The organism is Sphaerimonospora mesophila, from assembly GCF_001417795.1.
Taxonomy (GTDB): Bacteria; Actinomycetota; Actinomycetes; order Streptosporangiales; family Streptosporangiaceae; genus Sphaerimonospora; species Sphaerimonospora mesophila.
The window spans coordinates 115,344-170,433 of sequence record NZ_BCBX01000030.1 but is presented as its reverse complement, the minus strand read 5'-3'; the positions used below and the strand labels follow the sequence as shown (position 1 = coordinate 170,433).

The following is a 55,090-nucleotide window of genomic DNA, read 5'->3' as shown; positions in this document are numbered from 1 at the left end:
CCATGTCCACTCCAACGGCGAGACGTACCGCATGGTGCTGCGTCAGGTCGGCTGGCACGGCCAGTCCGGCGCGTTCTACGCACTCGGCGAGTCCCCGCACCTGTACGAGACCGGGTCCTACCAGGCGTTGTGGATCATTGCTCACGCAGACCAGCTCGACGAGGAAGGGAACCCCACCTGATGACCGCACAGCATCTCGCTGTCATCCGTGCCGCGTTGGAGTCCCTTCCCGCGCAGTGCCGGTACCACGGCGAGAACACCGACCCGCCGGATGGCCTGTTCCGGCGTGAGGCGTGCTGCGATACCGGCATCCCCGCGCAACGCCGCAAGGCCGCCGAGCAGGCGCTGCACCAGCTCTCTACGGAAGCCCGGGCCGGCTGATGCTCACCGTGTACGTGTCGATCGGCAACAGCGACGACAAGCTCGCCCAGCGCGAGTGGGCCGCGTTCGTCAACGAGATCGACACGACGGTCAGGACGCACGCGGCCGAGATGTACGGGCACTGGTTCTCGGCGCCGGCCGTGCCGTGGCAGAACTGCTGCTGGTGCATTGGCATCCACCAGCACGAGGTGGACAGTCTCCGCGCCGCCCTGACGGAGATCCGGACGGCATACCGGCAAGACAGCGTCGCATGGGCACCCGTGTCCGAGACCGACTTCATCTGATAGGAGGCGGCGATGCCGTATACCAGGCACGGCCACCCGTACGGGGTGATCGATACCAGCCAGCCGAAGCCGACCGCTGTCGCCCGGTGCGGCGGCCTCGGCCTGTGCAAGGTCTGCCGCGAGGAAGCCGGAGGGGACGCCGGGATGGAAGCCGTCGAGCAGCCGTCCCCGGCCGGGCAGGCGGTCAACGTCGGCACCCTCCCGATCTACCTTCGGATCGGCAACACCGAGGAGGCTGAGGTCGCCACCGTCGACGTTCCGATCACTCTCACCGGCAAGCCAGACGCTGGCCATGCCCTCGGGGTCAGCGCCGACTTCGACCAGGCCGAGTTCTGGAGCCGTGTGGCGGGAGCGCTGCGAGGCGTCGCTGACGAGCTGGAGCGGACCGGCGCCCGCACCTGACCATGCGGTCCGGGTTCTGCCGCAAGCAGGACCCGGACCGATAGCATTAGCATGAACTTTTAGGTAGCCGCTGGTATGTGGGCCGGGCTCTCACCCCGCAAGAGGGAGAGACCCGTGGACGCATTCGAGCTCCCCGAGGACATCACCAGCCTGCCCGACGACGAACTCGCCGCGCTGCTTGACGGCGCGGTCCAGGCTTTCGACGCCCGCTCCAACTCCTCCACCGTCACCCCCGACGATCTGGAGCAGCTCCGCACGCTCGCCACGGCGGTGAACGACATCCGCGCCGAGCAGCAGGCCCGCAGGGAAGCCGCCGAGCAGGCCGCCGCCGAGATCGACGCCCTCGCCGCCCAGGTCCGCGGCACCACCCCCGACGACGACGATGAGGCCGAGGACGGCGAGGGGGAGGGCGAGGTGGAAGCCGCCGCCACCCCCGACCCGGAGCCGGAGCCCCGCGAGGTCGCTGCCACCGCCGTCATCGCCCCGCGCCGGCCGGTGCTGGACCTGTCCGGGGTCCGCCGCAGGCAGCCGCGTGTGCTGCCGCCGGACCCGAACCCGCGCCCGGAGATCACCGCCAGCGTGGACGTCCCCGGCTACCAGCCGGGCCAGGCGCTGGACATGGACGGCGTCACCGAGGGCATCATCCGCCGCGCCAACGCCCTCAAAACGGCGGGCGGGGGCGTCGGTCTGACCGCGTCGTACCGGCTGCCGTTCGACAAATCCCTCATCATCAACGACTCCTCCAGTGGTACGGAGGGCACGCGGGCGGTCATCCTCGCCGCCGACCAGTCCCGCCTGTCTGGCGGGGACATCGTCGCGTCCGGCGGCTGGTGCGCGCCGTCGGAGACGGTGTACGACCTGGCGCAGGTCGCCTGCCCGGAGATGCTGTGGGACGCGCCGGAGATCCAGCTCGCCCGGGGCGGGCTGCGCTACTTCCCGATCCCGTCGCTGGATGTCGCCAGCATGACGTTCGTCCACACCGAGGCGGACGACATTGCGGGCACAGAGAAGCCCTGCTTCAAGATCCCCTGCCCGGAGCCCGTCGAAGTCCGATGTGACGCCGTCGGTGTCTGTCTCGAATCGGGCATTCTGACGCAGCGGCACTTCCCTGAGCTGGTCGCCTGGTACCAGAAGGCCGTCATGGTCGCCCACGAGCTGCGGATCCGGCAGCACCTGTTCGAGCAGGCCGTCGCGCAGGCAACCCCGGTCGCGCTCCCGGAGACCTTCGGCGCCCTCAGCGCGATCTACGCGGCTATCGCGCTGCAGGCCGCGGACATGGTGGAGCGGCACTCCCTGTGTGACAGCATCAACATCGAGGTTGTCCTGCCCTGGTGGTCCCGCTCACTGATGCTGGCGGACCTGGCCCGGCAGAACGGCCGCTCCCTGTCCGAGGTCCGCGTGCAGGACCTCGTCAACCTGTTCGCGACCCTGGGTGTCGGTATCCAGTGGGCCCGCGGTCTGGGTCCGGCAGTCCCGGACGAGATCGGCGGTCCTACTCCGGCGACGGTATGGCCGGCTGAGATCCAGATGCTGATGTACGTGGCGGGGTCGCTGCAGATCGGCCGTGGCGGTGAGATCAGCCTCGGCGTGATCCACTCGCAGGAGAAGTTCAAGACGAACGACTACACCGCAATCTTTAGCGAAGAGTGCGTCGCCTTGATCAACAGGGGGCCGGACCTGCGCCTCATCACCCTCCCCATCTGCCCGTCCGGTGCCACCGGCGCGCAGACCGAACTCACCTGCCCCATCCCCTGATCTCCCCGCACAGGGTCCCGCCCGAATCTGCCGGACGGGGCCCCATGCCTATGAGAGGAGGTGAAGGGCAGATGCCGAATGCTCTACGGCACGTCACGCCACGTCCGGCGATGCACCACATCCCGGATCGCCTGCGGCTTGACCCCGAACATGTGCGCCAACTCGGCGACGTTGCTGTCGAACTGGTGCGTGCCGAGCATGCACGTGTCCCGGATGAACCGGACCGCGCCCTTGTTGAGACGCGACCGGCCGTTGCCTTCCCCGCGAGCTCCCCGGCCCTTCGCGTCCCGGTCATGGCTGTTGGCGGCCGGGGTGCCTTCCCACAGGTGGGACGGCTCGACACACGGCGGGTAATCGCACGTATGGCAGGCATGCGTGGCACGCTTCAGCGGCCTGCCCAGCTTGAGGCTGAGCACCAGTCGCGTGACCCTCACGCCGCTCTTGCCTTCGACGCTGGTCACCGGATACCCGCACGGATCCTGGGGGAAAATGCCCGTGCTGTCCCGGCATCCCGTCGCAGGGTCTGGGGTGATGCCCATGACGATCGCCATGATGTCGTCAACGCTGCGGTTGTACCGGTAGCGACGATCATTCGGGTCGCCGCCGTTACGCCACCACCAGCCGTAGCAGTCTCGGCACCAGCCGAGCACCTCGGCATCTTCCTCGCACCAGGAGACCTTGCACTGCTTCCCCTTGTTCTGCTGGTGGAACGGCCGCTCGGCGGGGTCGTTTCCGCGCTGGATGCGCTGGTAGCAGCGGTCACAGACCTTGATCTCACCGCCCTTCGAGGGGCGATCACAGCCTGGGGTGATGCACTGTGGGTTGCTGGCGTTGTTCCTGCGAGCCCACTGGTAGCAGTAGTTGATGTGCTTGCCGCCCTTGAGCCGGTTGTCCGGCGTAGGGGGATCGCCGCACACATCGCAGACTGCATCCGCGTCGGGGACGTCCAGCTCAAGGTGCCGGATATTGATGCAGCCGTCGTCGCCGCGCCCGCACGTGAACCGCAGGTGCTTGTCTCCGGGGTCGCTGCCGTTGGCTTCCCACCAGACGGCGCGAGCCGCCCCCATGGGCTTACCCCGGTACATCAGGCTCGGCCTGCTGCGCTCGCACGGGGCGAGGATGCACTCGTCGGTGTCTCCCTTGGCGGCCTGCTGGACCAAGGCGAGGAGTTCGCCCTTCTCCCGGCGTCCGCTGGTGTCGGTGGGGTCGCCATGCTTATTCCACCGCTGCAGGTGCTTGTTGCACCAGTCGCGGCCTTTGATCGGCTCGGGGCAGCGTTCCCCGCTCAGGAGGGGCATAGCGCAGCGATTGGGGTCGGCGGCGATCCATTCCGGGTTCCGGTACTGCCGGAAACAGTTTGCGTGAGCTTTCCGCGTCTTAGCGGAGATGACGACGCCGCAGTCACCACAGTTCACTGCGGGCTTGCCGTTCACGGCAGGGCTGTCCGCTGTGGTGTTTCCAGGCAGCGTAAGCTCGCTCATGGCCGGACTCCTTCCACACAAGGGTTCGGTCAGGGTCGGCGGCGGTCGCAACGCCGTCGGCCCCCTCATTCTGTTGAACGCTCCTCTATTCATAGAGGTTTCGACCGACAGATTGCGGGGGGGTAACGATGCCCCCTGCTGGAATGCGCCGCCGCGTCGAGGCCATTGCGGGGACGCCGCTGCCAGACGGCATTCTCGGCGGCTGTACCAGGGTCATCGACGTGGACGACCCACACGAGCTGCTCGGCGTCGAGTGGCTCGGTCTCGGGTGCTGCCCCGTCCGTGACACTGACTGGTGCCCTCCAGACGGTGGCCCGGTCCCCGCGAAAGAGTTCTGCCGGCCCGAGGTCGAATCGGCCGGGCCGGTCACGCTGTACGCGGGGGTGGAGTGCTCAACGTTCGGCCTGGGCTACGAGGAAGCGATCGAGCACGTCCGGGCGATGATGCTGCTCGGGGAACAGCACGCGTTGGAGGAGTGGTTCTGGACGAACGTCCTCGCTCCTGATGCGGTTGATCTGACCCCGGCTGGTGGGCCGGTCAACATCGCCCAAGGGGTGGCCGCGTTGGAGGGCTGCCTAGCCGAGTCCTATGGCGGTACTGGCGTGCTGCACGTTCCGGCCGGGGCGGCGGCATTGCTGGGTTGCTGCAACCTCGCCCACCGGGAAGGGGAGAGGCTGCGGACGCTCACCGGGCATTGCGTCGTCGTCGGCGCCGGGTATTCGGCGGCGAACACTGGCCCCGATGGGACTCCGGCGGAGCCGGGTACGGCGTGGCTGTACATCTCTGGTCCGGTGGAGGTTCGGCGGGGGCCGCTGGACATCATCCCGAACAGCAGCGGCGCATCTCTTGATCTTCGGTTTAACGACAGGCGCGTCTTAGCTGAGAGGACTTATGTTCCGGCGACGACGTGCGTTGTGTGCGCGGTGAAGGTGACGACCTGCCCATGAGCATGATTCGTGTTCAGCCTGCCCGGCATCTGCGGCGGGAGTTCGCCCGGTGGGCCGTGGCTCAGACCCCCAAGCTGCGGACTGTGTCTGAGACCGAGTTTGGCGTCCCGGCCGCCTTGTTCACGGCCATCCCCGAGGCATTGCTCACGGAAGCCCTAGTGGATGGCCGTCCGTACGTGGTGCCTGGTCCTGCTGCCGTGCCTTGGGAGGGGGACAGCCGGGGCCAGGCACCACCACCAACCGACGGGGAGGCCGAGCCCGGGCGGGATGTCGAGCCCGTGATCGAGCACGTGATCGAGCCCGTGCCTGCGGGCGAGGCTGGGCTGCATCCCGAGCCTGCGGTGACACCAGAACCCACCGAGGACACCGCGGCGGCCGAGCAGACCACCGAGCGGTATCCCTGCGGGATCTGCGAACGCACCTACGCAACCGAAGGACGCGCGTCCGCGCACCGCCGCCAGGCACACACCGACACTGAGGGGTGACCAGTGGCCGTAGAGCCGATTCCTTGCTCGCCTGGCGGGGGCGGTGAGCCGGTTGAGGTCACGACCTGCTGCGCCCCGTCGATCGCCTCGACCGCGCTGTGCCGGGCGGACGGTACCACGATCCTCGCTGTCGTCCGCTCCGGCTGCGTCGAATGCGGTCAGGAGGCCGAGGATCCCGCTGTTGTCGGCTGGCTCGACACCGCTGGCGTGTTCACCCCGGGTGTGCTCCCCGCCGATGCCGGGCCATGCGAGACGGGCTGCGTCGACACGATCTGTGTGCAGCGGTGCGATGACACCGACGGCGACGGCGCCGCTGACGCCACCTACAGCGAGCTGTGGTGCGTGCACGCGGATGGCACGGCTGAGCTGGTCCTGACCTACCAGTCGGACCCCTCAACGCCGTATGCGCCTGTGTCGCCAGTGGAGTGCACGTACGGCTGCCCGGAGTCGGAGACGCTGCAGCTGTGTGACGACTCGGGGCCGTTCCTCCGCCGGTACACGTTCCTGGCGGGCACGGCCAGCTATGAGGACGTCGCGCTGGACGGGCAGGCCCCGCACCTGGTCACCGGCACCGTGCGGGTGTGCGCGACCTCGACCGAGTGTGAAGAGCCGACAACCCCCACCGCGACCGTGGGCCTGTGCTTGGCGGACGGCACGCCGATCGCGGTGGTGGTCACCCGCGACTGCGACGGGACCGTCAGACAGGACGGCTGGCTCAACCTCACCACCGGCGCCTACAGCGCGGGGGATCCGCCGGCCGGGACGATGGCGTGCGGCAACCCGCGCAACATCACTACCGCCGGCGTCTTCTGCGACGTCGCCCCCGTCACCGGCGACGTGCTGGGCCTGGTGCTGGTCGAGTACACCTACGGCCCGGACGGCGACGTCGCGTCCGTGCGGCTGGTCGACGCGACCAGCGGCGCCACCTACGTCCCGCAGGGCGAGGTGACCACCTGCCCCGCCGGGGTGGAGCAGCCCGAGCGTGACCTGCTGCAGATGTGCGACACCGCCGGCGACGGCGGCGTGACGGTGTTCGTGCGGGACTACGCCCGCGACGAGAACGGGCAGATCACCGGGCACTCCGACTACCTGCTGGACGGCACCCCCTACACCCCCACCGGCGAGGTTGGCCTGTGCCAGCCCGACGCCGAACCCTGCCGCGACACCACCACCGTCCTGCTGTGCGACACCGCCGAGCAGGAAGCCCTGACGGTGTTCGACCCGATCAACCGGCCCGGCGACGACGGCTGGGAGATCGTGGCCTTCACCGGCCAGCCGGGCTTCGGCCCCGAGCAGCCGCTGCCGTACCCGGCCGTGCACCCGCCCGGGAACCCCGCCTACATGGGCGCCCGCTCCGACATGTCGGCCGGGCCCAACGTCGGGCCCTGGGCCGGGTATGAGAGCGCCCCGCTGCGGTGGGTGATGCGCAAGACCTTCCTCGCGCCGCAGGACGGGGTCGCGACGGTCTCCTCGGTCGGGTTCCGCGGCGACGGCGGCGCCCGGGTGCGAGTGAACAACACCGACGCAGGCATGTACGGGCAGTGGAACCAGCCCGCCACCTCGGGAACGGCGCAGATCCCCGTCACCGCCGGCCCCAACACCATCGAGATCGAAGTCCGCGACATTGGCGGCGCGAACTGGATCACCGGCCGTCTCGACATCGCCATGGTCCAGACGCGCCAGTTCATGCGCACCGTCACCGTCGACTGCGAGAGCGGCGAGGTGGTCGCCACCACGGACACGACCCTCGACGGTGAGCCGTACACCCCCACCGGCGAGGTCGGCCTGTGCGAGCCGGTCGCCGAATGCTGCCCCGCGCCGCCTCCGGAAACCCGCCTCGACGTCGAGACCGTGCTGCTGTGCATCCAGGACGCCGGCGGCGGGATCACCGGGCAGGTGCTCGCAGAGCGCGTCTACGACGACCAGACCGGCGAGCTGACCGTCCAGCGCCTGATCGACCTGTCCACGGGCGAGGAGGCCGACCTCCCCGACGGCGGCGAGCTGGTCGCCTGCCGGTCCGAGACCGGCGGCGCCGATGTGGAGACGTGGCCGCTGTGCGTCATCAACACCGACGGCAGCGTGTTGCAGCACATCCGCGCCGAGCAGGTCTACGACGGCGACGGCAACCCGGCCGGGCCGCCGCGGCTGGTCGACGCCGTCACCGGCGGGCCAGTCGCGGTCCCGGGCGGCGCGACCATTGGCGTGTGCCCCGAGCCGTGCCGTGACACCTCGACGCTGCTGGTGTGCGACCTGCCGGGCGACGGTGGGCCTGCCCCCACGGTCACCGACAATGATCCGGCCGGCGTCTTCCCGGGCACCGGGCAGGAACCCGTCGCCGGCGGCGCCGCCGCCCTGTGGTCGGGCGGCAGTCTGATCATCCCGCCCGACGACGCCCCACCCGGCGACGGCACCTCCCAGCTCGTGCGCACCTTCGCCGCGAGCGTGCAGGCCGACCGGCCCGCATGCGACGCCGGGACCGCCACCGTCACCGCCAGCATCCGCGTCGAGCGGACCGGTCCTGACGACGGCTGCCAGGGCACGGGCAGCTTCCGCATGCTCGTGGGCGGGACACAGATCGCCGCCGCCGGTGTCACGCCGAGCAGCATCCCTGTCGGCACCGTCCAGACCCTCACGGTCACCGGGCAGGTGCCCGCCGCCGACCTCGCCGCCGGGACCGTCCGCCTGTTCGGCCTGATGGAGACCTACCAGCTCGCGCTGGCCGCCTGCCCCGGCAGCGGCCCCGGCGGCGCCCGCGTCGGCGGCTGGGTGCTCGACGAGGCCACCGTCACCGTCGCCTACGACCAGGACGGCTGCGCCCAGCAGGTCCTGGCCACCGTGGTCACCGACTGCCAGAGCGGCGAGGTCACCTCTGTCACCTACACCACCTCGGACGGGCAGCCGTACAACCCCGTGGGACAGATCGGCGCCTGCACCACCGCAGGCGGCCAGTGCTGCCCGGCAGAGCCGTGCCGTAACTCCACCACGGTCCTGCTGTGCGACATCCCCACCGACGGCGCTGCTGGCGAGCCCACTGTCACCGACCTGCCCGCCCCGCCCGGCGGCATGTTCCCGCCGATCGGCGGCACCGGCACCTACCGCGCACTTGCGGGCGGCGGCGCCGCCCTGTGGTCCGGCGGGAGCCTGGCCTTCCCGGCCGAGCCCGGCACGGGGAACATTGAGCAGACCTACCGCACGGTCGAGGCGAGCGTGCAGGCCGATCGGCCTGCCTGCGACGACGGCACCGCCACCGTCACCGTGTCGGTGCATGTCACCCAGCTCGGGCCGGACGCCGGAGTCGGGTACTCCGGCGCGCTCAGGCTGTTCGACGCCGGCCGCCAGATGCTGGGCAACCGCAGCGTGCCGACTGATGTGCCTGCGGGCTGGGACGGCGTCCTGACGGTGACAGCGAGCGTCCCCGCCGTCCAGCTCGCAGCCGGGCAGATCGGCGTGCACCTCGATCTGGAGACCGGCCACGGCGTCACACGCAAGTCCTGGACCGCCGACGCCTTTAACATCAGCTACGCCTACGACGTCGCCGGGTGCGCCACCCAGATTCTGCGCACGCTCACCGTCGACTGCGCCACCGGCGAGGTCGTCCAGGTCAGCGACACCACCCTGGACGGCGCCCCGTACGAGGTGACCGGGCAGGTCGGCCAGTGCCAGGCTGCGGGAGGCGGGGAGTGCTGCCCGCCCCCGCCGCCGGAACATCGCGTGGACGTCGAGCCGGACGTCCTGTGCATCCAGGACGCCGACGGCGAAATCCTCGGCCAGGTGCTGGTGGAGCGCGTCTACGACGACCAGACGGGCGACCGGGTGGTGCAGCGGCTGACCGACCCGACGACCGGGGACGAGGTGGAGCTCCCGGCCGGCGCGGAACTGGTCCTCTGCCAGGAGCTCGCGTGCCCGGTCGCGTTCTCCACGGAGTGCGTGGGCATCGTGGAGCGCTCCGAGGCGAGCTACGACAACACCTCGTTGATTGGCGGCGTGCCGGGCCAGTGCGGCGGTATCCAGGGCCCGGGCGGGCAGTTCCCGTGCCAGCCGACCACGGGCGGACTCACCATCACGAGTTGGATCGTGAACGGGGAGGAGGTCATTGGGGACGGCGGGCGGTCGTTCGCCGGCGGCCCCTGCGGCGAGGGCACCCCGGGCAATCTCGGGATGCACCACAACTGGGCGCTCGCGCTCACCAACCTCGACCCGTCCGGGGCGACCTGGTCCGCGCAGAATCAGCCGGGCTGCGCGTGGTTCGTCGGCTCGACCGGCGGCACACAGACCGTCTACGGGCCGATGGTGGTGGAGGACGTCGACGGCCGGGAGTGGACGCTCACCCCCGCGCAGTCCTGCCAGGAGACGCAGGTCACGAAGGTCTACAGCCAGGGGTGCGACGGCACGGTAAGCGTGTCGTGGCTGGACGCGGACGGCGTGGCCACGGACGCCCCGGAGGGCCAGCAGGTGCCGTGCGGCACCGGTTGCAGCGCGGGCGGCGGCCGGGGCCTCGACGTCGAGCCCGTCGTCCTGTGCGACACCCCCGAGGACGGGCCGAGCGTCCCGTTCCTGCGGCACTTCTCCTACGGCAGCGCCGGACAGGTCGCAGGGGTCATCGACACTGCGTTGGACGGTGCCACGCCCTACGTGCCGACCGGGACCGTCGGCCGGTGCCAGCCGGACCCAGCCGAGGGCCGGGACGTCGAGCTGGTCTCCATGTGCGTGGTCGACAACACCACGGGCAGCGTCCTCGCGCGCATCCTCGCCGAGGTCACCTACGACACCGCCACCGGGGAGCGGCTGTCCGTCGACTACGTGGACCCGCTCACGTGGGGGCCCGTACCGGTCCCGGGCGGGGCGAGCATCACCACGTGCCCGGACCCGGAGCCCGGTCCGGACGTGGAGCTCCTGGCGCTCTGCGACGTCACGGAGGACGGCACCACGCCGTTCCTGCGGCACCTGCGGTACAACACGGCCGGGGAGGTCATCGCCTCGGCCGACACCGCTCTGGACGGCACCACCCCCTACACCGTCACCGGAGAGCCCGGCCAATGCGCCACCGCGGAGGGTGAGGCTCCCGAGTGCACGGCGCAGCACGTCATCGAGGCGTGCCGCTGCGACGACACAGATGGCGACGGGATCGGCGATGTCGACTACGTCGAACTAATCGCCGTGGATTCCTGCTCTGGTGAGCTGGCCAGTCTGGGCACCTACCTGCCGGACCTGACTGGCCCGTACGAGCCCGTCGCGCCTGTGGAGTGCCCGGTCGGGGGCGCACCCTCAGCGCGCGGGGTGCAGGCCCACCGGGTGGAACTCGCCCCCGGGCAGACGTGGGACCTGTCGGCCCATGTCCTTGTGCAGTCGGTCACCGTCACTGCGCACGGCGGTACCGCCCTGATAACCACCGCGGATGGCACATCAACGCTGTACGCGGGGGAGTCGGTGACGTGGTCCGTCGTCCGGGACGAGGATGCGGCCCTCACCGGGACTTTCATGACCGAGGCGGGTCCGGGCACCGTCACCGTCGCCTACACCCGCATCACGGCCAGCTAGGAGGATCGATGTCAACGCACGGAGCCATCGGGGCCGGCGCCCACCTGGTCCAGGAGAAGCTCTGCGACCAGACCGTGGACGCCAGCGGTGAGGTCGTCTCGTCGGTGTCGTTTCTGCGCCGCTACCTGGTCGACCGGGACGGGCAGCAGACCACCACGGCGGTGGACTACCAGCTCGACGGCCGCACCCCTTACACCCCGGTAGGGACGATCATCGCGGACTGCTCCACCTCGGCGCCTTCCCCGGCGCCTGACCCGTGCGCGGGTGTGCCCGCCGGGGCGCTGGAACCGGAGTGGACGCCGGTGTATGACCCGCCAGCCTCGGAAACCACAGTGCGCCGGACCACACCGCTTACTGTCACGTTCGGCCAGCCGGTGTCGCCGGTCGACACGCTCGTCGCGGTGGGCGGCCAGCCGGCGTCGCTGTCGCACGTGGCGGGGGCCACCTACCGGGTGGTGGTGGCGGAGCCGCTGTCGCCGTGCGAGACGGTGACGGCGACGGTGTGGCCCGTCGCGGTGAACGGCTGCGCGGACCCTGCGGGGTCGTACACGTCCGACCCGTACACCACCCGGGCGGAGGCCGCGCCTGCGTACGCGTGGGGGTATGGGGCGTGGGGGCGGGTCGGTGACGGGGCGTCCACCAACCGGCTCACGCCCGTGCCGCAGGCGACCGGAGACACCCAGCTGGTGACGATCGGGGGTGGTGCGGAGGCGCTGAGCCTGGCGATCGACACCGAAGGCCGGGTGTGGGCGTGGGGGTACAACGGGTCCGGCGGGTTCGGCGACGGCACGACCAACTGGTCCAGCACCCCGGTTCCGTCGACGATGCCGCCGGGGGTGACCGCCATCGCGGTGGACGCGATGCAGTACACCGGGGCTTTCTTGGGCAGCGATGGCCAGGTGTATACGACGGGCGAGGGCGGGCTGGGGCAGCTCGGCACCGGCGGCACCTCGGACCGGACGACGTGGGCGGCGGTGACGCTGCCAGCGTCGGTGACACAGATCGCGTGCGGCCTCGACCACATGATCGTCCTGACGGAGGATGGCGAGGTGTGGGGCTGGGGCTATGACGGATACGGGCAGGCGTCCGGCACCACGACCAGCAGCAACAAACTGACCCCCGTTCAGACGCCGTTCCCAGCCGGGACGGTGATCACGTCCATCGCAGCCGGGCGATACCACAACGTGGCGGTTGATGACGGCGGCCAGGTGTGGACGTGGGGCATCGACAACTGGCAGCAGTTGGGCGACTGCAACCCGGACACCGCGACGCAGCAGGTCCCGTCGCAGATCCCGATGCCGCCAGGTGTGACAGCGGCGACCGCGCTGGCCGGGTTCCCTTCCGGCGGGTTCGTGACCCCATCCGGCGACATGTGGGTGTGGGGCAGCGACGTTTTCGGCAACACCGGCCAGGGCACCTCCGGCGGCACGACCCCGTGCGCGGTGCAGGTGCCGCTGCCGGGGCCGGTGGCCGATGCGGACATCGGCTACGACTCGATGATCGCGATGCTGGAAGACGGGCGTATCTACACCTGGGGGTACGGCGGGTCAGGGCAGATGGGCAACGGCGGCGCCGCGGCCACCAACCCGACGCCGGTGCAGGTGACGGCGCTTCCGGCGGGCCCCCCGACCGGCGTGTCCATGTGCGACTACACCTGCTACGTCACCTACGAGCCTGACCCCTGCTGACCGGCATGGGCTCCTCTTCCACCCCTTGCGGGGTCCAGATTCCTCCCGGCTCTGAAGGGTCGGGCTTCCTCCGGAGGTTTCGGTGAGTGGTTGTTGCGGGCAGGGCCCGGTCATCGTCACCGGCGCGAACGCGACGCCGAGGCTGGACGTGGAGGCGATCGTCCTGTGCGACGTCCTGCCCGACGGTAGTACGGCGGCGACGGTACTAGTGGAGCCGGTTTACGACGCCAGTACCGGGCAGCGGGTCGGCACACGGGTGGTGGACCCGGCGACCGGGGCCGATTATGTGCCGCAGGGCACGCTCGGCCCGTGCGCGTCGGGCGGCGGCGGTACCGTGTCGGATTGCGAGCAGCCGACCGAGCCGGTGGCCACGCTGGGTCTTTGTTTGCCGGATGGGACGCCGATAGCGGTCACCGTGGTGCGGGACTGCGCTGGGGTGGTGGCGCAGACCGGGTGGATCAACCTCACGACGGGAGCGTTCTCAGCTGGTGCCCCACCGACCGGTGTGATCGCCTGCGGCGACTCCCGTTCGATCCAGGTGTCCGGGACGTTTTGTGACCTGAATGCGGCGACAGGCGAGGTCCTCGGCCTCGTGCTGATCGAATACTCCTACGCCGCGGACGGCACCATCAGCAGCGTGCGCCTGGTCGACGCGGTCACCGGGGACACCTACACCCCGACCGGGTTCATCACGATGTGCCCGACCGGGGTGGAGCAGCCCGAACAAGACCTGACCCCCCTGTGCGACACCGCCGGCGATGGCACGATCACACCGTTCGTCAGGGACTACCGGCGCGACCTGAACGGCCAGATCATCGGCTATTCGGACTACGCCATCGACGGCACGCCCTACACCTCGACTGGCACCGTCGGCGTCTGTGGAGACTGCACCCCGCCGGCGCCCAGCCCGCTGAACACCGGGGTACGTCGCGTGACCGGCACGTCCGCCCAGGACCTGGTAGCGGCGTTCCCCGGCCTGCAGAGCGTCACCCTGACCGTCCTGTCCGGCAGCGTCCTGGTGACCATGACAGATGGCGCGGCCGTGCCGGTCCCGTCGGGGACGTCGCTTACATGGTCGATCGTCGGGGACGACGACGGCACCCTGGCGGGCGCTTCCTTCCAGGGGGCGGACGCCGCGTCTGAGTACCTCCTGGTCTGGACCTACCGGCCCTAGCGCCGAACACGGTTACGGCACCAACATCCGATACCGGCGGATCGCGTAGGACCGCCGATCGCCCCGAAAACACTGGCAGCGAAGATCCCTGAGGAGGAGCATTGTCCGGCACCAACGGCAGCATCTCTGGCACTGCGGCACCTGACGTCGAGTTCACGATCCTCTGTGACGTGGCTGCTGACGGCACTGTGACACCGTTCTTGCGGCGCTACCAGTCCGACAGCGCGGGCACGGTCACCCCGGCGGACTACGAGGTGGACGGCGTCACCGAGTACACGGCGACCGGCACCGTGGGCGTGTGCGCCGAGCAGACCAACCCGGACCCGGAGATCGCATCCACGGCGCAGCGGCAGACCGGCGCTGGCACGGTGACGATCCCGTCCGGGGCCCGGTCGGTGACGTTCATGGTGTTCGCCGGGGCGCCCACCGTGAGCATCGGCGGCGGCCCAGCAGTCGTGCTCCCCGCAGGGGCGACGGCGACCTGGAGCGTGGACAAGGGCGGCCAGGCCGGCGAATCCCTCCAGGACGAGTTCGTGTTCACCGGTGCGGCCGGGGCCGACTTCATGATTCTGTCCACGCGCGAGGTCTAACCGGTGCCCACCGGAGGCGAGTACACCCGGCCCGCCCCCCGAGCGGAGCGGGCCCGCGGCGTCACTAATGGCTCAGGGGACGTGACGTTCAACTGGCCCGCAGGGGCGTTCACTGGGCCGCCGGTCGTCACGTTGGCGGTCGAGGCCGGGGCCGGATTCCGCTCCGCACGGATCGCGGCGAACACCGCCAACTCGACGACGATCAACGTGCAGCAATCAGCCTCTGTAACGGTGCTTGGGCTGGGTGTCCTCGCTGTCGGAACCGCGGCCTCGGGGGTGACGGTGCACTGCATCGCAGTGGAGCCGTAAGTCTTCTCCGAGGTGTGCCCTCGGAGAGTGGTCCACTAGGGAAGGGAGGACAAGATGATCAACGTGCTGAATGACGTGCTGAACAACATCCTGATCTTCGTGAACATCCTCTAACCAGGGTGGTCCTCCCCGGTTCTCGCCGGGGAGGACATCGCTTGCCACGCCGCCGCTAGCGGCAGCTGCAACGAGGACGGCGATCCGGACGAGATCCGCAGCGGTGACATCACACTCGCCGAACCTGCCAGCGGCGATGGCACAGTGATACTGACTTGACATCCTCCCCCGCCTGAAGGCGGGGGATTCCAACCCGTCGCTCTACACAGAGAGGAGGACGGGCTGAGGTTCGCGGTGCATCGGCCCGGCAACCCGAAGCCCTTCCCGCGCAGCCACCGCATGCCCTGCGGCGGTATCCCTGATGTTCCTGGCCGCGTTCACATCAGCGTTGGCGGCGTATCCGCAGGACCGGCACCGGTAACGTGCTTGGCTCTCGCGCGCTTCCCGGTCCACGATCCCGCACGCCGAGCAACGCTGGCTCGTGTACGCGGGATTGACCTTCACGACCCTTCCCGGAGCCTTGTGCTCCAGGCGGGTTACGAGCTGTCCCCACCCGGCGGCGAGGATGCTCCGGTTGAGCCCAGACTTCTGCCGGACGTTACGGCCCGGCGCGTCGAGGGTGCCTTTCGCCGAGCGGATCATGTTGGAGATCTTCAGGTCCTCGACGACGATCATGTCGAACCGGCGCGCGAGGTCGGTGGAGGTCTTCTCCACCCAGTCCTTGCGCCGATCGCTCTCACGGGCCCTCAGCCGGGCGATGGCCAGCTTGACCCGCGCCCGCCGGTTAGATCCTCGCTTAGCTCGGGCGAGTTTCCGCTGCAACCGGCGCAGCCGTGCTTTCTCCGTCTCGCGCAGGCCTGGCGCGGTCAGCAGTTCCCCGGTGGACAGCGCCACCGACACGGCGACACCCCGGTCCACCCCGACTATCTCGCCCGTGCCCGGCGCGGGGATCGGGTGTGGCGCGACGGCGAACGCCACGTGCCAACGGCCCGCACGGTCCCGGGTGATCCGGTACGACTTCGCTTCCGGTGGAAGCGGGCGTGACAGGCGGAACCGCACCCATCCCGCTTTGGGCACCCAGACCTCGCCGACCTTCCGGGATACCTTGCGTACGCGGTAATCCTTGCCGACGACACGGAATCCCTCATGCCGTCCCGCCTTGCGCCAGGTCGGCCGCCTGTGCGTCCCGGCGAAGTAGTTCGCCATCGCCTGGGCGAAGTCCCTGAGCGCCTGCTGCTGGATGTTCACCGACCCGGCGCGCAGCCAGTCGAACACGGCGCGGGCCTCGGTGAGCTGGCGGCACTGCTCGGCGAACCCTGGCGCGGACCTGCGGCCCGGACGCCAAAACGACTGCTGTTCGACAGCGAGGTTCCACACGTACCGGGCGTGCGCGCAGTGCAGAAGCATCTGCTGCTCCTGCTGCGGCGTGGGGTACATCCGAAACCTCGACATGGGACCATCTTAGCATCACAATGATCCCATGAAGCATGTGAACCTGAGACTGCCCGACGATCTGCACGAGCGCGCCAAGGCCGCTGCCGCCGCCGACGACCGCTCCCTGAACTCCTGGTTGATCGCCGTAGTGCGGCGTGCCGTCGAAGAGGCTGAACGCCGTTCCGCCCAAGAGGCGTAACGGCTTTCCTTGCCCTGCTCCGCAGGGGTCGCATTCACCCCCGGCCTGAAGGCCGGGGCACCCTGCGAAAGACCCTGGTGGACAGAGGAATGAGGCCGTTTGTGCTCTCGGCACGCTGCCCTGCGTGGCGGTAATCTTGATTTAGCCGCTGGTACGAGGGCCGGGCGCTCTTCTCCGTCGAGGAGTGTCCGACTTGACTTGTTGGCAGTCGGTGCGTGGCCGCGTGATGCGGGTCACCAAGCTGGACGAGTGCGGCACCCCGGTCGAGGGTCCGTGCTCTCAGGTCGTCTCCAAGGGCTTCGTCTCCGTCGCCTACTCCGCCGAAATTTCAGAAGGCGACGAGGTGGAGGTGAAAAATGCAGCCGGTGAACTGTGCATATCGGACAAAGCGTGCGACGAGTTGAAGTGGATCAACCTCACGATCACGTTCTGTGGGGTCGACCCTGACCTGTTCACGCTAATGACGGGCTACCAGACGGTCCTCGACTACGCGGGCAACCCCGTCGGTAACCGAATCGGGCAGAAAATCCTCTGCGATGGCGGGGTGGCCTTGGAGGTGTGGTCGGACATCCCGTCGCAGCGCTGCGCGGAGACCGGCAACCGCCTGTACGGCTACTTCCTCGCTCCCTGGGTGAAGTCGGCGATCCTCAACTCGTTCGCGATCGAGAACGACGGTGCGACGTTCGAGATCACTGCCCGGACGGAGAAGGGCGGCAACTGGCAGAACGGGCCGTATGCGGTGGATCCCACCGACAACGCGACCCCGCCGACCGCTGGCCCGCTGCTGACCCCCATCGGTCCGGAAGACCACCTCGACATCCACGCGACCAGCGTGGCGCCGCCCGAGCCGGAGTGCGGCTGCCAGGAACTCGTCCTCGACCCCTCCTAAGGGGCGAGTGGTGGACTGGGTGATCCCCGTACGAGTCGGAGAGCCAGCCGAGGAACTGCGGTACGCGCTACGCAGCATCGCCGCGCATGTGCCGCATGGCCGGGTCTGGCTCGTCGGCTACCGCCCGTCCTGGGTCCGGGGGGTGAGGCATGTGCCGACCAGGCAGCTCGGATCGAAATATCGGAACACCACGCTCGCCGTGCGGGTGGCGTGCGAGCACCTGGAGATCAGCGACCCGTTCATCCTCGCCAACGACGACATGTTCGTGCTCCGCCCGATCTCGGAGGTGCCCGTGCTGCACCGTGGCCCCGTCCGCGACGTCGAGGCGTACTACGAGGCCCGCAGCTCCGGGGCGTACCTGCGGGGCATGCGCGAAACCCGGGCGCTGCTCGCCGAGCTCGGCCGCCCGGATCCGCTGTCGTATGAGCTGCACGTCCCCCTCCCGGTGTCGAAGGCGGGCATGCTCCGAGCGCTCGACCTGGGCCGGCGGCTGGACGTCCTACACAAACGATCGATGTACGGGAACCTCAGTCGGATCGGTGGCGAGCAGACCGCCGACGTCAAACTCATCGACCCCCGCGCGGCGGTGCCGGAGGAGTGGACGTTCCTGTCGACGCTGCCCACCGCGTGGCGAGGCGAGGCCGGGCGGCATGTACGAGCGCGGTTCCCCCGCCCTTGCCGCTATGAGGGGGCGCGATGAGCACCGGGGATCACACGCCGTGCTGGCCAGAGCCGGACGTCACCTGCTGCGAGGCCTGGGATGGGGCGGCACCGGAGCTGAGGGAGCGGGTGGGCAAGGTCGCCGCCCAGATCTTGCATCGCCTATCGGGGGCCCGCTACGGCCTGTGCGAGGTGACCGTTCGCCCGTGCGGCAAGTCCTGCGGCGGCGCCGACACGCCTTCGTACGGTCCACCATTCGTGCCGATGATCAATAGTGCGGGGGCGTGGATCAACTGCTGGTCCGGCGACTGCGACTGCGAAGACACCTGCTCCTGCTGCAAGGTCTGCTCCGTCGTGCTGGACGGGCCGGTCCAGGACATCGTCCGCGTGCTCGTGGACGGAGTCGAGATCCCGGCCGAGGTGTACCGGGTCGATAACCATCGCGAGTTGGTACGGACGGACGGGGTGTGCTGGCCGCGCTGCCCCGACCTCCACGCACCCTGCGACGTGGAAGGCGCGGGCGGGTTCTGCGTGACCTACCTACATGGGCTGCCTCTCGATGACGCCGCCATGTGGGCGTACGGCATCTACGCCTGTGAGCTGATCAAAGCATGCACCGGGGCGTCCGGATGTCGGCTGCCCAAGCGGGTCCAGTCGGTGACGCGTGAGGGCGTCACGATGACGTTCCTCGACCCCTTCGACTTCCTCGACCATGGCAGGACCGGAATCCCCGAAGTGGACATTTGGCTGAGTGCGACCAACCCTGCGGGCTTGCGGCGGAAATCCCGCGTGTTCAGCCCCGACTACACCCCGCCGAGGCGGACCACGTGGCCGTGACCCTCGACACCGCTGTGCTGCCCCTCGCCGAGGAACTCCTGGGCTGCTTCTGCCCCCTGCTCGCCGAAACGGTCGGCGGGATGCCGGAGTGCGGCTGCTGCCTGTCTCTCGGCCCGGCCGTCGCCGACGTGGAGCATGCGTGGGTGCGGGTGGTCCGCATCTACCCGTCCGGGGGGCGGTTCCCCGCGCAGGCGTTCGACGTGGAGTCCTGCCCGGCGAACGAATGGGGCGTCGAGTTGGAGCTCGGCGTGTTCCGGTGTGTCGCGACGATCGACGACGACGGCCGACCACCGTCGTGTGACCAGGTGCGGCGTGACGTTGAGGTGCAGCTCGATGACGCCGCCGCGATGCGCCAAGCCGTGAACTGCTGCTTCGCTGATGACGACCGGTTGATGGTCGTCGGTCCGTGGGAGCCGATCCCCCCGCAGGGTGGCATGGCCGGCGGGCGGATAACCGTGACCGTGCTCATCGGCGACTGCTGCCCGGGTTGACAGGAGAGGGGGCTGCGGTGGCGAGGGTCCGGGTCACGATCAACCAGGCCGAGTACCGGCGGTTGACACAGGCGCGGAGCGGGCCCGTCGTACGGCACGCCGATCGGATCTCCCGCCGCACCGTGAACCAAGCCAAACGCAACGCGCGGGTTGACGAGGGCCAGGGCAGGGCGAGCATCCACCACACCATCGACATCCACGCGACACGGGTCATCAGCAGGATCGGCTCCCCGCTGACCTACATGTACTGGCAGCACGAAGGCACCGGCATGTTCGGCCCGAAGCGGCGGCGGATCACGCCAGTGCGGGCGAAATTCTTGAGGTTCGAGGTCAAAAGCGGGAAGGCCGCGAAGGGCAGCAGGCCGGTCGTGTTCGCCAAGTCCGTGGCGGGCGTCAAGGGCGACAAGTGGCTCGTGCGCGCCTTCAAGGCGGTTTCGCCGTACCCTGTGCGCGAACGCTAGCTGATCAGGACAATGAGGGGGCGTGGGCGTGGCCGAGAACGCGGTAGCGACCAAAGACGAGGACGCGATCGAGGGTGTGGTAGTCGCACCCGAGTTGGTGTTCACCACACCGAAGCGGGACGAGAAGGTCGAGGACGTCGCCGCGCGGACGATCCCGTTCGATCTAGACGGGGAGATCTACCACGTTGTCCGCCCGCACAAGCTCGAGGAAACGATGGCGGCGCTGGCGGAGGCTGAGGCACGGCGGGCGACCATCGCCGACCGCCTGTATGCCGGGTCGGCGTTCCTACGGAAGGTCCTGACCCCGTCCTCGGCGTCCAGGTTGCAGGCACGCCTGGACGACGACACCGACCCGTTCCGGCTGGAAGACCTGTACGACATCCTCGGCCGGATCGTCGACGTCCTCGCCAAGGACAACCAGGAGACGCGTCCGGCGAGGGCGCGGGCTCGGGCCCGCCGGTAGGTGGAGGCGTGGCGGGCGGCCCTGGGAGGACCGCCCAAGTCGTTTGAACTCGACAACGAGGTGTACGAGCTGACCGGCCCGTGGTCGTGCCTGCTGGAGCATCTGCCCACCGCCGGGTGGCACACGGGCGTGCTGTACGCGCTGCTCGACGTCGAGGACGCTGACGCTCTGGACGACCGTCTGGAGGACGATGAGGACCCGCTGATGCTGTGGGATGTGCAGCGGGTCGCCGAGCGTGTGGTCGAGCAGGCGACCGGCCGCCGATGGTGGGTCGCGCAGCGCCTGTATGGCACCCTCGCCGTTGAGTGGGCTGACCTTGACGGCCTGCTCGCGCTGCGGGGTGTGGACTTGCAGGGGCTGCTGGACCGGCCGGCGAAGGTCTGCAACGTGGTGCACGCGTGGCTCACGGCCGGGGCGGACGAGCAGGGCCGGGAGCGGTTCGACGCACAGCTCGAAACCCCGCCACCGGGGGTGGATCTGGATGTGTCGCCGTTGTGGACCCCGGAGGAGGAAGGCGACGCGTTCATGGCCGCCCTGTCCACGTCGGGCGGCAGGATCGGCGGCTCCCGCGTGGGTTCGGCGTAGCCTTAGAGCAGTCGCTGAGCTGAGGGCCGGACGTCCCTTCCCGAGGGGGCCGGGTGGCCGGGGAGCTCGCCAAGGCGTACGTCGCGCTCGAGGTTGATTTCGACAACCTCGACGAGGACATTAAGCGTGGCCTTGAGAAGCGGGTCCGCGCCGCTGCGAAGAAAGCTCAAGCCGAACTCGACCGCACCGAGCTAGCTGCCGCTGCTCTCGGTGACACCATCGACAAGGAGGTAGGCGGCAGCGCGGAGAAGGCTGCTGTTTCGATCCGTAAGGCAGCTAAGGCGGCGTCTTCGGATCTTGCCAAGGGGGCAGCGAAGGCCGGTACCAACCTTGATCGCGCCGCGAAGGCTGCGGAGAAAGCCGCCAAAGCGTCAACGGATCTTGCGAAGGGTGCTGAGAAGGCCAAGGAAAGCCTTGGTGGTGCTGCGGAGGCTGCGGAGAAGGCACGTAAGGGCACGAAGGCGGCGGCCGACGCGGTCCGGGACATTCCCATGCTCGATGGGCAGGGGATGCTGTTCGACATCGACGACGGCAAGATCGTCCGACTACGGCATCAGGTCGAGGCAGTTCAGGAGGCGCTTTTCGATCTCGACACAGTGGAGATCGACAAGGTCACACGCTCCGTCGACAACGTCACACACTCCTCTGATCGGGCTGCTACCTCGCTACGGTCCCGTCTGCTCGCCGCAGTGGTCGGTGTGCGGAACGCGTTCGAGGGCCTCGGCCGACGCGGCGGCAGCGGCGTCCTCGAGGACCTCGGGCGCGGCGTTGAGGACCTGGGTAGGCGCACCGACCGCGCTGGATTGAGCCTGGATAGCTTCAGCGGCCGACTGGCGGTGCTGGTGTCGGCTATCGCGGCTGCGGCGACGCTGGCCCCTGTGGTGGCTGCAGGCGGCCTCGGGCTCGCCGCGGGGGTCGGCCTGGCTATTCCCACCCTGGTACGGGTCATAAAGAGCCAGGAGGAGATGGCTGACCTGTGGGACGCGCTGTCGCGTGAGGAGCGGATCGCGTCGGTCGCCACCAGGCAGTTGGTGGATGATTTCAAGGATCTTTCTGCCGAGCTGGCCCCCGACAGCTTGCGGGCCTACAACGGGGTGTTGTCGGAGACCGCCCGCATGCTGCCCCGGCTGGAGCCGCTGGCCAAGGCGGCGTTCCAAGGACTGTCCAACTCTTTGATTGATCTTGGGCGGGGGTGGGACTCCCCTCGGGCGACGCAGTTCTTCCGGGACATGGAGCAGCAGGCCGCTCCCGCGCTGGAAGCCGTCACCGGGCTGCTCATGGACACCGGCGCAGCCGTCGCCTCGTTGATCACTGCGCTGGGTCCGCTGGTCCCGGTCGGCATGGGTGCCGTGACCATGCTGCTGCAGCTGATCACCGCCGTGGATGATCTCGCGCCTGGGCTGACACAGGCCGCGGTGCTGGCGCTGGCACTGCGTGCCCCGGTGGGTGCGATCGGCGGCATGCTCGGTCGGAGCGTGAAGGGTGTCAAGGAGTTCAACGCCGCCACGCGGGGCGCGGGTCTGGGGACCAAGCTGTTGAACGCGGCCACACGCGCGGGGCCCAACATTTACCTCGCCGCCGGTGCCGCGCTCGCCGTCTTCGCCTTGCATGTCGCGCAGACGGAAACCGCAGCCGAACGTGCCGCCGCAGCGATCAACGCGAACGCAAGGGCCGTCGGTAACAATTTGGAGGGCTACCGGCGAGCCAATGCCCTCTTGCGGGGGCAGTACGCGCCATCCGTGACTGCGGTCAACAACGCTCTTGGCCAGCTGAACCAGTCGGTGAACGCGAACAACGTCGCCATGCTGCAGGCCGCGCAGGCGAACCAGAACCTCGACTCCACCTACCGCGCCGCCGGGCAGAAAATCGAGGAAAACGACCGAAAGTTCCGCAACGTCACCGAAGCCGCGAAACTTCTGGCGCGGGAGTACGGCATCACCCAGAAGGCGGCGATCCAACTTGCGAACGCCGCCGGGGTTGACCTGTCGCGCGGCGTGGTCGAGTCGGGAAGCCTGATCGCCTCCGCAGCCGACAAGATCGGCCAATACCGCGACGCCGCCAACGTCGCCAAGTCCTCGACGGAGGTCCTCGACGAGCTGTTCGAGACGATGGGCAACACCGCGCTCGGCGCCGCCGACCGGGTCGATGCCCTCAACGGGGCCTTGAACCGCCTCGCCAACCCTGCCGTCCAGTTCGCTGACGCTGGTGTCCGGATGCGGAAAGCGGAGACGGACCTGGAGAAGGCCCTACGGAAAACCAACCTGACAGCCGACCAGCGGCAGGAGAAAGCCACCGAATACGCACGGTCACTCCTGACGTACACCGAGGCGGAGTTCGCCGCCACAGAGTCGACCCGCCGCAGCGAGAAGGCATACAAGGACAACCGGGTCGAGCTGGAAAAAGCCCTCCGCAAAACTCGGGAGGGGCCTGAGCTTCTCGCGGCCCTTGAAGAGACGTTCGGGCGGCTGGGGGTCAAGGCCGAGGAGGCTGCCGGGGGTGTACGCGGCGCGAAAGATGCCGTCGAGAAGCTGGCCGGGTTGGACGTGGCTGGAGGTCTGGCCGAGGCGGGCGCGCAGGCCGGTTTGCTCGGCGCGAGCGCGGGAGGCGCAGCGGGGAACGTCGGCACTCTGGCGATCGAGGCGGATAAGGCCGGCAAGAAAGGCAAGAATGCGGCTCTGGGCCTGTCGGAGGCCGCCGCGCAGGCTGGCAACCTCGCGGGGTCGGCGAGTACGGCAGCAGGCCCCGTGGGCGGCCTGGCGACCCAGACCGACCGTGCCGGGCGCAACGGCCTGACCGCCGCCGGAGGTTTGTCTGCTGCCGCGCAGCAGGCGGCAGGACTGACCGGGAAAGCGGGCGAAGCCGCGACACGGGCGGCGCTCCTCGCGGCGGAGAGCAGCCGCATCGGAAGGGGCGGGTTGTCTGCTGCCGCTGGGATGTCCGAGGCCGCCGCGCAGGCTGGCCATCTGTCCGGGACAGCGAGCACCGCGGCGGCCAATGTCGGGTCGCTCGCGCAGACCGCCCAGGGGGCTGGCGGGAAAGCCGCCACGGCTGCGGGGAAGGTCCGCTCACTCGGCGCACAGATCAACAACCTGCCCAAATCGAAGAGCATCGACATCACGGCGAACACCGCCCCCGCCCGGGGCGCGCTCGCCAGCTTCCTCGCGCTTATCGGGCAGCAGCGTCCATCCATCCCGGTAGCGATCCGCGCACCCGGCACCGCCGGTGCCACGGGCGGGCTGCTGTCGAGCGGGGTGATCCGCCGCGCTGGCGGCGGTCCTGTACGGCAGCCGCGTGGCGGTGGGGTGCTGCGAGGGCCGGGCACCGGAACGTCGGACAGCATCTTGGCGTTGATCGACAAGGGCCGGCGTGGGCTGGCGTGGCTGTCCAACTTCGAGTTCATCGTGAATGCGAAGAGCACCCGCAAGTATCTGCCGTTGCTGCAGGCCATCAACGCCGACAGGTTCGCGTCGGGCGGGCAGGTCAGGGGTCGTGTCCCTGGGTACGCCACGGGCGGAAAGATCAGTGGGAAGGTCACCCGCGCGCCGATGGTCGACATCGGCGCACTGCTCGGCGCGGACATTCGCCGAGGGCTGCGCGGTTCGGCGAAGGCGATCGCCGCTGAGGTGGAGCGGATCCGCAAGTCGCTGGAGAAGAAACTGCTCGCGATCGGGGAGTCAGTCGGGCGCGACTTCGTCAAGACGATCTCCACGGGTAGCGCGTCGCAGATCAACACCGCGTTCCGGTCCCTTGAGAAGCGGATCACGGCGGCGTTCCGGGGGATCCGCACCACCGTGGATGACCGGCTTGTCGCCCGCCTCGACAAGCAGAACAAGAAGCTGTCGGACCTGGCTAAACGGCGTGACAAGCTCAGAGCGCAGATCGAGGAGGCGACCCAGCTCGCCGCCGACGTCACCAGCCGAGCTAGGGACTTCGCCAACCTGGCCCGTTTCGACGATGCGCAGCAGGCCAGCGCCCGCACGATCGCCGACACCCTCCGCCAGCGTCTCAGGGCCATCCAGGATTTCCAGCGGAACATCGAAACCCTCGCCCGGAAAGGCTTGGACAAGGGCGCCCTCCGCCAGATCGTGGAGGCCGGGGTAGACGAGGGCGGCAGCCTGGCGCGGATGCTGGCAACCGCCTCGCAGGGTGAGCTGAACCAGATCAGTTCGCTGCAGCGGCAGATCGACAAGGCCACCAAGAGCCTCGGTACGCAGAGCGCGGATCTGCTGTTCGATGCGGGCCGCGCCGCAGGTAAGGGCTTCCTGGCCGGGCTGAAGGCCGAGGAAAAAGAGATCATCAAACTGATGACGGAGATCGCGAAGTCGGTCTCTCAGACCGTCAAGAAAACCCTGAAAATCAAGTCGCCGTCGCGGGTTCTCGAACGGGACGGCATGAACACGATGGCGGGTTACATCCTCGGCATCCGCAAGCTGGCCGCTCGGGCGCGATCAGCCGTTGCCACTGCTGTGCAGCCCGCACTGGCGACAGCGGCGCGCATGACCCCGCCCAGAGCCGCCACAGCAGGGGCGCCCGCGTACGCCCGTCCGACGGGGCCGCGTGAGGTCCACCACCACAACAACCAGTTCACGATCAACCAGGCGTACGACCCGCGCACTGTGGCCCACCAGATCGAGACGCGGCTACTGGCCGCCGTGCGCTAGGAGGGGGGAGAGGTGGCTGATCGGTCCTGGTTGTGTGTGGGGGGCGTGGAGGTGTCCAACGCCTGCCGGACGATCACCTACGCGCGGGCGGGACTACGACCGCACACCACGCAGGTGGGGGACTGCTGCTGTGGTGACCTCGCCGGAATGCTCGGCGATGAGCCGTACACGCTGCCGGGGCCGGATGAAGCGCCGTGGGTAGATCCTGCAGAGCCCGACAGCGTGGATTTCGCCGGGCTGCTGATCACGGACATCGACGGGTTGGACTCGGCCCCCGTCGAACGGGCGGTGACCCCGCGGACCGGCGATGGGGTGGTGATCGGCCGTCGCCGGTACGGGCCTCGGACGATCGTCGTCACCGGCGCTCTGCTCGGGCGGACCTCGTGCAGCGTGGACTATGGCCTGCGCTGGCTGTCATCGGTGTTGCAAGGGTCGCTCGGTTGCGGCTCCGGTTCGTGCGGCGGGGACGACTTGCAGTACATGACCTGCTGCCCAACCACCACCGGCAGCACCGAGTGCTGCCCCGGCCCGTGCACGGCGCAGACATGCGCCCAGGGCGTGTTCCGCACCCTCAAGGACGTCTCCCTGATCGAGGCCCCGACCATCATCGGCCGGTTCGGCGGCGGCTGCGGATGCTGCCCCGCCACCGGCCTGCAGATCCAGTTCACCCTCCTCGCGGGCAGGCCGCACGCGCTCAGGGCTCCGGTCACGATCGCTGAAGCGGTCACCTGGCCACCCCCGAGCGGCGGCGACGACTGCGTCGAATGGGTGACGGACCCGGGGTGCATGGACGAGTACGGCGAATGCGCTGCTCAGGCACCGCAGCCCTGCCCGCTGGACCCCAACTGCCCGCCCCCCGTGGTGCCGGACCTGCCGCTGCCGAGGAATGACTGCCAGTGCGAGCCGTGGGAACGCCGCGAAGTCTGTGTCACGGTGTCGCCGGCAACGGCGCCGATCTGGGCGGACATGGTGCCTGTACTGGAGCTGTATGCGGGGAGCGGGGTGCTGCGGAGCGTGAGGGCGCGGTTCTACCCGAACCCTGGGAATGTTCCTGCGTCGGAGTTGGATCCCTGTTCGTGGTGCTCGGAGATCAACATCTCCTATCTGCCGGAGTACGCGCACCTGGTGCTCGACGGGACCCGCCGCACCGCCTACGTGCAATGCCCCGGCCGGGCTGAGACACCAGCGGCGGGGATCGTCTCCGGGCCGGACGGCAGGCCGTTCTCCTGGCCAGTGCTGGAATGCGGCATCCCCTACACGGTGTGTGTGTCCGCCGACTCCGACCTGATCGCTGAGGACGCGTCGGTGACGCTCCGCACGGTCGTACGCGAAACCTGATGAGAGGAGACGAGCGTGGGACCGCTCGGGTGCGCCGACGAATACGTGGTCGAGATCCGCGACCGGGAAGGCCGGGCGGCCTACGGCACCGTCGAACCCTCGACCGGGCAGTGGGGCAGGCTGCTCGACGACACCTCGGAGGCGCAGATCACAGTGCCGTACAGCGGCCCGGACTGCTGCGAGCTCCTCGGCAACACCCGGTCGTGGTGCAACAACATCAACATCTTCCGGGACGGGAACCTGGTGTGGGACGGCCCGATCGTCCGGATGGAGTACACCGACGACGCCACCACCATCAACGCCCGCGACGTCTCCCAGTGGCTCTACCGCAGACGGATCGCGAGCCTGCTGGACTTCACCGGCTCTGCTGAGGCCGACCTCGCCCACATCGCCGAGGCCCTCGTCCGGCACGGCTACTCCCGGGACGACCCAGGCGTCCTCGAGCACCTGCTGGTCACCCCCACAGGCATCGTGGGCGCACGCCAGTACGCCGCCGACTCCGGCTACGTCCTCGACGCGCTGCGCGAGCTCGCCCGCACTGGCGTCGACTGGACCGCTCTCGGCCGGCGGATCCTCATCACGGGGGAGACGCCACTCGCCCGGCTTTCGACGCTGACCGATGAGGATTTCGCCGGGCCGATCACCGTGATTGAGGATGGCCTCGCCGCTGTGACCGATGCGGTGGTGCTTGGGAAGGGCGTGCGCGGCCAAGCAGGCGGGACCGGCCCGTGCGGACTGCTCGAGGTCCTGGTGACGGAGGAGGAGATCCTCGACGAACGGTCCGCCCAGGCCGAGGCGGAGGCGATCGTCGCCGCCGGGAGCCCGTCGCCGTTATATGTGGAGGTGCCCGACGGGACGCAGCTCTCCCCAGAAGCCCCGGTCGGGATCAACGACCTTGTCCCCGGTGTGGTCGTCCCGGTCGCGAGTGAGCGGACCTGCCGCACCGTCGCGACCGACCTCAGGTTGCTGCGGGTGAACGTGACGTTCGACGAGAACGGGGAGCGGGTCGGCGTCACCCTGGCACCAGTCGGGATCGACACCGCCTACATCTAGGGGAGGGGACACGGTGGCGAGGAGACCACGCCGGGCACGCACGCCAGAGGAACTGCTGCGGGACCTGGACGACCGGATCCGCGTGCTGGAGCACCGCACGTCGGTGGTGGTCGGCGTGCCACCGAACGCCTACCTGCTGGCAGTCGACCAGGACGGGCAGCTCGTCGCAACGAACACCACCACCGGCCGGGCCGCGGTAGTCGCCAGCCCTTAGCGCGGCCAAGCCGTACGCTTGACCTTGACGCCGCAGTGCTGTGGGCCGGGCGACCCCTTGGGATCCGCTGGGAGGCCCGGCCATGGAGCACGGCGAGTCACAGCGGCATGTCGCCATACCGGTCGATGATTTCCCACGCCCAGGAGAGCATGTCGGTCACGCGCTGACCGGCGGGCTGGGCTCGGGTCCAGAGTTCGAGGTTCTCGATGCGGTTGTCATCTCTGATCCCGTTCTTGTGGTGTACCGACTCGCCCGGCAACAGGCGACGACCAATGTGCTCCTCCATGACGTGGACGTGCTCGCGCAGCCATCCTTTTTCGGTCTTGATCTCGATGTAGCCGTAGCGCATTTTCCGCCGGTGCCCGATCGGAGCCGTAGGGACAGATTTGGCGGGGCACTTCGGGCAGTTCCTGGACCGATAGTCGATCAGCGTGTCACATCGAGAGCATTTGCGGTCGGCCAGCTTCTTGCGTCGCCGGTAACTGCACTGGCTGCAGCGAGTCGAGTTGTTACGCGTCTTGAATTGCTTATCGCAATCGACGCAGTTGCGCAGCTTGGTCGTTCCAAGCGCGTAGCAACCGGCGCAGACCGGCCTGCCTATCTTGTGGATAACTTCGCTGGTGCCGCATTTCCAGCACTTGCGTTCTCGCTTCTTGGCTGCCTTCGACTTGGTTGGAAGGACGCGACACTCCTCGTGAATGGCGGCGAGAGGACGGTCGGGGTTGAAGGGGATTTCCTTATCGCATCGGGGGCAGATGCGAGGCGGCCGTTTGGCGCGCCGGATGTCCCTGTAGCGCGTTCGCGAAGCCTGTTTCGATGCCTCCTTGCAAGCACTGCATCGCGGGGTTCCGGTCCGGTTCAGGGCTATGCCGCCGCAGGCGCAGAGACGTGGGGGACGAGAGTCGATCTCCTCTTGAGTAAGTCTCCGAGTCATTTAACAATTATACAAGGACAGGAGGTTTAATTTGCGTTGCGGATGCAGTGGATCATGCGCTTGTTCGTTAGCGCCTGGCCCTGGCGTGACTATTAGTGGGAACGGCTCCGCGTCCAATCCGTACGTCATCAGCGCGAGCGCCGCCAGCGATTGCGAGATCATCCAAGACTGCGTCGGTGCCGCTGTCGGGCCGGGTCTGGAGTACGACGACGCTGCGAACCAGTTCCGGGTGAAGATCTCGACGGCGGCTGGGAACGCTGCGGCGATCGGGGTGGACGGTGGGATCTACGCCGCTGGCGGTGGCGGTTCGGGTGGGTTGACGTTCGTCTCCACCCAGGACACGCCGTGTATCGACCTGTCCGGGCAGGGCACCACTGGAGCCCCTCTGTCGGCGGCGCCGATCATCGACCCCAACCCAGGCCAGCTCCTCGCGTGCACTGCGACTGGGCTCCGGGCGGCGCTCACCGTCGGCGCGTGCGGCCTGACCGGCACGGGAGCGGCGGCCTCACCGCTGGCGGCCAAGGTCACGCCGTGGCCGTACTCGTGCCCGGTCGACGCGAACGCGGGCCGTGTTTTTTGCGACTCGACTGGCACTCTCCGGTCCGAGCCGAGGGGTCGAGCGACGTATGTGCAGGACTCGGTCAACCAGTCCTACCCCGCCACCGCCGTACCTACCGGGAGCGACAACGTCGTCACCACACGCCATCTTTCGATCACCAACCCCGACCCGTGCAGGGAGGCGTTCGTCGTCTGCGAAGTCGAAGTCGATGTAGCTTTCGACCTGCCCGCGAGCTCGGGGGCGGAGTACGGCATCAGCACCGACAGCATGGTGTACACCGCCAACCGAGGCAGCAGCGCGGCGACGAATGTCCACTGCCAGACGACGAAGGTCTACAACCGGGTGATCGCCCCGGGAGCCACGCTGAACGAGCCGCTCGACGTGACAATGGGCCGCGGCTCCGGCGGGGCCACCTACAGCAGGATCCAGTCGTTCATGCGCGCATTCGTGTTCGTCCTCTAAGGAGCCCTGTGGACAAGATCCTCTACTACCAGTACGAAGACGGGTCGGTCTCCAAGCGGGAGATCCCCCCACCTCCCGGCGCGGTGGAAATCACTCGCGAGGCCTACGAGAGCGTCCTGAACAGCATCGAAGCGAAGACTGCGGCGCATCGACAGCAGCTCCTCGACGCCGAGCGGGAGCGGTTCACCACGTCGGTGGCGCAGTTGATGCGGCTTGGCATGGATGAGGCGACCGCCCGGCAGATCCTCGGCGTCCCCAACGATGTCGAGCTGCCTGGCCTGGCCGACCTGCTCAACGCTCTCGCGGGTGGAGGGGAGTAGCCGTGGCCAGGGTCTGCGTCTGTGACGACCGCCTCACCGTCACCCCGTCCGGTGAGCTATGCGTAATCCCGGGGAGTCTCGGCCTGCGCCAGGTGCTCATCTACTCCACGCCGGGTGTCCACCAATTCCGGAAAGCCGACTACCCGTGGCTGGCTCGTGTTTACGTGAAGGTGCAGGGCGCGGGCGGAGGCAGCGGCGGCGCGAACGCCGCCGCCGGCGAACTCATCGCCCGGCCAGGCGGCGCTGGCGGAGGCTACTCGGAGGCGCTCATCGAGGTGGCCTCCCTCGGCGCGACAGAGAGCGTCGTGGTCGGCGCGGGCGGCGCGGCTGGTGGTGGGAACAACCCCGGCGGCAACGGCGGCACCTCATCGTTCGGCGGATTCGCGGTCGCATTCGGCGGTGACGGCGGGACTGCCAACATGACCACAGGCACCGCCTTCTCCACCTCGACGGGCATTCCCGGACCTTTGGTCGGCACCGGCAATGGCAACTCCGGAGGTGGCGGCGCGGGCGGGGGCGCGATCCGTCTGTCCGCCACCCAAGGCATGTCCGGCGTCGGAGGCGAAAGCCGCCTCGGGCATGGCGGTTTCCAACGCGGTGGCGAAGGCCCGGGAAGTGCGCCGCGTGGCCGGGGCGGAGGCGCTGGCGGGGCGCTCAGCACGGGTACCTCGGTTCCCGGCGCCGAGGGCGGCCATGGACTCGTAATCGTGGAACTCCACGGCTGATCGCCTGCCAGGTGGTCGGGTCGTAGACTCGCCTTAGCTGCTGGCGTTGCGGGCCGGGCGCTACTCCGACACATCGGAGGAAGCCTTGGCTCAGTGTTGCGGGGCCCGCCGCTGCACCTGCACCGTCACCGCTGGTCCTGGAGTCACCGTCACCGGTGACGGCGGCACCACCAGCCCGTACGTGATCAGCGCCGACGGCGGCGGCACAGTGTCCTGCGATGACGTGCGGCCTTGCCTGTCCGCTGGCGACGGCATCGACTACGACCCCGGAACGGGGGAGATTACCGCCCGGCCCTCCACGGACGCCGGGAACGCGCTGGAGATCGGGACGGACGGCGGGCTCATGGTCCCGCCGAGTTCGGCCGTGCCGACCGCGCTGGGTGTGGCAGACACCCCCACGGTGGATCTGACATTGGCAGGCACGGGCACCCCTGCAGACCCTTACAGCCTGTCGGCTGACGTGCAGCTTGACCCGGCCCCGCCCGGCGGCGGAGCCAACCTCATCCACGAGGGACCGGACGGGCTGTACGTCGAATGTGGTGACGTGCGCGGGTGCCTGTCGGCCGGTGACGGCGTCGACTACGACCCTGCTACCGGTGGGATCGCCGCCCGGCCGTCCACGGATGCGGGAAACACGCTCAGGTTTGGCACTGATGGGGGTCTGCTCGTCACCCCTGGGGCGGTGTCCTGCGACGACGTCCGCCCCTGCCTCAGCGCTGGGGATGGCCTCACTTACAACCCGGGAACAGGGGAGTTCACCGCCCGGCCCTCCACCGACGCAGGAAACACGCTCGCCATCGGCTCCGATGGGGGCCTGATGGTCCCGCCGGGTGTCGGCGACCCGACCGCGCTGCAGGTGGCAGACTCCCCGACGCTGGACCTGATGCTGACCGGCGACGGGTCTACGGCCACCCCGTACCAGGTGACCGGGGCGGTACGGATGGACGCCGCCCCGCCGGGCGGTGGCAGCAACCTCCTACAGGAGGGGCCCGACGGGCTGTATGTCGAGTGCGCGGATGTTCGCGGCTGCCTGACCGCAGGAGACGGCGCCGCCTACACCCCCGCGAGCGGGGAGATCGCAGCACGACTCTCGGCCGATGCCGGCAACCAGGCAGCGTTCGGCGCTGACGGCGGCCTGTACGTCCCGCCAGCGCCCCCGCCGAGCGTCGGCTGCGGCCTGGACGGCGACGGCACCCCCTCCACGCCGCTGATCGTCGCCACCTCTGGCGTATGGCCGCTCGCCGACCGGATCGGCCAGCCGTTCGCCTGCGACGACACCAACACCACGTCCGAGATCTACTGCGCAGCCGACGGCACCCTGCACTCCCGGCCCGAGGCAACAACCATCATCGGCACCTTCGAGCGTTTTCGGCATGTGCCGACGCCTGGTGGTCCGCCTCTGGACATGACATCCGGGCAGGTGTACACCTTCACGCAGGGCGTGTCCTACGCGAACCCGTCACAGTGCCGCCGCCTGCACACGATGGGGGTCGCGTCGGCGACGGTGACGTTGACTGTCGGGGCGGGTGCGCACTGGCGGGTGTACATGTCGCCGGTCTGCTCGGTCGATGCGGCACCACTCGGCCTGGTGGTCTTCGAGGACGTGTGGAACGGCCCGGGTTCCAAGCCGTGGGTCTACACGGCCAGCGGTGTGGATCACGAGTTCAACATGCCGCCCGGGACCAGCCGCATCTATCAGTTCCGGATGGATATCGAGTGCGTCGCCGGGCCGGTGAGTTTCACCAGCATCAACGGTGACGTCCGCTACCACGGCACCACGATCTGACCGTGTCGGCTTCATCTGAGACCGAGTTGGCCGCGCAGGTGGCAGTTGTTTCGGCGCAGCAGCAGGCCGACCACGACCGGATTACCGATCACGAGGCTCGGTTGCGGCTTGTGGAGTCCGCCGTGGTAGCCCTGTCCTCGTTACCCAAGCTCGTCGAAGACCTCGAGGGGCGGCAGCGGGGTGATGAACGGTACCGGTACGCGCTTCCGTTGACCGCGCTGACCGCGCTCGGATCCGTCGTAGCGACGATCATCACGCTCATCGTCAAGTAGAGGAGGGCTGCCGTGGTTGATCTTGTGACACGCGCACAGTGGGGTGCCCGACGGCCGAAGGGCGGGTACTCGCCGCTGCGGTCCACCCGAGGGGTGAAGGTCCACTACACGGGCGGCCGGGTGGATCCGGGCGTCGTGGACGACCACAACAAATGCGTGGCCCTGGTCAAGTCCATCCAGAACCACCACATGGACGGCAACCAGTGGATGGATATCGGCTACAGCCTGTGCTGCTGTCCTCACCGGCGAGTCTTCATGGGGCGAGGGCCAGGGCACTTGCCCGCCGCCAACGGTCCCGGCCTCAACAGCGGTCACTACGCGGTGCTCGCGCTGGTCGGCAACGCCGGCCTCGTACAGCCACCCGACGGCATGCTCTGGGGGATCCTCGACGCGATCGACTACCTCCGCGCCAAGGGCGGTGCCGGGTCGGAGATCAAGGGCCACCGAGACGGCTACCCCACTGACTGTCCCGGCGACCCCATCGCTACGTGGATCCGCCGCGGCGCGCCCAGACCCGGCGGGAGCACGACACCCCCGCCAGCCGGGAACACGACCAAACCCGGGGTGAAGGCCCCGGCCTGGCCCGGCCGGCTGCTCGCCTACCCGCCGCTCACCAGCGGAAGTGACGTGTACACCTGGCAGGCCCGTATGCGGGAACGCGGCTGGGCGGTCGACGTGGACGGCAAGTACGGGCCGCAGTCCCGCTCGGTGTGCGTCGCGTTCCAGCGGGACTCCACCGCGCACGGCTGGCAGCTGGCGGCTGACGGAATCGTCGGGCCACTCACCTGGAAGGCCGCGTTCGAGCGGCCCATCACCTGATCAAGCGGTTTTGTCGGTGGCATCCGATAGAAATGAGACCCCGGCACCTGCTGGAACAGGCCCGGGGCGTGGAGAACACCTTCTGGGAGGTGCCCTCATGGGCAAGCGTATCTGCAACGTAGACGGCTGCCCGCAGCCGCATGACTCAAAAGGCTTCTGTAGCCGCCACTACATGGTTTGGCGACGACACGGAGATCCCCTCTGGTGTCCACCATCGGCGGCAGAACTGTTCTGGGCCAAGGTGGTAGAACAGGGTGATTGCTGGATCTGGACCGGCAGTGGACAGCGGTACGGCAAGGTTTCGATCGGTGGTCGAGACCTCCTGGCGCACCGTTTTGCCTACGAGCACATGGTGGCGGAGATCCCCGAAGGGCTCACTCTCGATCACCTCTGCCAGAACAAGAAGTGCGTGAACCCCTGTCACCTCGACCCTGTGCCGCAGTCGGTCAACGTCCGCCGACGTGATCTCGCCCACGACATGAGCTCCGCCAAGACGCACTGCCCTCAAGGCCACGAGTACACCGAGGAAAACACGTCGCGACGCAACGGACGTCGCCACTGCAAGGCCTGCGACCGAGAGCGACAGCGCCGTAACTACAACCGCAGAAAGGCGGCAACGTGAACGGATTCCTTCCAAGCCTCGTTCGAACGGTGGTCCCGGTCATTGTCGGCGTGCTGCTCGGCTGGGCCGCCCGGATCGGCCTGACCCTGCCCGAGGGTCCGCTGACCGAACTGGTGACCGTGGTCTTCACTGCGGCGTACTACGCACTCGGCAGGTGGATCGAGTCGCGCTGGCCAGCGGTCGGCCGGTGGTGGCTCGCCGCCGGGCTCACGAAGCGCCAGCCGGACTACGACCTGGCGGCCTGACGTGGACTTCCCGACCGCGTGGGCGATTGCCCGCAGCGCGCCGATAAGTGAGCACGACCCCCGATGCTCCTATGCCCTACACGATGGCGGTTTCCTGTGCGACTGCCATGTCCTGACGCAGCACCCGCAGTACCTCGCGGACTACGGGCCAGTTCCCGTGAGCTGTTGAGTTGATGGTTCGTTTGAGGACCACGAAGGCCCCGCCCACTCCGGTGCGCGGGGCCGTTCTCGTTCCATGGGCCGGCGCGACGTTAGCCCCGGTGGCTGTTTTGGTCCGGCCTGGCGGTCGGGACCGGACAGTAGGCGTGCCGATGCGGCACCGTGGCCCGATCGGCTCGTCAACGCGAGAGGAACCACCATGATTAAGGCCGGACGGGTCGCCTGCTTAGACGGCGGCCACACAGATGCGATCACATACGCCCACGCGCCCCAGTGCACGTGGATCATCCGGCGACACTGCGGCAAGTGGGTGACCGCCACCTTCTCACCCCAGCACGTGCTGCAGTGCCAGCGGCACGACGCACCGATCTACATCAACCTCGAGGACCAAGCAGGTGTCCGGGTCGGGGACATCCGGATGCTGGAGCATCCGGAGTACCTCGCCGCGCTCGAGCGCCAGGCCCAGAAGCTCGGCAAGCTTCCCGTGCTCTCCCCGTGTTCGGTGGACGCCACGGCAGACGGTTGGGTCATGGTCGACGGGGTGGTGGTGGCCAGTGGGACGTACCGGATGGACGTCGGCGCCAGCGTCCCCCACATCCTGATCGCACCCTGACCGGGCACGAGCTGTCCGAGGACGGGGCTAACCCATATCGGTTTCACATATCGCCGGTTTTCGGTGCGCACCCGGACGTGCGGCGGCTTATGCTGGCCCGTGACCCGGTGAGGAGTCCAGGGGACTCCAACACCCGGCGCACGGGCTGACTGCGCCGTACGGCGGTCAGCCCCCCACATGCGAGGGCGCCCTGCTCACCTTTGCCCACGAGCGCGGCGCCCTTTCGCGTATCCTGGCCCGCGCAGACGGTGCCCAGGCTGCCCAACTCCCGCGACCGGATAAGCGGGACGGAAGCAAGGGCAACCCGACACCCACGATGGTCCGGTCACAGCGGTGCCGGGCGTGAGCGGGGATCGCCTCCCGCCAGCCCCTGCACCAACCCCATATGCTTCCAAGCTAGTTGGTCACTGACCTGGGATTACGTCCGCTGCTTGAAACCTGCTCGAAAGCTCTCCTGCCGGAGGGTTGTGGTTTCTCTCGGCGACGCGCACTGGTGAGGCGCATGGCCTCCCAGTGCAGGGCATCAATCAGCGTGAGCTCCAGTCGGAGTTCATCGACGAGGCGTTCAAGTGGTTCCATGCGGCCTCCTGTTGAGGACAGGACGCTTCACAGGTTGCGGGGGTTCACAATTAGGTGATTGGGGCTGGGTTTACTCGCGCCCGATGCGACGGCGATCACCCGGGGGACGGCAATCAAGGGGTACTGCCCGCCATGCCTGGGCCGTCCTCGTAAGATCATCCCCCGAACCAGCACACCAACCGGGGGACTCATGGCCGACTACGACTTCCCATCTGATCTGATCGAGGCGCAGCGCGCATTCCTCGCCGCCGACGCCCGATGCGAGGAACTCGCCCAGCAGGGGCCGCCGGCGACCGCCATCGTCGAAGGCACCGCGGCCATGCCTGAGAATCTCCGTCAGGAACTGGAAGCGGCCCGTGCCGAGCGGCTCCGCCTGATCAGCGTGCTGTACGGCCATCCCTTTTGGGGGGAGATCCCGCAGAGCGACTGGTTCGCGGCGCGGATGGCGCTCAGGGAAGCGGCCCAGTCCTGACGGACTGGTGGGGGAGGGGAACCACCTCGACGAGGTCAGCCAAGTCCAGGTGCTGGGCGACCTCACCCACGTTGCGGCAGTACGCGACCAGATAGCCGAGGTGCTGGACACGCAAGAGCGGGCGGCCGTCGAGGACGATCCCCTCAACCTCCCACCCGTCGGTGCCTACCCAGCGTGTCATGCGGGAGATGGTAGGAAACCGCAGGTCAAGGCGGAGCAAAGAGCGTCCGCGCACGGTGGTGGCGGCCCCCTGCAGGATCGAACACATGAGCGATACTGGCTGGATGCGGCGCTACAACGAACCGGCCCAGGTCACGACCGGCCCTGACGGGCTCCCGGTCGCGATCACGGCATGGGGCCGCACCTACCGTGTGGCCGAGCAGGTGGAGCCGTACTGGGAGGCGCAGGATCCCTGGTGGACGGGGGGCGGCGCAGGGTTGCCGATCGAGGCGCTCACGGTGCGGCACTACATCGTCCGAGCGGTCGGCCCAGACGGCTCGGGCGTCCTGGAACTGGTCGAGCAGTGTGGCGAGTGGCGTGTTGCGGGGGTCTGGGATTGACCTGAGGAGAAGAAACTTACACCCCAGCCGTAGAACTGCCACAAATGATCTACAAGGTGCGGCGACGCTAGACGTGCAGGTGGTGTGCAATAGAGCACATCGAGTTGTCGCTTTCGGCCAAAACCTTGAGTGACGCTTGTCTACCCTGGCATAGTTCACATCCCCCATCGGGAGCTACCGTTGCGTCATGACGACGACTCACAGAACGACGGGCAAGAGTCCGGCGCGGAGGAAGACGTCGCGTCTGTCGACGGGGTTCGACATGCTGACCCTGGACCCGTCGCCTCATCTCAGGGCAACCCGACAGGAGCTCTCCCAGCGCGAGCCAATGGCCGAGGCGTGGCGCGTCATCGCGAAGGCAATGGTCACCGCGATGAAATCGATCTCGCGGGACTTAGGGACCTCCAGGTAGAGGAACCCGAAACCGCGCAAGCCGAGCTTGTCTTGACGAGCTCCTTCCAGGGCCCGTTGCCGCCGCCTGAGGTGTTCGCCCAGTACGAGGCGGTACTTCCAGGTGCCGCCGAGCGGATACTGGCGATGACGGAGAAGGTCGCGACCGGACATATCGACAACGAAGCCAAGCTCATCGATGCCGAGATCGACTCCGCCAAACAGGGGCAGGCGTTCGCGTTCCTGCTGACCCTCATAGCGGTGATCGCTTCCATCGTGTTCTTCGCCATCGGCAAGTGGATAGCAGGAACTGCCCTGCTCTCCTTCCCGGTCGTCATGCTGATCCGCTCCTTTCTCACCGGCCGGTCGTCGGGTGGGGTGAAGGAGCCGAAGGAACTGAAGGAGAAGTAGACAGCGGAAGCCCCGCCTCCCAGAAGGCCGGCGGGGCAAGACGCAGCAGGTCACCACATCAAGTCATGCACCGCGGCGGGGTCCTTCTGCGCCAAGCGCGCCAACTCAAGGTGCGTCATGCCGCGGCGCTGGGCGCCCTCCCAGACCAGCTTGGGGGACGCGGCCCCCACGATGAACTGCATGATGTCCGCGCAGTACAACGCCATCGCTTCGGCGTCGTCTGCGTTGGCGTTGCCGACCTTCCGGGCCTGGGCCAGGGTCTTTTCGTACGTGGCCATGGAGTCCTCCTCGGGACTAGCAGATGGGGGAGCGTCCCGCCCACCGAAGCGAGCGGGACACCATGGGCTACGCCTTCGCGTACGCGGCGAGACGTTCCTCGAACCCGTCCTCGTCGTCCTCGAAGTCCCGGAGACGGGCCGTGTAACTGTCGGTGCTGGAGAAATCGCCAGCCAGACACCTACGGACGGCCTCGACGACCTCGGCCGGTTCGGGCAGTACGCCGTCGCAGATCCCGTAGATCGCGTTGAGGGAGTCGTTCTCGGGGCCGGTGCCGTACATCCAGCCCTTCTCCTCGGTCCAGGCGACCACTCGCTGACGCCCCGGCTTGCTTCTGGCCAGGGTGATGCAGGAGTCCCTGGGGTCGTTGGCGTCGGCGAACCAGCCGTCCACTTCGATGCCTGCGACTTCAAGGGCGTGGGCCACGGCGTCGGTGTAGGGGGCGTGCGCGTTGTGGTAGTCGATCTCCGCCATCTCATTCCTCTTGTTCGTGTCGGCAGATTGCATCCCGCCCACCGGAGTGGACGGGACGCGGGGGGGGGTCAGCTGGCGATCTCCTCATACAGTTCGGCCAGGCCGGTCAACGTCATGGCCGCACACGCGCCGACGAGCGGGGCCACGACGTCGTGCAGGGCGGTGCACAGCACCGCCCGCTTAGCGGGGTCGGGCTCTGTGGCGAGCTGGTCGAGCAGCTCCCGCCCGACCTCCTCGATCCGCGGGTCGGTGGCGGGGACGCGCGGCTGACCTGTGGCCAGTGCCCGCTCCGTGGCGGCGACCGCCCGGTGCAGCACGGCACAGGACGCCAGCGCCTCGGACATGTCCCGGCCCGGCTCCCCGGGGACGGGCTCGGGGCCGAACGCTGCGGTGTGCAGGCGGGCCTGGTGCTCGTCCTCAGTGGCCATCGTGTCCAGCAGTTCTGCCCGACGGGCGGGATCACGCTCGCCAGCGAACTTGTTGATCGCAGCCTCGGTGACGGCCTCGTACATGGAGTACTCGCGCTCGGCTTGGGCGGTGGTGGTCATGTGTGTCCTCACTTCTCGGGGTAGGGCGGGCGGCCTGGTGCCGCCCGCGCGTGTTCTGGTAGTCGCGGCCTCGGCTAGGTGTGGGGGCGCGTCGTCATGCGGCGGCCAGGACGGCTGTGACCTGGCCGCCGGTCAGCGTCTTCCGCCTGGCAAGTTCGCCGGCGAGTGCGAGCACCCCGCCCCAGAGCGGGACCAACGCCTTGTCGGTGCGGTCACAGATGTTGGCGTAGTCGAAGTGGTCGGAGGGGTTCCGTCCGTAGGTCAACGTGCCGTGCAGTTGACTGCTCACGATCTGTTCCAGTTCAGCGCGGTCGTCGAGGGCGTGGCGTTCGACCGCCCACGCACGCTCTGGAGTCCAGAGCTTCTCCTGACGCAGCCACCTGTCTTGGGCGCGCTCCCCTGCCGCGAGGGCGGAGGCGATCACGTGGTAGTCGACGGAGTAGTCATCGTGGACGGTTTTCGCAAGGCACGGCTGGTCTCGCGCTTCCTCCTGGGAATAGACGGTCATACTCACGACCCGGATGCCGCCCTGCAGCATCATGGCCGCGTGTCCGGCCTCGTGTACGGCGATGCCCAGCATCGCCAGGTCGTCGGATAGGGCCAGGGCCTGCCAAGTGGAGGTCACGGTGTTCCCCCACCCGCGCGGTGTGGGGTGGCGGGTGTAGACGGGCCGGTCCACGTTCAGGTGCCAGGACATGGTCTCCTCGGGGGCTAGGTGGTGGGGTGCCCCGCCCATGGGAAACACGGACGGGACGGATCGCGGTCAGCTAGTGCGCCGCCATACCTCGGCAGCGGCACGTGCGGCGGCGGCGCTGTCCTCTGCGGCCTCTACTAGCCGGTCCTTACCGAGGCGCTTGTACTCCTCGGCGCGGGCATCAGCGTTGGCAGCGATCTTCTCGAAATCCTCGGCTTGCATCACAGGTGAACTCCTTGCGGGTTGGCGGCGGCCTGGTCGATCGCGGCGAGGTCCTCCGGGGTGACGGCGATGAGGCCGTAGTCGGACAGCCACTGCACCCACACGGGCTCGATACCGGGCCGGTCCTCGAACTCCCGGGCGGTGATGTGACCGTTGGCGTACGCCACGGTGACGTCGGCGAGCTGCTGGAGTTCGGCGGGGGTGAGCCAGCGGACGTTCCGCGTCTCACGAGCCGACGGCGCGAGACGGCCGGCCACGCTCGCGCGGTAGATCTGCCACTGGTGCCCGACCCCGCGCGGGCCGGGCTGGCGGCGGCACCGGTTCGGCCGCCAACCACCCACCGGCAGCAGCTCGAGTGACGTGACGGTGAGGCCGAGCTCCTCGGCGACCTCGGCGCGGGCCGCGCTCTCGTACCCGGCGTGGTCGTCGAAGACGTGCCCGGCCGCCGGGGCGACACCGGGTGGGAACGTTGCGCGTTCGAACATCAGCCAGCGGCCGTTCTCGTCAGCGACGAGCACGCCGACGCTGGCGTTGTCACAGGTCTTCGTCATGCTCGGCTCCTGTTTCGGGTGTGGTGCTTGGGGCGTTGCTGATGTCCTGCCCGAGCATCGACGCGAGCGCGTCATAGACGGCATCGTTAGAGGTGACGGTGATTTTCTGAGGATCCACGTGTTCTTCCTTCTCGTCTGGTGACGTCCCGACCGCGCGATGGGACGCGGGGGATAGGAGTCAGTCCACGATCCGGTCGTCGCAGACGGCGTCAGCGACCACGCTGGCGATGTCCGCGCCGACACCAGCCGTGGTGAACGCCTTCGCGATGACCGCGCGCACGTCCGCCTCGACGAAGCCGACGTGGTTGCCGATCACGATGTCCTCGGCGAGGGTCCGGGCGAGGAACCCCGGGACGATCGGGTGCAGCGGGTGCCCGATGGGCCACCGCTCATAGGTGAGGCGGATGCTGTAGGTGGCCCCTTCGATCACCTCCGCGAAATCGGCAGGGGTCGGGGTCCGGGTGGCGGGGATGGTGTACACGTCTCTTCTCCAGTCGTGGTGGGGGTCCCGCCCGACGTGAGCGGGCGGGACGTTTGAACAGGGCGGTTGGCTGCCCTGGGGTTAGTGCTGGATCACCGGGCGGTGGACATCGCGGTGCTCCACCTCGGTCTTGGCGCCGTCACGGCGCAGCACTGCGGCGAGTTCCTCCGCGAGGGCGACCGATCGGTGCCGTCCGCCGACGCAGCCGATCGCCACGGTGACCGGGCCGCCGGTCGAGTGGTGCAGGTCGGTGACGAGGTCGGCGGTGTCCTCGACCAGGCGGACCGCGCCCGGCGTGTCGAGGACGTGCAGCCGTACGGGCTGGTCGAGGCCGGTCAACTCCCGCATCCGGGGGTCGGCGTGCGGGTTTCTCAGGTTGCGGCGGGTATCCAGCGTGACGTCGGCCTCGGGAGGTGCGCCGTGGCCGTAGCCGAAAGACACGACCGTGATCACTTCTTCTTCCCCGAACTGCTGCGGTCCTTGCTGTGGTCGTGATTGATCGGGCTGGAGCTGATCATTCCGCAGGAGCAGTAGTAGACCGGCTTCTTCGGCCCGTCATTGGCCCCGTCTGGCCACTGGCCATAGCTGCATGTCATCGTAGGTAGTTCCTTCCTGTTCTCTTCTCGGGATGGGATGGGCCCCCTGGGGTGTGGTCTTGGCGGACAGGCACCCCAGGGGGCGCTGGTTAGGGGCGGGGCTACGACCACTTACCGACGACGAAGGGCTCCGCCCCACGGATCGTCTTTCGCCGGTCGATGACGATGTCTCCGTTGTCCTTCAGGACCACCTCGCCAGGACGGACATCGTCAGCCGCGAATCTGGCGGCGACCATCTCTCGGATCTCCTGCTTCGTGTGCTTTTCAGTCATCTCGATCTCCTTCGATGGTTGGGGGTTCGGGCGCGGGTGTCAGCCGGCCGCCAGCCCGACGGCCAGACCGCCGTCCGAGCAGTTGTGTGCGAGCGGGTTGTCGGTCTCCCCGCACTCATCGCACGCCCAGGTGACGGTGACCGGACCGAGCTTCATGCGCGTGTCTCCTTCTCGTGTGAGCTGGGTGATAGGGGCGGCGGCTACGACTTGACGACGAGCCGGACCGAGTCGAGCGAGACGTGCGACCGGCCGACCCGGCACAGCTCGGCGTGGATCCGCGCCGGACCCCACTGGGGGTACTTGCTGCGAATGTCGGCGATGGCCTGCTCGTCCTCCGCTGACGGGTAGGGGGTGCCGTCGGGGATCGGGGCGTCCGTCGAGCGGATGGTGTGGTGCGGCAGTTCGCGGCGGTCGAACATTGGTTGTCCTCCTGTCGAATGACGGGTCGAGTTGGGTGGAGCTGACTGCTCCGGCAGTCCCCGCCCGCACTGTGTCGGGCGGGAACCCGCAACGGTCAGCCGAGGATCTCGGCGAGCATCGCCGGGTGAGCGGTGAACACCCGCCCACCGAAACGCGTCCTGAGGTCGACAGTCACGATGGTTCTCACTTAGAGAGAAATCCGGTTGGTCCGACCGCACTGCTTGCAGTCGGCCAGCGTGATGGCCTGCGTAGGGGACAGCGGGTCGGTGGTCGTCTCCTGGCAGTAGCCACACACCCATTCGCCGAGGTTGCCTACCTTGCGCCAGGAGCTGGCGCAGTAGACGTCGTATCCCTCGGTGTTGGATGCCCAGGACTTGCGGTGGGCAGGGACGTCGTCGTTGTCCCGGCGCTTGAACAAGCTCATGTAGGGCTCCTCTTGTACGAGTGGATCTGGATCTGGTGGTGGGCGGTCGCCCCGGGCACCCCGCCAGCCGGAGCTGGTGAGGCACCCGCAGCGGCCGTCACACGTGCGACTTGGTGCGGAGCTTCGCGAGGACCTCGCCGAGGTCGTCTGGGCTGACGATCACCTCGCGGGGCTTGCTCCCGTCGGCCGGGCCGACCACCCCGACCTGTTCGAGCAGGTCCAACAGTTGAACGGCCTTCGCGAAGCCGACCCGCAGCTTCCGCTGGAGCATCGAGGTCGACCCGAACTGCGTCGACACGACCAGCTCGGCAGCGTGGACGAGCAGAGCCCGGTCGTTGTCACTGATCTCGTCGCCCAGGTCACGACTGGCGTCCGGATCCGGGGCCGCGGCGTCGGCCGGCGCATCGTCATCGGTGAAGGGCGTGTGGTGCCAGTGCGCAACAACCGCCGCGATCTCCTTCTCGGAGATGAACGCGTTCTGCAGCCGCTCCGACTTGCTGGCTCCCATCGGGAGGAACAGCGCGTCGCCCTGCCCGATCAGCTTCTCGGCGCCGGGCTGGTCGAGGATGACGCGGGAGTCGGCCAGCGACGAGGTCGCGAACGCCAGCCGGGAGGGCACGTTGGCCTTGATCAGCCCGGTGACGACGTCGACCGACGGCCGCTGCGTCGCGATCACCAGGTGGATGCCCGCGGCTCGGGCGAGCTGCGTGATGCGGACGATCGAGTCCTCGACGTCCCGGGGGGCGACCATCATCAGGTCGGCCAGCTCGTCCACGATCACCAGCAGGTACGGGTACGGCCGGTACTCCCGCTCGCTGCCGGGCGGCGGCGTCAGCTTCCCGGCTCGGACGGCCTTGTTGAAGTCGTCGATGTGCCGGAACCCGTGCGCTGCGAGGTCGTCGTAGCGGCGGTCCATCTCCCCGACCACCCACTCCAGAACTTCGGCGGCCTTCTTCGGGTTCGTGATGATCGGCGTGATCAGGTGAGGCACCCCGGCATAGATGGCCAGCTCGACCCGCTTGGGGTCAACGAGCACCATCCGGACCTGCTCGGGGGTGGCGCGCATCAGCACCGAGGAGATCAGCCCGTTGATGCACACCGACTTGCCTGCGCCGGTCGCTCCGGCGATCAGGAGGTGCGGCATCTTCGCCAGGTTCGCCAGGACGGTCCTGCCCTCGACGTCCTTACCCAGGCCGACGATCAGCGGGTGGGCGTCGTTCTGCGCGGCCGGCGAACGCAGCACATCACCGAGCGACACCAGGTCCTTGTCCGCATTGGGGATCTCCACACCGATCGCGGACTTCCCCGGCACCGGCGCCAGCAGACGCACGTCAGCAGAGCCGACCGCATACGAGATGTTCTTGACCAGCCCCAGTACCTTCTCCACCTTCACCGCGGGGCCGAGCTTGATCTCGTACCGGGTGATGGTCGGCCCGCGGGTGAACCCTGCGACCTCGGCCTTGACCTTGAACTCGGCCAGCACGCCGTTGATGGCGTCCACGACCGTCTGGTTCGCCATGGTCGTGGGGCGGTGCGTGGTGCCGGGGCGAAGGATGCTCAACGGTGGCAGCGTCCCCCCGCTCGGCGCGGGCGCGGCCTGGACGAAGTCCGTCCTCGGCGGGGTCGGCTGCTCGGCGGGGGTGTCGCCGAGGAGCGGGGTGTCGAACGGCAACGTCTCAGCGACTAGATCCGGGTCAACCCGCCGCTGGGAGCGCGACGGCACAGCCTGATCCTTGGGCGCTTCGTCGGCGGTGGGAGTAGCAGGCTGGGCGGCGGGCGGCGTGCTCCCGGCGGGCTCGGCTGGGCTGGTGTCGTTCCCACCCAGCGAGCCGTGCCGGGGCACCACCAACCGTCGGGGCAGGTCCCGCAGAGAGATTCGGGCCACCAGCAGCGCTCCGACACCGGCGAGTACGACCAGCGCGAGGATCGCGACGAACCACGGCAGCGCACCCAGCGGGGCGGCGGCGAGCGCGCCGACCCGCCCGGCCGCAGTGTTTGAGTGGGCGGCGTCGGGTCGGCCGTTGGCGACGTGCACGACCCCGGCGATCCCGGCGAGGAGGGCGGCCCAGCCGATCACGACCCCCCGGAGGTCCGACCGGGAGTCCACGCCGCGGAACAGCTGCCACGCGAGGACGGCAGCGGCGATCGGCGCCAGACTCGTGAGAGTGCCGAGCACGCCCCGGGCGAATGACTCGGTTGCGGTGAGAAGCGGCCATGTGAGGGTGGTCCACGCGGCAGCGGCGAGCAGTACTGCGAGCAACACCATGGCGAGCCCGGCACGGTCACACACCACGGCGGGTGTCGGCCGCGTGCCGCGGACCGTCCGGCCGGCGCTGGTGGCGGCTTTCTGCCAGCCCGTCGAGATGGCCTGAGCGAGCCGCGACGGCTGCTCGTCGGTGTATCCGGTGGTGTGGGACCGGCGCCCGGTCGGACGACCCGGCCGGGTCGCGGCCTTACGCGTGTGGGTGTTCCTGGAAGTCATCAGGGTCTCCTCGGAAGGGAAGTCAGGGTGGGAACTGGCGGGCGTTCCCTCGGGAAGTTGGAGCGGCTGCGGAGGGGAACTCGGGTGGGAACTGGGGCGGGAACAACCCGCCCCGGAGAGGGGGAACAGGCAGGGAACTCGGAGGGGAACTAGGGCACTCGGGGGGAGGGAACTCGGCCGGGAACTGACAGCCCGGGGAGAGGGAACTCACGCGGTGGAACTCGCCTCTCCCGCGCCTGGGGAACTGTCAGGGAACAGCCCTTAGGTGCACCTCACCCTCGGGGGTTTCTTCCTGGCCGTTTCCCCGGCCGGGCACCAGCTCGTGGATCAGATTGCGGGCGTACTTGGTGGTGCAGCCGAGCATCCCGGCGAGATCCTTCACACTGATCTCCGGGTCGGTACGGAGGATGCTCTCGGCCCGGTCCCGCTTGCTCAGACCACCATTCGCCTGGTCACCGGCCCCCTTCTTCGATGCCTCGATCTCCTTGGTCGGCCGCTTGGACCCACCACCGGCCCTGGTTATCTCCAGTCGGACCCGGGCCTCGGCAGCGACCACCGCGTCCCGGACGCGCTGCTCAATTTCGGTCTCGGCCTGGCGGCGGATCTCCTCCTCGGCGGCTCGCACGCGGGTGATGAGTTCCTCGCGGATTTCCTGTTCCTGGGCGGCGAGTTCCTCGCCGTACTTCCCGTCGAGTTCCGTCCGGAGTTCCCTCTCCCGGGTAGCGAGTTCCGTGTCCTTGTTCCGCTCCAGTTCCGCCCGGAGTTCCCTCTCCCGAACCGTGAACTGTTCCCGGAACTCGGCCTGGAGTTCCGCCCTCACGGAGGGGAGGAGTTCCGCGCGGAGTTCCGCCTTCCGAGCCTCCGCCTGGTAGCTGTAGCCCACTCCGGCAAGGGCTAGTAGTGCCACGATGGTCGACAGGTCCAGCACCAACGGGAACACGATGTCGAGGTCCTCCCCGACGATCGGGCGGACTGTCTCGGCCTGCGCTTTGACGCTGAGCGTCATCGCGCCGAGGAAGACGATCCCAACGCCGATCTTCAAGGCCATCGTGGAGTAGGGGTCAGCGACTAGGTGCGACAGCATCGCGGCGGCGATGACCGGCGCGATGCCGGTGAGGAGCGCCACGATGGCACCGCTGTTGTCGCCATCCTTCACCTTGTCAAAGGCGTGGATCACGCTGAGCGTCAAGGAGATGCTGCCGCAGAACACCAGCAGCCCCCACAGAGGCCAGTGGATCTTCTTCTCCGGGCCGTCGGTGGCGTTCATGGACGCCTCCTTCCAACAACGTCATCGTCACGGTGTGTCACGTAAAAGAACCGACAAGTTTTGTTGTCACGCGTGCGCGCGTGTGCACGGGCGCGTGTAGCTCGCATCCGCAGGTCATCCAGGGGGCAGACCCCGATGAGAGGAGAGAGGAGAGAATCACGGACGGTAGTCACGACGCCGCCACCTCGTACACCCCGCGGGCGGGCTGCGTGAGCACCTTGTCCGCCTTCAGCTCGTTCAGGAGCCGGTAGGCGTGGGAGGGAGCGCAGATCCCCGCTTCCTGGATGTCGGACATCTCGATCCGGCCTTTCTCGACGGCGAGCTGCACCAGCGCGTCCCGGGCCGTCGCGTCGTCGGGGGCGCCCACGGGCTGCAGGGGAGTGACGCTCGCCGCTGCCCAGTCGTCGCTGTTGCTGTCGTGGAGGCGCTCCAGCTCGGCCAGCGCCTCCTGGTAGCCACGCTCGAACGCCTCACCTGTCCGGTCGTCCAACGGCGACCCGACCGGCACCTGCGCGAGGAACGCCTCCTCACTCATGAACTGAGTACGGGACGGAAGCTCGGACCCGCCGCCGGTCAGGACATAGCCCAGGCCGGTGGTCGGAAGAGTCTGAGCACGGTCGAAGAACTCCGGTAGTTGATCGGGGTGGACCTCGACGTTGCCCTTGCGGATCATCCGCGCGGTCTGCGCCGAAGCGACCCGCAAGGCGATGACGTTCCCGGCAATCAACTGGTCGCGGAGCGTGGAGAAGTCGTGGAACCCCTCGTCAACGCTGGGGTCCTGCGTCGCGACGGTCAGCTTGATCCACAGCTTGCGGCCTTCCTTCGACACATCGGTCAAGGTCTCGCCGATGCCCCGCGTGCCGAGAACCGTCCGGTGGGATGCCTCATCGACGACCGTGTGGAGGATCGGGTGCCCGTACTCCGGGCCCATCCGCTGCTCGCCGACCTCGCCCAGGATTTGCAGCCGCTCGTTCTTGGCCGCTTCCAGGCCGCGCATACCGGCGTAGATCTGCTCCGGGCCGAGGAACGACCGGGTGACACGAGGCAGGATCTCCTTGAAGCTGCCGCCGTTGTGCGGATCGAACAGCATGACCGCAGAACCGGAGATCAGCGACTCCCCGGCGATCAGACGCAGCACCGCGCTCTTACCGGCGCCGGGGCAGCCGACGAGCAGGTCATGCGGGACACCCCATCTCGGGGTGTACAGCACGTAGTACGCCCAGCCGGACCCGTCCGGGTACACGGACAGGGGGATGAGCCCTGTCGCGGGGTCAAGGCCGGGCCGCTGCCAGTTGATGACCTCGGCCAGAGGGTTACGCTCCAGCACCACCAGTCGGCCGCGGGTCTTGTACTGCTCGGGGTCCTGGTCGAGGTAGATGAGTGAGTCGGCGTTCGGCCGGTCGAGGGTGGCTTTGATGTCCTCCAACGCGAGCCGCATCGAACCGTAGGTGTGCCGCTGAGGGCCGCCGTCGATGATCCATGCGGTGCCGTTGGACCGGCCTTCGTGGTCGAAGATCGGCTCCGGGTCTTTGAGCGTGCTCCCGGCAAGTGCCTGGCCTCGCGCGCCGACATGACCGGCCCACTCCAGCTCATGCTCGTGTGGCTCGGCTGGAGCTTCGATCGCCGCCACAGGGGCGGGGGCGGGCAGCTCGGCCTTGGGCGCGACCCGGGCGACACGCTCGCGGACGCGGGGCCGGTGCAGCCACCACCACGGCGCGGCCAGCAGACTCCCACCGGTCACGAGCACGGACGGCAGCAGACTCTGCTCCATGCCCGTGCCTACAGTGGCGGCGGTGGCGGTCCACGCGGTCGCCGCGGCCAGACAGCCGCCAGCCCAGCGCAGCCGCCACGGCGACTTGCCCAGCCACGTGCGGACCCGCCCGACCGCTGTGCCGGCGACCACGACGGCTGCAGCGCCGCCGAACGCGACCAGCGGAGACGTCCCGTTCTCGTGCATACCGGTGGCCACAACGTGCAGGCCACCCATCACCGCGAGCGGGTAGAGGCTCTTGCGGGACGCCCACACAAGCGAGCGCGTCGCCTTGCGGAGCTCCCCACCCACCGGGGTCTTGTCCTGGACATCCTCGTGGGTCCCCTGAGGAGGGGTTGCGGTAGACGGCTCAGCGGGGATGTCGGTCGTGGTGTTCATGATGTGGTCCCTCCTTTCAGGGGACGGGCCGGGCAAGATCCGGCACGCGGGGCTGATCAGTGCTTGCCGTAGTAGCGGGTGGAGTTCGCGGCGCTCTTACCAGCGGAGGTGACGGCCTGCTGGATCGCGTCACCCGTCTTGCCCTGGGTGCGCTTGGCAGCGGTGACCGCTTCCTTCGCCGCTTCGACCTGCTGCTTGAGCTGGGATGCGGCCCTGCGGGTTTCCTCAAGGGAAATCACTGCACCGGCCCACCGGTCCATCACCTGGCCGGAGATCCCGACCTGGGCGAGCCCATCCACGGCAGCCCACGCGGCTTTCAGACTCGCGGTGATCTGCGCTTCGGCACGGGCGATCGTGTCGCCGGTGATGTTCACCGCCTGCTCGATCTTCCGGGAGAACGCCATTGCGTCCGTGTGCGTGCCGCCAGCGGGCGCCAGGCCCCCACCCGGTCGGGTGGTGCTGGGCGTGGTCCCGGAGCTGGTGCCGGGGATGGCGAGGTTCTGACCCATGTCGATCTCGGTCCTTTCTTCGACGGTGCTTTCGCCTGTGCGGGCGAGGACAGCTACAGCGGATGCCGCAGCCACCTCGGAGGGGACGATCGGCGGGGGGAACACCGGGCCGCCCGTCTGCGGAGGGCCGGGCTGCGGGACGGTCGGGGTGTCAGACTCAGGGGCAGCCAGCGCGGGGATCGGACGGCCGAGCGCGGGCGGCGGCGGAGTGTTCGGCCGGGTCCCAATGACCTCGACCTCAATCTCGAAGTCCTCGTCGCCGCGAGGTGCCCACCCTGGGGTGCCGTCCTGGCCAGTGCCGGGCGTTCCCTGCCGGGGAGTGTCCCAGCGGGGGCTCCCGTCCGAGCCGCCGCCGGCCGTGGTGTCGTAGGTGTCGTCGTCGTGGATGACGCTCTCAGGCTGCTCGTCGTCCGGGGCAGAGCCGGACGTACCGGGCCGGGCGGAGGCGGAGCGGTCTTTCCAGCTCCACCCCCTGCGGGCGCGGCTCTGGTCGTCACCGCTGCCACCGGTTGGGCCGGTCGGCGTGTCCTCGCTCCCGGCCCCGGCGGTGTCGGCCGCCTTCGGGTCGTCGGTGCGGCCAGTCACCTTGTCCCGGACCCACCGAGCTCCCGCTACGGTCGCCTTACCGGCACCGGCCGCCCCCGCCACCGCCGCCCACAACGGAGCGGACAGGTTGCCCTTGGCCCACTGCTGGGAGGCGTAGGCCATGCTTCCCCGGCGGGGAGCACCATCGGAGTCCTTAGGCGTCTTCGTGCGGGGGCGGGCCTGCTCTTCACGCTTCTCGGCCAGAGCGGTGACCGCTTCATGCGCGCGGAGCAGCGTGTACCCAACCACCCACGCCACGACGAGGAGGCTGATGGTCTGAGCGACGATGTGCTGCGCGGTCTCCACCAGGCCACCGCCCTACACCAGGCCGGCGAGCTGGGTCGCGAACCAGGTGTTGACGCCGCCGGACATGCTTGTCACGAAGGCGGCGAGGCCTCCGCCGCTGGCTGCGGCGACGATCGGCATGCCGAACGCGATGCCGTAGCTGCTGACCTTGATGCCGCCGCCGTCGAACATGTCGATGATGAACAAGATCACACCGGCGACCATCAGGGCGGTGAAGACCTTCAGCCCGGTCCCGAGGATGTCCACGTTGAGCCAGCCGATCAGGTTCGCGACCCAGTGCTGGGCCAGACCGAACCCGGCAGCGAACAACATGACCAAGTTGAGCCGGGGCAGGATCGCCTTCTTCGGGTCCACCAGCCACTTGAAGAGCTTGACGTTGTGCAGGCGACCCTTGGCGCCGTAATTGAGCGCCCAGTAGATCACCAGGAGAAGCAGGGAAACCGCTGCGGTAGTCATAACGTGATCACTCCTTTCACTGCTGTCCGGCCGACACGGCGGAGATGTTGTTGGTGACGATCCACACGCCCACGAAGAGCAGGGCAGCGCGGCCAGGCCGCTGCTGCATCCACCCGAGGGCGTAGCAGGCGAGGGTCAAAGCCAGCGCCCAGGTCAGGCCGTAGGCCACGTAGGCGACGGCGTGGAGGTTGTTGACGGCGGGGATTGAGGTGCGCAGACCCCAGCCGCGGCGCCCGTCCGGGCGCTCCTCACGCTGGTTGAGGTAGTAGTCGACCAGGTCGACCACGCTGGTGGGCTGCTCGCGCATCCACCGCATCGCCCACGGCCGGTTGCCGCCCCGGGCCTTGCGGGCCTGGGCATCGCCGCGGGCGGCCTGCACCCACTGCGCCAGCGGGCCCGGCTCACGCCTCTGCTCCTGGGGAGCGGTGGTGGGCTCGGCCGGCTGCGCGGGAACGTCTCCCGCTGCGTCTGCGGCGTCCGCCAGTTCGGGGTTGGGCGTCTCCTCGGTGTCCTGCTGGTCGGGGTAGGGGGTGCGGCCACCGCGGAACAGCGGAGGCGCAGTACGCGCCTCGCGGCGGCCGATCGGCATCACCCCCTCAGGGGCACGAAGGTCAGTCATGTCACAGGCTCCTAGGGATGCGATCGCTCTGGGCGATCAAGTGGTTGAGGGTTTCCAAGCCGATGGCCTGTGCCCTCTCGGCGTTGCTGGTGTTGATCAGCTCGGCCCGGAACAGACCGAACGCGACCTCCAACTTCTCAACGAGGCTGGGCGCGGCCTGCAGACGGCCGAGGTGGAACGCCTTACGGCTGGCCCGCCGGTCCTTGATCCGCTGCCGGGCGTTCGCCATCACGCACCCCCGCAGCGGGCGGAGGACAAGGTGGCGACGATCCGCGCCGCACGCCCCTCATGCCGGGCGTAGCCGTTCGGGTGGGCGGACCGCTGCACGGCCTGAGCCGCCTCAGTCAACGGCCGGGTCTTCCAGCGGGAGACCTTGACGAGCCGCGAGTAGAACCGGCGTGCTGAGACCGCGGGGTCTGTCCTCGAGCCGCCCCAGTGCGGGTGCTGCTGGAACAGGCCGACCGCGCGCCCACCGTCGCCGACCGCGTACCGGTTCAGGTTGGACTCCTGCAGCGTGGTCGCGATCGCGATGACCTGAGCCCGCTGGGGGAGCCGCATCTGGTCACCGACCCTGATCACCGCGCGGGCGCTAGACGCCTGCGCCGAGGACAGCCCGGCCCGGCACGACTTGCTCGTCTTGACCTTGGCCGACGCCATGGCGGTGGAGGCCTCGCAGGACTGGGCTGCCATCGGGATTGCTACCGCTGCGGCGGCGAGAGCGACCTTCACGAACATCAGGCATCTCCCCGACCGCAGGTGTCCACGTGCTGGAGCACCTCGGCCTTCGTCATGTAGTCCTTCTTGAATCCGCAGTTGAGGCAGGACACCAGGCCTGTAGCGCCGGGCTCTTCTGCACACAGAAAGCCGGAGACCACCCAGATGACACGGAAGTTGCTTCCGGGAATCGGGAAGCGGCTTCCGCTGAAGTGGTACTCGTCGCGGAAGTTGCGGGGCCGGTAGATGTAGCACTCGCCCTGGTCGATCACATGCACTCCGACCGGCTTCATCTTGGGACGCATGCGGTAGCGGATCTTCTTCAGGAACTCGTCAAGCCACGAGGACATCAGGCACCTCCACCAAGCAGGGCGGCGATTTCGGTGTCCATGTCCACCGACGCCAGCTCGGCGTCCGACGGCACGATCAGTCCGGCCAGGTCCAGGAACTCGGTTACGTGCTCCCGGTAGGCGAGCACCTCGAACGGGTAGGCGTCCTCCTGCCGGAGGGTGAGCACCAGCAGGTGGCCGGCCGTCTCGTGCGGGCGGACCTGCACGTCCCCCACACCCGAGGGCCGGGCGAGGCCGTCCTCGAGGAGTTCGCGGGCGAACCGGTAGGTCACCGTCGGCTCCCCGCTGTCGCGCAGGAACGTGAGGGTGACCGCGTGCGGGTCGGCACCGGTGTAGGCCAGCGTGACCGGGATCAGCACGGTCGGGTCGTCACTGGCCCAGACGGCGACGGGGTAGGAGATGGCGGGGGCGTTCACCGGGTCACCTCGCCGAACTCGTGGTACACGTCGGCGGCGGTGGCGGAGTGGCCGTTGACGCACCACCAGTGGACGGGGCCGCCGTCGAGGGTGACGGTGAGGCCCTTGGCGGCGCAGCGGGGACACGTCGGCGTGCGGCGGGTCATCACGCGGTCACCGCCCCAGCTCGTCAGGCTCGGCGTAGAAGCACAGGATGTTCCCGTTGGTTCGGAACCTGTTGTCCAACTTGCCGATAGCCCAATTGAGCAACTCGAACCGGGACGTCCCAGGCCGGACGGTCACCGTGTCGGAGAAGGTGACCACGCCCAGCCCTTCGGACAGCGGCTTCTGCATGGTCAGGATGACGAGGTACTTCATCACGCGGTCACCGCCTCGGCGAGCAGGTCGTCGAGGATGTCCCACGCCGCGTCACGGCGGGCGCGGGCCTCTTCGGGAGACTCGTTCGGCAGGGAGCGGACGAGCAGCCCGGGGAACATGTAGGCCAGGGCGGCGGCCAACTGGTCGGGGGAGACCGGCAGGCGGCGGCGGGGGGTGAGGTTCGATCGCAGCATCACCGGTCACCGGCCCTGCTTGCCGTTGCTGCCCTGCTGGGCGGCGTCGGCCTGATTCGCGCGGATGAGCTGGAGCGCGAGCCGCTCCATCTCCTTCTCGTGGTCGGTCAGCTCCTGCTTCATGCCGCCACCCCCGTCGCGGGGTCGGTACGGCGGGCCAGCATGTACGCCAGGCCGATCATCAGCGCCTGAGCCTCGTCCTCGGTCATGTCGTCGATGCCGTGCCAGGTGCTGCCGAGGACCGAGATGGAGGTACGGCTGTCGGCGTATGCCATCTGGACCTCGACACCACCCATCGTGATGGGCTCGGCCTCGCACACCTCGTGCTCGCCCTCGACCGAGCACCACGAGATGCACCCCCGTGCGGGGGCCAGGTGCAGGTGCCGGCGGACCCGGCCGTTCTGCCGGACCGCACAACGCGTGCGGGATGGGCTAGTAGCCTGAGTCACGGATACCTCCTCATTGATGTGGGTTGGGATTCCAGGGGCCTGTCGGTGAGGCGACCAACCAGACGCCGACGGGCCCTTCTGCGTGTTTGGGGCGGTCATCACGTCACCTGCTCTGCCTCGCCGGCCGTGAGCCAGGCTGAGGCGTACTCCTCGAAGTCGACGCGCTGGCCGTGCTCAACCGTCCGGATGAAGCCCTCGATGAACGCTCGCGGGATTCCCCATGAGCGGCCAAACCTCGCGCCGGGGAACCGGCCCTCACGGAGCCCCAAGTAGAGGTACTCCTTCGAGCGGGCGAGCATCCTCGCTGCGTCCGGCACTGGCATGAGCGGCTGCGTTCTGCAGGTGCATGTCGTGGTCACCGTGGCGTCACGACTCTTGATTGCGCTTGCGGTTGCCATGCCAGCCATGCTGAACTATGCCAGTATGGTTTGTCAAGGCGAACGCAGAGAGTGGATTGGAGGAGGCCCATGTGCTGCACTTGACGCACATTGCTGTGCCAAGTAGACCAGGAGATTCGTTGAGCCACCCGATCGGTTCGGCCTTCTACCTCAAGCTCGCAGACGACCTGCGGTCGCAGATCTCGGCGGGTTCCATCGAAGTGGGCAGCGCCATCCCATCGACAGCAGACCTAGCGCAGAGCTATGGCGTGTCCAGGACGGTGGTGCGAGAGGCCGTGAAGCTGCTCCGTAATGAAGGGCTGCTCCAGGGCCAGCCCGGCAAAGCCGTCTACGTGATCGCCAAGCCCCAAGAAGTCGAAGAAAAGCGCATCACGCTAGAAGACCTGGCACAACAGGTCGCCGGCCTCAGGGAGGACGTCCGCGCACTCAACGAGCGCGTTGGCGCTGGCCGCGAGGACAGAGATCTCACCGCCGAGGTGATCGAGCTGCGGAGCCTCGTGGAGCAGCTCTACCAGCGCCTCGGACACAACACGCCCAACAACAGACAGACCGCCCCCAAGCCGCGACGGCGCGGCACCGG

Annotated in this window: 68 protein-coding genes (2 of these 68 only partly in view); 36 read left to right on the top strand and 32 right to left on the bottom strand. The window is 68.5% G+C overall.

What is annotated here, in order from left to right:
• The 5 genes from AP234_RS00980 to AP234_RS00960 all read left to right on the top strand — a co-directional run.
• On the top strand, positions 1–181 hold the 3' portion of the coding sequence (locus AP234_RS00980; RefSeq protein ID WP_055477595.1) for a hypothetical protein. The gene continues 68 nt to the left of window position 1, outside the view; the window shows 181 of its 249 coding nt (coding positions 69–249); its start codon lies off the left edge, out of view; it ends in the stop codon at positions 179–181.
• Positions 181–381: a hypothetical protein gene (locus AP234_RS00975; protein ID WP_055477594.1), complete on the top strand. Its 201-nt coding sequence runs from the start codon at positions 181–183 to the stop codon at positions 379–381. The genes AP234_RS00980 and AP234_RS00975 overlap by 1 nt, the downstream gene beginning before the upstream one ends.
• Positions 381–665, top strand: coding sequence for a hypothetical protein (locus AP234_RS00970; RefSeq protein WP_055477593.1), 285 nt, complete (start codon positions 381–383; stop codon positions 663–665). The genes AP234_RS00975 and AP234_RS00970 overlap by 1 nt, the downstream gene beginning before the upstream one ends.
• A 12-nt stretch (positions 666–677) precedes the next feature.
• Positions 678–1,067, top strand: coding sequence for a hypothetical protein (locus tag AP234_RS00965; RefSeq protein ID WP_055477592.1), 390 nt, complete (start codon positions 678–680; stop codon positions 1,065–1,067).
• Between the two features lie 114 nt (positions 1,068–1,181).
• Complete coding sequence (locus tag AP234_RS00960; protein ID WP_152990171.1) at positions 1,182–2,822, top strand: major capsid protein; 1,641 nt, start codon at positions 1,182–1,184, stop codon at positions 2,820–2,822.
• An 83-nt stretch (positions 2,823–2,905) separates the two neighbouring features.
• On the opposite strand, the gene AP234_RS00955 is transcribed toward AP234_RS00960, so the two are convergent.
• Positions 2,906–4,303 carry a hypothetical protein gene (locus AP234_RS00955; RefSeq protein WP_152990170.1) on the bottom strand — a complete coding sequence of 466 codons (1,398 nt, stop codon included), beginning with the start codon at positions 4,301–4,303 and terminating at the stop codon, positions 2,906–2,908.
• Positions 4,304–4,446: 143 nt separating this feature from the next.
• Between AP234_RS00955 and AP234_RS00950 the strand changes: the two genes are divergently transcribed.
• From AP234_RS00950 to AP234_RS00925, 6 genes are all read left to right on the top strand, one after another.
• A complete protein-coding gene (locus tag AP234_RS00950; RefSeq protein ID WP_200926179.1) occupies positions 4,447–5,250 on the top strand; it encodes a hypothetical protein in 804 nt (267 codons plus the stop codon).
• A gap of 83 nt (positions 5,251–5,333) precedes the next feature.
• Positions 5,334–5,735, top strand: coding sequence for a hypothetical protein (locus AP234_RS00945; protein ID WP_152990169.1), 402 nt, complete (start codon positions 5,334–5,336; stop codon positions 5,733–5,735).
• Between the two features lie 3 nt (positions 5,736–5,738).
• Positions 5,739–11,273, top strand: a complete 5,535-nt coding sequence (locus tag AP234_RS00940; protein WP_055477587.1) for a hypothetical protein — start codon at positions 5,739–5,741, stop codon at positions 11,271–11,273.
• Positions 11,274–11,281: 8 nt separating this feature from the next.
• Positions 11,282–12,961 (top strand): RCC1 domain-containing protein, encoded by a 1,680-nt coding sequence (locus AP234_RS00935; RefSeq protein WP_055477586.1) that lies wholly within the window; start codon positions 11,282–11,284, stop codon positions 12,959–12,961.
• Between the two features lie 82 nt (positions 12,962–13,043).
• The gene (locus AP234_RS00930) at positions 13,044–14,135 is read left to right on the top strand and encodes a hypothetical protein (protein WP_055477585.1); all 1,092 of its coding nucleotides are present in this window, start codon (positions 13,044–13,046) and stop codon (positions 14,133–14,135) included.
• Positions 14,136–14,305: 170 nt separating this feature from the next.
• On the top strand, positions 14,306–14,725 hold the full coding sequence (locus AP234_RS00925) for a hypothetical protein (RefSeq protein ID WP_152990168.1): 420 nt from the start codon (positions 14,306–14,308) through the stop codon (positions 14,723–14,725).
• Between the two features lie 624 nt (positions 14,726–15,349).
• Here the strand turns inward: AP234_RS00925 and AP234_RS00915 are convergent.
• Entirely contained in the window at positions 15,350–16,540 is a 1,191-nt protein-coding gene (locus AP234_RS00915; protein ID WP_083501665.1) for an RNA-guided endonuclease InsQ/TnpB family protein, read from the bottom strand.
• A gap of 28 nt (positions 16,541–16,568) precedes the next feature.
• Here AP234_RS00915 and AP234_RS34520 point away from each other — a divergent pair, with 28 nt between their 5' ends.
• The 12 genes from AP234_RS34520 to AP234_RS00860 all read left to right on the top strand — a co-directional run bounded on the left by AP234_RS34520 (position 16,569) and on the right by AP234_RS00860 (position 28,373).
• The gene (locus tag AP234_RS34520) at positions 16,569–16,721 is read left to right on the top strand and encodes a toxin-antitoxin system HicB family antitoxin (RefSeq protein ID WP_083501664.1); all 153 of its coding nucleotides are present in this window, start codon (positions 16,569–16,571) and stop codon (positions 16,719–16,721) included.
• Between the two features lie 193 nt (positions 16,722–16,914).
• On the top strand, positions 16,915–17,610 hold the full coding sequence (locus tag AP234_RS00910) for a hypothetical protein (protein WP_152990167.1): 696 nt from the start codon (positions 16,915–16,917) through the stop codon (positions 17,608–17,610).
• A 10-nt stretch (positions 17,611–17,620) separates the two neighbouring features.
• Positions 17,621–18,310: a hypothetical protein gene (locus AP234_RS00905; protein ID WP_055478169.1), complete on the top strand. Its 690-nt coding sequence runs from the start codon at positions 17,621–17,623 to the stop codon at positions 18,308–18,310.
• Complete coding sequence (locus AP234_RS00900; protein ID WP_055477581.1) at positions 18,307–19,107, top strand: hypothetical protein; 801 nt, start codon at positions 18,307–18,309, stop codon at positions 19,105–19,107. The genes AP234_RS00905 and AP234_RS00900 overlap by 4 nt, the downstream gene beginning before the upstream one ends.
• Positions 19,098–19,598 carry a hypothetical protein gene (locus AP234_RS00895; RefSeq protein ID WP_055477580.1) on the top strand — a complete coding sequence of 167 codons (501 nt, stop codon included), beginning with the start codon at positions 19,098–19,100 and terminating at the stop codon, positions 19,596–19,598. Before AP234_RS00900 ends, AP234_RS00895 begins: the two co-directional genes overlap by 10 nt.
• A gap of 17 nt (positions 19,599–19,615) precedes the next feature.
• On the top strand, positions 19,616–20,059 hold the full coding sequence (locus tag AP234_RS00890; protein ID WP_055477579.1) for a hypothetical protein: 444 nt from the start codon (positions 19,616–19,618) through the stop codon (positions 20,057–20,059).
• Positions 20,060–20,081: 22 nt separating this feature from the next.
• On the top strand, positions 20,082–20,522 hold the full coding sequence (locus tag AP234_RS00885; RefSeq protein ID WP_055477578.1) for a hypothetical protein: 441 nt from the start codon (positions 20,082–20,084) through the stop codon (positions 20,520–20,522).
• A complete protein-coding gene (locus AP234_RS00880) occupies positions 20,523–21,107 on the top strand; it encodes a hypothetical protein (protein WP_055477577.1) in 585 nt (194 codons plus the stop codon).
• Between the two features lie 53 nt (positions 21,108–21,160).
• The gene (locus AP234_RS00875) at positions 21,161–25,768 is read left to right on the top strand and encodes a hypothetical protein (RefSeq protein ID WP_152990166.1); all 4,608 of its coding nucleotides are present in this window, start codon (positions 21,161–21,163) and stop codon (positions 25,766–25,768) included.
• A gap of 12 nt (positions 25,769–25,780) precedes the next feature.
• The gene (locus tag AP234_RS00870; protein WP_152990165.1) at positions 25,781–27,106 is read left to right on the top strand and encodes a hypothetical protein; all 1,326 of its coding nucleotides are present in this window, start codon (positions 25,781–25,783) and stop codon (positions 27,104–27,106) included.
• Between the two features lie 15 nt (positions 27,107–27,121).
• Complete coding sequence (locus tag AP234_RS00865) at positions 27,122–28,159, top strand: hypothetical protein (protein WP_055477574.1); 1,038 nt, start codon at positions 27,122–27,124, stop codon at positions 28,157–28,159.
• A 13-nt stretch (positions 28,160–28,172) separates the two neighbouring features.
• A complete protein-coding gene (locus AP234_RS00860) occupies positions 28,173–28,373 on the top strand; it encodes a hypothetical protein (RefSeq protein WP_055477573.1) in 201 nt (66 codons plus the stop codon).
• Between the two features lie 97 nt (positions 28,374–28,470).
• On the opposite strand, the gene AP234_RS36950 is transcribed toward AP234_RS00860, so the two are convergent.
• A complete protein-coding gene (locus tag AP234_RS36950; RefSeq protein ID WP_055477572.1) occupies positions 28,471–28,722 on the bottom strand; it encodes an HNH endonuclease in 252 nt (83 codons plus the stop codon).
• Positions 28,723–29,392: 670 nt separating this feature from the next.
• Between AP234_RS36950 and AP234_RS00850 the strand changes: the two genes are divergently transcribed.
• The 10 genes from AP234_RS00850 (at position 29,393) to AP234_RS00810 (ending at position 36,940) form a co-directional block, all read left to right on the top strand.
• Positions 29,393–30,328: a hypothetical protein gene (locus AP234_RS00850; protein WP_055477571.1), complete on the top strand. Its 936-nt coding sequence runs from the start codon at positions 29,393–29,395 to the stop codon at positions 30,326–30,328.
• An 8-nt stretch (positions 30,329–30,336) separates the two neighbouring features.
• Entirely contained in the window at positions 30,337–30,648 is a 312-nt protein-coding gene (locus AP234_RS00845) for a hypothetical protein (RefSeq protein ID WP_055477570.1), read from the top strand.
• A 2-nt stretch (positions 30,649–30,650) separates the two neighbouring features.
• A complete protein-coding gene (locus AP234_RS00840; protein WP_055477569.1) occupies positions 30,651–31,373 on the top strand; it encodes a hypothetical protein in 723 nt (240 codons plus the stop codon).
• 85 nt (positions 31,374–31,458) lie between these two features.
• Positions 31,459–33,159, top strand: coding sequence for a hypothetical protein (locus AP234_RS00835; protein WP_152990164.1), 1,701 nt, complete (start codon positions 31,459–31,461; stop codon positions 33,157–33,159).
• Positions 33,160–33,161: 2 nt separating this feature from the next.
• A complete protein-coding gene (locus tag AP234_RS00830; protein WP_055477567.1) occupies positions 33,162–33,431 on the top strand; it encodes a hypothetical protein in 270 nt (89 codons plus the stop codon).
• A gap of 12 nt (positions 33,432–33,443) precedes the next feature.
• Complete coding sequence (locus AP234_RS00825; RefSeq protein WP_055477566.1) at positions 33,444–34,250, top strand: peptidoglycan recognition protein family protein; 807 nt, start codon at positions 33,444–33,446, stop codon at positions 34,248–34,250.
• A 97-nt stretch (positions 34,251–34,347) separates the two neighbouring features.
• Positions 34,348–34,872 carry an HNH endonuclease gene (locus AP234_RS34510; protein ID WP_152990163.1) on the top strand — a complete coding sequence of 175 codons (525 nt, stop codon included), beginning with the start codon at positions 34,348–34,350 and terminating at the stop codon, positions 34,870–34,872.
• Positions 34,873–34,901: 29 nt separating this feature from the next.
• Positions 34,902–35,117: a hypothetical protein gene (locus AP234_RS00820; RefSeq protein WP_235557893.1), complete on the top strand. Its 216-nt coding sequence runs from the start codon at positions 34,902–34,904 to the stop codon at positions 35,115–35,117.
• 469 nt (positions 35,118–35,586) lie between these two features.
• Complete coding sequence (locus AP234_RS00815) at positions 35,587–35,889, top strand: hypothetical protein (RefSeq protein ID WP_152990162.1); 303 nt, start codon at positions 35,587–35,589, stop codon at positions 35,887–35,889.
• 769 nt (positions 35,890–36,658) lie between these two features.
• Positions 36,659–36,940 carry a hypothetical protein gene (locus tag AP234_RS00810; protein WP_055477563.1) on the top strand — a complete coding sequence of 94 codons (282 nt, stop codon included), beginning with the start codon at positions 36,659–36,661 and terminating at the stop codon, positions 36,938–36,940.
• Here AP234_RS00810 and AP234_RS00805 read toward each other — a convergent pair.
• Positions 36,918–37,121, bottom strand: coding sequence for a hypothetical protein (locus tag AP234_RS00805; protein WP_055478168.1), 204 nt, complete (start codon positions 37,119–37,121; stop codon positions 36,918–36,920). The two genes, AP234_RS00810 and AP234_RS00805, sit on opposite strands and share 23 nt — an antisense overlap.
• A gap of 85 nt (positions 37,122–37,206) precedes the next feature.
• On the opposite strand from AP234_RS00805, the gene AP234_RS00800 reads away from it, so the two are divergent.
• A complete protein-coding gene (locus AP234_RS00800) occupies positions 37,207–37,500 on the top strand; it encodes a hypothetical protein (RefSeq protein ID WP_152990161.1) in 294 nt (97 codons plus the stop codon).
• A gap of 339 nt (positions 37,501–37,839) precedes the next feature.
• Entirely contained in the window at positions 37,840–38,301 is a 462-nt protein-coding gene (locus AP234_RS34505; RefSeq protein ID WP_160330353.1) for a DUF2335 domain-containing protein, read from the top strand.
• 50 nt (positions 38,302–38,351) lie between these two features.
• On the opposite strand, the gene AP234_RS00790 is transcribed toward AP234_RS34505, so the two are convergent.
• From AP234_RS00790 to AP234_RS00680, 28 genes are all read right to left on the bottom strand, one after another.
• Positions 38,352–38,579, bottom strand: a complete 228-nt coding sequence (locus AP234_RS00790; RefSeq protein ID WP_055477560.1) for a hypothetical protein — start codon at positions 38,577–38,579, stop codon at positions 38,352–38,354.
• A gap of 67 nt (positions 38,580–38,646) precedes the next feature.
• Positions 38,647–39,051, bottom strand: a complete 405-nt coding sequence (locus AP234_RS00785) for a DUF6292 family protein (RefSeq protein WP_055477559.1) — start codon at positions 39,049–39,051, stop codon at positions 38,647–38,649.
• A 68-nt stretch (positions 39,052–39,119) separates the two neighbouring features.
• Positions 39,120–39,599 carry a hypothetical protein gene (locus tag AP234_RS00780; protein ID WP_055477558.1) on the bottom strand — a complete coding sequence of 160 codons (480 nt, stop codon included), beginning with the start codon at positions 39,597–39,599 and terminating at the stop codon, positions 39,120–39,122.
• A gap of 94 nt (positions 39,600–39,693) precedes the next feature.
• Entirely contained in the window at positions 39,694–40,296 is a 603-nt protein-coding gene (locus AP234_RS00775; protein ID WP_055477557.1) for a hypothetical protein, read from the bottom strand.
• A 66-nt stretch (positions 40,297–40,362) separates the two neighbouring features.
• A complete protein-coding gene (locus AP234_RS36945) occupies positions 40,363–40,518 on the bottom strand; it encodes a hypothetical protein (RefSeq protein WP_160330352.1) in 156 nt (51 codons plus the stop codon).
• On the bottom strand, positions 40,515–41,066 hold the full coding sequence (locus tag AP234_RS00770; protein WP_055477556.1) for an NUDIX domain-containing protein: 552 nt from the start codon (positions 41,064–41,066) through the stop codon (positions 40,515–40,517). The genes AP234_RS36945 and AP234_RS00770 overlap by 4 nt, the downstream gene beginning before the upstream one ends.
• Positions 41,050–41,184 (bottom strand): hypothetical protein, encoded by a 135-nt coding sequence (locus AP234_RS39070; RefSeq protein ID WP_268777992.1) that lies wholly within the window; start codon positions 41,182–41,184, stop codon positions 41,050–41,052. The genes AP234_RS00770 and AP234_RS39070 overlap by 17 nt, the downstream gene beginning before the upstream one ends.
• Positions 41,185–41,244: 60 nt before the next feature.
• On the bottom strand, positions 41,245–41,547 hold the full coding sequence (locus AP234_RS00765) for a hypothetical protein (RefSeq protein WP_055477555.1): 303 nt from the start codon (positions 41,545–41,547) through the stop codon (positions 41,245–41,247).
• An 81-nt stretch (positions 41,548–41,628) separates the two neighbouring features.
• The gene (locus tag AP234_RS00760; protein ID WP_055477554.1) at positions 41,629–42,000 is read right to left on the bottom strand and encodes a RapZ C-terminal domain-containing protein; all 372 of its coding nucleotides are present in this window, start codon (positions 41,998–42,000) and stop codon (positions 41,629–41,631) included.
• Positions 41,997–42,143, bottom strand: coding sequence for a hypothetical protein (locus AP234_RS36940; RefSeq protein WP_160330351.1), 147 nt, complete (start codon positions 42,141–42,143; stop codon positions 41,997–41,999). Before AP234_RS36940 ends, AP234_RS00760 begins: the two co-directional genes overlap by 4 nt.
• Positions 42,144–42,244: 101 nt before the next feature.
• Positions 42,245–42,415 carry a hypothetical protein gene (locus tag AP234_RS36935; protein WP_160330350.1) on the bottom strand — a complete coding sequence of 57 codons (171 nt, stop codon included), beginning with the start codon at positions 42,413–42,415 and terminating at the stop codon, positions 42,245–42,247.
• A gap of 200 nt (positions 42,416–42,615) precedes the next feature.
• Positions 42,616–42,834, bottom strand: coding sequence for a helix-turn-helix domain-containing protein (locus AP234_RS00755; protein WP_055477553.1), 219 nt, complete (start codon positions 42,832–42,834; stop codon positions 42,616–42,618).
• Positions 42,835–43,022: 188 nt separating this feature from the next.
• On the bottom strand, positions 43,023–43,259 hold the full coding sequence (locus AP234_RS00750) for a hypothetical protein (protein ID WP_055477552.1): 237 nt from the start codon (positions 43,257–43,259) through the stop codon (positions 43,023–43,025).
• Between the two features lie 97 nt (positions 43,260–43,356).
• Positions 43,357–45,741, bottom strand: coding sequence for a DNA translocase FtsK (locus tag AP234_RS00745; RefSeq protein ID WP_055477551.1), 2,385 nt, complete (start codon positions 45,739–45,741; stop codon positions 43,357–43,359).
• Positions 45,742–45,988: 247 nt separating this feature from the next.
• On the bottom strand, positions 45,989–47,008 hold the full coding sequence (locus AP234_RS00740; RefSeq protein WP_055477550.1) for a hypothetical protein: 1,020 nt from the start codon (positions 47,006–47,008) through the stop codon (positions 45,989–45,991).
• 169 nt (positions 47,009–47,177) lie between these two features.
• The gene (locus tag AP234_RS00735; protein ID WP_152990160.1) at positions 47,178–49,157 is read right to left on the bottom strand and encodes an ATP-binding protein; all 1,980 of its coding nucleotides are present in this window, start codon (positions 49,155–49,157) and stop codon (positions 47,178–47,180) included.
• 56 nt (positions 49,158–49,213) lie between these two features.
• Complete coding sequence (locus tag AP234_RS00730; RefSeq protein WP_055477548.1) at positions 49,214–50,557, bottom strand: hypothetical protein; 1,344 nt, start codon at positions 50,555–50,557, stop codon at positions 49,214–49,216.
• A 12-nt stretch (positions 50,558–50,569) separates the two neighbouring features.
• A complete protein-coding gene (locus tag AP234_RS00725) occupies positions 50,570–51,013 on the bottom strand; it encodes a hypothetical protein (protein WP_055477547.1) in 444 nt (147 codons plus the stop codon).
• Between the two features lie 16 nt (positions 51,014–51,029).
• On the bottom strand, positions 51,030–51,632 hold the full coding sequence (locus tag AP234_RS00720) for a hypothetical protein (protein ID WP_152990159.1): 603 nt from the start codon (positions 51,630–51,632) through the stop codon (positions 51,030–51,032).
• A 1-nt stretch (position 51,633) separates the two neighbouring features.
• Positions 51,634–51,861, bottom strand: a complete 228-nt coding sequence (locus tag AP234_RS00715) for a hypothetical protein (protein ID WP_055477545.1) — start codon at positions 51,859–51,861, stop codon at positions 51,634–51,636.
• Positions 51,861–52,367 (bottom strand): hypothetical protein, encoded by a 507-nt coding sequence (locus AP234_RS00710; RefSeq protein WP_055477544.1) that lies wholly within the window; start codon positions 52,365–52,367, stop codon positions 51,861–51,863. The genes AP234_RS00715 and AP234_RS00710 overlap by 1 nt, the downstream gene beginning before the upstream one ends.
• Positions 52,367–52,696 (bottom strand): hypothetical protein, encoded by a 330-nt coding sequence (locus tag AP234_RS00705; protein ID WP_055477543.1) that lies wholly within the window; start codon positions 52,694–52,696, stop codon positions 52,367–52,369. Before AP234_RS00705 ends, AP234_RS00710 begins: the two co-directional genes overlap by 1 nt.
• Entirely contained in the window at positions 52,696–53,112 is a 417-nt protein-coding gene (locus AP234_RS00700; RefSeq protein WP_055477542.1) for an SsgA family sporulation/cell division regulator, read from the bottom strand. Before AP234_RS00700 ends, AP234_RS00705 begins: the two co-directional genes overlap by 1 nt.
• Positions 53,109–53,258: a hypothetical protein gene (locus tag AP234_RS36930; RefSeq protein WP_160330349.1), complete on the bottom strand. Its 150-nt coding sequence runs from the start codon at positions 53,256–53,258 to the stop codon at positions 53,109–53,111. Before AP234_RS36930 ends, AP234_RS00700 begins: the two co-directional genes overlap by 4 nt.
• Before the next feature lie 7 nt (positions 53,259–53,265).
• Positions 53,266–53,469: a hypothetical protein gene (locus tag AP234_RS00695; RefSeq protein ID WP_152990157.1), complete on the bottom strand. Its 204-nt coding sequence runs from the start codon at positions 53,467–53,469 to the stop codon at positions 53,266–53,268.
• The gene (locus AP234_RS36925; protein WP_055477540.1) at positions 53,469–53,663 is read right to left on the bottom strand and encodes a hypothetical protein; all 195 of its coding nucleotides are present in this window, start codon (positions 53,661–53,663) and stop codon (positions 53,469–53,471) included. Before AP234_RS36925 ends, AP234_RS00695 begins: the two co-directional genes overlap by 1 nt.
• A gap of 119 nt (positions 53,664–53,782) precedes the next feature.
• Positions 53,783–54,112, bottom strand: coding sequence for a hypothetical protein (locus tag AP234_RS35760; RefSeq protein ID WP_152990155.1), 330 nt, complete (start codon positions 54,110–54,112; stop codon positions 53,783–53,785).
• Between the two features lie 98 nt (positions 54,113–54,210).
• A complete protein-coding gene (locus AP234_RS00680; protein WP_152990154.1) occupies positions 54,211–54,510 on the bottom strand; it encodes a helix-turn-helix domain-containing protein in 300 nt (99 codons plus the stop codon).
• Positions 54,511–54,629: 119 nt separating this feature from the next.
• On the opposite strand from AP234_RS00680, the gene AP234_RS34160 reads away from it, so the two are divergent.
• Positions 54,630–55,090, top strand: the 5' portion of a protein-coding gene (locus AP234_RS34160; RefSeq protein ID WP_063842719.1) for a GntR family transcriptional regulator. It continues 7 nt past the right edge of the window; the window shows 461 of its 468 coding nt (coding positions 1–461); it begins with the start codon at positions 54,630–54,632; its stop codon lies beyond the right edge, outside the window.

What these genes read in the sequence shown, in the direction of transcription:
- AP234_RS00955 (WP_152990170.1), bottom strand. Translation starts at nt 4,303, where the DNA reads ATGAGCGAGCTTACGCTGCCTGGAAACACCACAGCGGACAGCCCTGCC.
- AP234_RS00780 (WP_055477558.1), bottom strand. Translation starts at nt 39,599, where the DNA reads ATGACCACCACCGCCCAAGCCGAGCGCGAGTACTCCATGTACGAGGCC.
- AP234_RS00680 (WP_152990154.1), bottom strand. Translation starts at nt 54,510, where the DNA reads ATGGCAACCGCAAGCGCAATCAAGAGTCGTGACGCCACGGTGACCACG.
- AP234_RS34510 (WP_152990163.1), top strand. Translation starts at nt 34,348, where the DNA reads ATGGGCAAGCGTATCTGCAACGTAGACGGCTGCCCGCAGCCGCATGAC.
- AP234_RS00785 (WP_055477559.1), bottom strand. Translation starts at nt 39,051, where the DNA reads ATGGCGGAGATCGACTACCACAACGCGCACGCCCCCTACACCGACGCC.
- AP234_RS00965 (WP_055477592.1), top strand. Translation starts at nt 678, where the DNA reads ATGCCGTATACCAGGCACGGCCACCCGTACGGGGTGATCGATACCAGC.
- AP234_RS00710 (WP_055477544.1), bottom strand. Translation starts at nt 52,367, where the DNA reads ATGTTCGTGAAGGTCGCTCTCGCCGCCGCAGCGGTAGCAATCCCGATG.
- AP234_RS00805 (WP_055478168.1), bottom strand. Translation starts at nt 37,121, where the DNA reads ATGACACGCTGGGTAGGCACCGACGGGTGGGAGGTTGAGGGGATCGTC.
- AP234_RS00800 (WP_152990161.1), top strand. Translation starts at nt 37,207, where the DNA reads ATGAGCGATACTGGCTGGATGCGGCGCTACAACGAACCGGCCCAGGTC.
- AP234_RS00970 (WP_055477593.1), top strand. Translation starts at nt 381, where the DNA reads ATGCTCACCGTGTACGTGTCGATCGGCAACAGCGACGACAAGCTCGCC.
- AP234_RS00900 (WP_055477581.1), top strand. Translation starts at nt 18,307, where the DNA reads ATGAGCACCGGGGATCACACGCCGTGCTGGCCAGAGCCGGACGTCACC.
- AP234_RS00735 (WP_152990160.1), bottom strand. Translation starts at nt 49,157, where the DNA reads ATGAACACCACGACCGACATCCCCGCTGAGCCGTCTACCGCAACCCCT.
- AP234_RS00915 (WP_083501665.1), bottom strand. Translation starts at nt 16,540, where the DNA reads ATGTCGAGGTTTCGGATGTACCCCACGCCGCAGCAGGAGCAGCAGATG.
- AP234_RS00695 (WP_152990157.1), bottom strand. Translation starts at nt 53,469, where the DNA reads ATGAAGTACCTCGTCATCCTGACCATGCAGAAGCCGCTGTCCGAAGGG.
- AP234_RS36940 (WP_160330351.1), bottom strand. Translation starts at nt 42,143, where the DNA reads ATGACATGCAGCTATGGCCAGTGGCCAGACGGGGCCAATGACGGGCCG.
- AP234_RS00715 (WP_055477545.1), bottom strand. Translation starts at nt 51,861, where the DNA reads ATGGCGAACGCCCGGCAGCGGATCAAGGACCGGCGGGCCAGCCGTAAG.
- AP234_RS00975 (WP_055477594.1), top strand. Translation starts at nt 181, where the DNA reads ATGACCGCACAGCATCTCGCTGTCATCCGTGCCGCGTTGGAGTCCCTT.
- AP234_RS00750 (WP_055477552.1), bottom strand. Translation starts at nt 43,259, where the DNA reads ATGAGCTTGTTCAAGCGCCGGGACAACGACGACGTCCCTGCCCACCGC.
- AP234_RS36930 (WP_160330349.1), bottom strand. Translation starts at nt 53,258, where the DNA reads ATGACCCGCCGCACGCCGACGTGTCCCCGCTGCGCCGCCAAGGGCCTC.
- AP234_RS00720 (WP_152990159.1), bottom strand. Translation starts at nt 51,632, where the DNA reads ATGACTGACCTTCGTGCCCCTGAGGGGGTGATGCCGATCGGCCGCCGC.
- AP234_RS00810 (WP_055477563.1), top strand. Translation starts at nt 36,659, where the DNA reads ATGGCCGACTACGACTTCCCATCTGATCTGATCGAGGCGCAGCGCGCA.
- AP234_RS00950 (WP_200926179.1), top strand. Translation starts at nt 4,447, where the DNA reads ATGCGCCGCCGCGTCGAGGCCATTGCGGGGACGCCGCTGCCAGACGGC.
- AP234_RS36925 (WP_055477540.1), bottom strand. Translation starts at nt 53,663, where the DNA reads ATGCTGCGATCGAACCTCACCCCCCGCCGCCGCCTGCCGGTCTCCCCC.
- AP234_RS34520 (WP_083501664.1), top strand. Translation starts at nt 16,569, where the DNA reads ATGAAGCATGTGAACCTGAGACTGCCCGACGATCTGCACGAGCGCGCC.
- AP234_RS00790 (WP_055477560.1), bottom strand. Translation starts at nt 38,579, where the DNA reads ATGGCCACGTACGAAAAGACCCTGGCCCAGGCCCGGAAGGTCGGCAAC.
- AP234_RS00745 (WP_055477551.1), bottom strand. Translation starts at nt 45,741, where the DNA reads ATGACTTCCAGGAACACCCACACGCGTAAGGCCGCGACCCGGCCGGGT.
- AP234_RS00770 (WP_055477556.1), bottom strand. Translation starts at nt 41,066, where the DNA reads ATGACGAAGACCTGTGACAACGCCAGCGTCGGCGTGCTCGTCGCTGAC.
- AP234_RS36950 (WP_055477572.1), bottom strand. Translation starts at nt 28,722, where the DNA reads ATGCGCTACGGCTACATCGAGATCAAGACCGAAAAAGGATGGCTGCGC.
- AP234_RS00725 (WP_055477547.1), bottom strand. Translation starts at nt 51,013, where the DNA reads ATGACTACCGCAGCGGTTTCCCTGCTTCTCCTGGTGATCTACTGGGCG.
- AP234_RS00775 (WP_055477557.1), bottom strand. Translation starts at nt 40,296, where the DNA reads ATGTCCTGGCACCTGAACGTGGACCGGCCCGTCTACACCCGCCACCCC.
- AP234_RS36935 (WP_160330350.1), bottom strand. Translation starts at nt 42,415, where the DNA reads ATGACTGAAAAGCACACGAAGCAGGAGATCCGAGAGATGGTCGCCGCC.
- AP234_RS00705 (WP_055477543.1), bottom strand. Translation starts at nt 52,696, where the DNA reads ATGTCCTCGTGGCTTGACGAGTTCCTGAAGAAGATCCGCTACCGCATG.
- AP234_RS00740 (WP_055477550.1), bottom strand. Translation starts at nt 47,008, where the DNA reads ATGAACGCCACCGACGGCCCGGAGAAGAAGATCCACTGGCCTCTGTGG.
- AP234_RS00755 (WP_055477553.1), bottom strand. Translation starts at nt 42,834, where the DNA reads ATGTTCGACCGCCGCGAACTGCCGCACCACACCATCCGCTCGACGGAC.
- AP234_RS00935 (WP_055477586.1), top strand. Translation starts at nt 11,282, where the DNA reads ATGTCAACGCACGGAGCCATCGGGGCCGGCGCCCACCTGGTCCAGGAG.